Source organism: Halalkalicoccus subterraneus (assembly GCF_003697815.1).
Classification (GTDB): domain Archaea; phylum Halobacteriota; class Halobacteria; order Halobacteriales; family Halalkalicoccaceae; genus Halalkalicoccus; species Halalkalicoccus subterraneus.
In genome coordinates this window covers 1-40,607 of sequence record NZ_RDQG01000046.1, presented here as the reverse complement: position 1 = coordinate 40,607, position 40,607 = coordinate 1, and the positions used below count along the sequence as shown (strand labels likewise).

Below are 40,607 nucleotides of genomic sequence, written 5' to 3'. Positions count from 1 at the left end.
CCGCGCCCGACTGCGGGTTCGGAACGCAGGCCGGCATCGGAATGGTCGACCCCGAGATCGCGTGGGCGAAACTCGAGGCGCTCGTCGAGGGCGCCGACATCGCAAGCGGGCGACTCTCCCGATAACCCCGGCGGCCTTCTCCGACCTCCCCCGATTCGAGTCGTATTCCCCTGACTAGGTCACGAAAGCTAGTACGATAGCGTCCGTTCCGCGTTCGAACGCCAGCGGTCGTACCATTGATCGACGATCAAGGGGCGCCGATGCGATCTCTGCGGCGTTTCCAGCGCGCATAGCGACTCCATAGTCGAATGAACCGTCCGTTAGGCCGTTTATAGGGATATAGGTGCTGGCCGTAGGGACGGCTGCTGGCACGCGCCAGTACGGGATAGTGATACCCGATGCCTCCCCGCCGAACGGCGGGGTTTCCGTTTCGAGCCGCGCGTTTGCCATCCCTTGCGTTCGTCGCTGCCCATTCGAGTCCGAGACTTCGACCGCCACCGTGCCGGCCGAACGCGGGGCGTTCGATCGGCTCTCAGCCCTCCCCCTCGATCCGGACGCCCTCTGAGAGCGTTACGATCGCCTCTTCTTCGTCCGGGAGGAGACGCGGGTAGACGCCGAAGACGACGACGAACGCCTCCTCGCCCTCCGCGAGGGCAGTATGGACGAACACGTCGATCCCGGTACTCGAGAACGTCGCCTCGCCCTCGAATTTCGAGAGGGTGACCTCCTCGTCGAACATCCGGACGGTCCGGCGGTCGACCTCCTCGCCGATCGAGAGCTCCTCGTACTGCGATTGGGCGCGGTTCGCGAGCTCGCGGTTGTCCATCTCCGCGATCGGGTTGAACGTCCGGCCGAACATCGAGGCCGCCGGCGTACACAGTGTCGCGAAGACGGCCGCGCGAGCCTCGCCGAGCGGTGCTATGTCGATCGCCCTGTGGTACTCCGAGAGGCGGTTGACGGCCTCGACGTCGCGGCTCTGGCCTGCGGCCTCGACGGTGCGCGTCTCCTCGATCACCTCGGTCCCGTCGAGTTCGTAGCCCGTCTCCCCGAGTGCGGCGTTCGAAACGGCGGTCTCGGGGGCGACGAACCGATCGGGATCCTCACCGAACCCGCCGAGACAGCCGCTGCTGCCGACGAGCGCGAGCGCGGCGAGCGAACACAGCCTCCGACGGGTTTGCGCCATTGCTGTCGCCGATTGTTCGCGAGTTCGTATAAAGACGGTGGCGTGGCGTCCGACCTGCGCTGGCTCAGAGCCGGTAGCTCGGTTCGTTCCCGTCGTCATTAACTCCCGCCCCGAGGGCTTCGAGATCGTCGCGAAGCGCGTCGGCGCGCTCGCAGTTGCCCGCTTCGTGGACCCGAAGGACGAGTTCGACGAGATCCTCGGCGAGGTCGACCCGGCCACCCTCGTCCGTGCCGAAGGAGAGTCCGAAGAGCCGGCGGTCGCACGGTCGGTCCGGTTCGAACTGCAGATCCTGTTTGCGGCGATGAGACCGACGGTCGTGAGCACGACCGCCGGTCACAGACGAGGTCGTCGCCACCACCGAGACCGAACTCGATGCGGGTGCGAACCTGAACTACCACGAGGAGACTGCAGTCGGCAACCTCGTCACCGACGCGATGCGCGAGAAGGCCGATGCTGACGTCGCCATCACGAACGCCGGCGGCATCCGCTCGGACGCCGCCTACGGGCCGGGCGGACTCACCGGCGGCGACGTGTTCAACGTGCTCCCGTTCGACAACACGCTCACGACGGTCGAACTGACGGGCGCGGAACTGATCGAGACGCTCGTCAGCCAGGTCGTCACCCTGGAAAGCGAGACGGGCGAACAGTACGGTACGGAGGTCAGCCAGCAGGTCAGCGGCGTCACCTTCGAGTGGATCGGCCACGAAGGGACCGATCTCGTCCGCGACGTCTCGGTTGGCGGCGAACCGCTCGACGACGAGGAGACGTACGCGGTGGCCGTCAACTCCTACATGGCCGGCGGCGGCAGCGGGTACCCGCTTGCGGACAAGCCGGTAATCGAGGACACGGGCGAACTGCTGGCGACGACGACCATCGAGTATCTGGAAGAGCGCGGGACCGTCGCGCCGACCGTCGAGGGACGGATGCGCCGTGTCGACTCGGATTTCGGGACCGCGCCCGAGATCACCCTCGACGACTGCGGTCGGATCGACCTTCACCTCGCGTTCCCGACTGATTTCGGCGGGCTCGCGGGCGACGTCGAACTGTGGACGACCGCCGGCGACACGGTCGAACCCGAAACGGTCGCCGAAACCGGCGACGAACTGATCGTGCGCTTCGACGATGCGGCCGTTCTCGACGCGATCGACGGGGAGAATGCCACCCTCGATGTGTACGCCGAGTACGATTCCACCGAATACGAGCGCGTCTACTTCGAGAGTTCGCGGGCCAACGCCGACATCGCCGCGACGGTCGAGGACCGCGGGCGCGGACGGCCGAACGCGTCGACACCGTAGTCGATTCCGCTCGCCTCCGACTGAACGACGAGCGCGACGACTCCGTCACAGTCGGTGATAGAGCCCCGAATCGGGATCGAGCAGTCGATCGGCTTCCACGCGGATCGTTCGCGAATCGATCCGCGTCACGCCCATCGCGACCGGAAGGCGTCCCCGAAGGGGCGGGACGTACCGTCGTATCCACCCGGCAGCCCGGTCGATCTTCGAGGCGTTTTCGGGCTCGAGATACCGGATCTCCAGCGAATAAGGCGGTTTCAGGTCCGTGTACGGTGGAACGTCGTCCAGATTCCTGATGGCGGCTGCGGCGCGGTCGCGGATCTCCGCCTCGACCTCCTTGGGGTCGCGGTGGCGCGCGGACTCCCGTCCCGTGCCGTACTTCGTGACCGTCGTTTCGATGTCCGGGACGAACTGTCGGGCCTCGAGAACCGTCTTGTCGTCGCCGGCGACGAACACCGTGGGAACGCCCTGTCGGCCGGCGATCAGCGCTCGGCAGGCGAACTCGCCGACGAACACCCCATTGAGCTTGTAGTAGTCGATCGAGAGCGACGAGTAGGTGTGACACAGCGGCCCGTTTGGCGTGCCGGCCATCGCGTGCTGGCCGACGAACACCACCGCATCGTGATCCCCGAGGTGGAAGTACGGGCGCCCGCTCGCGAGGTAACGCCCGCCAACGAGGTCGCCCTCCCGCAGTCCGCCGCTGCCATGGCCGTCCCAGACGTCGATTGCGGCATCGGGTGCGACCGACCGGACGCCTTCGATACAGGCGTTGACCTCGCTGGCGAGTCGGTCCATCGCGCCCCGTTTTCGCTCGATCCGTCCCGTCCGTGTCTGCCGGAAGGAATCGACCCCTGCCGGCCCCTCCAGGTCCGTGACCACGAGTACGTGCACGCTATCTGGTGTCTATCCGATCCGCGATAATAAGCGACTAGCGCCGTCGTTCCTAGTGGGTGTGGCCGGTCATCTCCGCGAAGGGGGCGCCGAACCGTTCCTCGAACGCCGCCATGGTCCCTTTCTCGACCGCTGAACCTCCTCGCTGGGGTCGCCCTGTGAGTGGGTGGGTGATCGCGTGGATCTGCTGTGCACGGAGACAGCACCGCGAGATCGTCGATCGTCTCTGCGGGCGTCTGAGCGAGCAGAGCTCGCGGCGTGTGATGGTCATCGCTGTACCCGTTGTCCATCCCGCGATAAGGACCGTGGCGGTCCACTCGATCCGTTACCCAATCGTGAGCTACGAGCGCCGCTCCGACAGCCGGTAGGTGCTCTCCTCTCCCTCGTCCTCGACACCCACCCCAAGCGATTCGAGGTCCTCCCGGAGCGCGTCGGCGCGCTCGTAGTTGCCCGCCTCGCGTTCCTCCTCGCGGACCCGAAGGACGAGTTCGACGAGGTCCTCGGCGAGTTCGACCCGGCCACCCTCGTCCGTGCCGAAGGAGAGTCCGAAGACGTCCCCACCGAACTCCTCGATGGTCTCGATGGCCCGGCGCAGCCCCCGATAATCGTACTCCGCGTGCGAATCGAGGTGGCGGTTGAGCGCGCCGGCGAGTTCGAGGAGCGCGGCCATCGCCTCGCGAACCCCGAAGTCGTCGTTCATCGCCCGTGCGAACCCCGCGCGTGTCTCCTCGACGGTCGCCCGGAGGTCGCCGTCCTCGACTTTCGTCCGCGCCTCGGGACCGTCCATCGCCTCGGTCGCGCGCTCGTGGGCACGTTCGAGCCGTTCGAAGCGCTCTCGGGCCTCCTCCATCGCCGCCTCCGAGAACGTCTGGTTCGAGCCGTACTCCGTCGAGAGGTAAAACGAGCGGAGCACGTCGGGGCCGAACTCCTCGAGCGCGGCAGAGACGGTGAAGAAGTTGCCCAGACTCGAACTCATCTTCTCGCCCTCGGTTTCGAGCAGGCCCGTATGGAGCCAGTAGTTCGCGAACCGTTCGCCGGTGGCGGCCTCGCTCTGGGCGATCTCGTTCTCGTGGTGTGGGAAGACCAGGTCGTGGCCGCCGACGTGGATGTCGATGGTCTCGTCGAGGTGGGTCATCGCCATCGCCGAACACTCGATGTGCCACCCGGGACGGCCCTCGCCCCACGGCGAGTCCCACGTCTCGCCTTCAGGGGGATGGTCGTGGTCGATCTTCGCGTGCTCGGCGATGGCACTTTCGGAGACGCCGCCGGCCTTCCAGAGCGCGAAGTCGGCGGGGTGGCGCTTCTCGCTTCGCTCCTCGGGGTCGCCCTGGGATTCGAGGTCCTCGACGTCCTGGTTCGAGAGTGTGCCGTACTCCTCGAAGCTGGTGACGTCGAAGTAGACCGAACCGTTCGACTCGTAGGCGTGACCCGATTCGAGCAGGCGCTCGATCAGCGCGACGATCTCGGGGACGTGCTCGGAGACGCGCGGATAGACCGTCGCGCGCTTCAGGTTGAGCCCGCGCATGTCGGCGATCGTCCCCTCGATGAAGTGGCGTGCGACGTCGAGTTCGCTCCCGCCGAGGTCGTCCTCGCCGACCCGGGCGGCGATCTTCTCGTTGACGTCGGTGAAGTTCTCGACGTGACGAACGTCGTAGCCCTCGTGTTCGAGCCAGCGACACATCACGTCGGCGTGGACCCACACCCGGGCGTGACCGAGGTGGGCGTCGTCCGAGACCGTCAGTCCGCAGACGTACAGCAGGACCTCCTCGTCCGCCCCGGTCGATCGAAACTCCTCGCGCTCGTCCGAGAGCGTGTTCGTCACGGACAGCATCACCCGATACGTCGCCGGGCGCGCCTTTCAACCCGTCGGTCGGGTTTCCGGCGGCGCGTTCGGCGCTCGACTATATAAACACCTATCGTGCAGGAGAACACACTGTTATGAGATGAAGTCGGTGCGACCGGCGGAGGGGCCGATCAGAGTGTTACATGTCGACGACGACGAGGCCTTCCTGCGGCTCACGCAGACGTCCCTGACGGAGGTCGATTCCGAGATCCACCTTCGACAGACGATCGATCCGACGGCGGTACTCGACCGGATCGGGAGCGAGAGCGTCGAGTGCGTCGTCAGCGACTACCAGATGCCGGGACTCACGGGCGTCGATCTCCTCGGCCGGGTTCGCGAATCGTATCCTCGACTCCCGTTCGTCCTCTTTACCGGACAGGGGAGCGAGCAGGTCGCAAGCGAGGCGATCTCGGCGGGCGTCACGGACTACGTCTCGAAGGGCAGCGGGCTCGAAGGGTTCGAACTGCTCGCAACCCGCATTCGAGGGGCCGTCGAACAGCGCCGGGTCGAGCGGGCCCTCGAAGAGACCCGCGAGAGCTACGAGCGACTGCTCGAAACCGCCCCCGACGCGATCCTCGTCGTCGACGCCGAATCCGGGAGGCTTTTGGAGGTCAACACTGCCGCCGAGGAACTGTTCGGTCGCCCGCGCGAGGAGCTTCGGGGCCTCCACCAGACCGAACTCCACCCCGAGGACGACCGGGGGTACTACGTCGACGTCTTCGAGGAACACGCCGAATCGAGCGGCGTGATCCGCGACGACCGCGACCTCGTCGTCGTCCACGCCGAGGGCCACGAGATCCCCGTCGAGATCAACGCCGCGACCATCGAGTTCGGCGACCGGCGCGTCGTCCAGGCGATCTTTCGGGATCTGCGCGGGCGAACGTAGGTCGATCCCTCGAGCGAGCGTTCGACAGTAACTCCTATGCGTTCGCCGTCGCTAGCGACGACCATGCAGGCACTCGTCATCGTCGGCCACGGGTCGCACCTCAACCCCGGCTCGTCGAAACCGACGTTCTCGCACGCCGATACGATCCGCGAGACCGGAGTCTTCGACGAGGTCCGCGAGGCGTTCTGGAAGGAAGAGCCCTCCTTTCGGGAGGTGCTTCGCACCCTCGAAAGCGACGAGGTCTACGTCGTCCCGCTGTTCGTCAGCGAGGGCTACTTCACCGAGCAGGTCATCCCCCGCGAACTCCGCCTCGAAGGCTGGGACGTCTCGGCATGGGACTCAGAGGACGGCGTCAGTGCGGATCACGCCACCCTGAAAGCCAGCGACGTCGAAAAAACGGTCCACTACTGCGGGCCCGCGGGCACCCACGACTCGATGAGCGACGTGATCGTCCGGCGCGCGGAGTCGATCGCCGGCGACCCCGACGTTGGGGAGGGGTTCGGCCTCGCGATCGTCGGCCACGGTACGGAGCGAAACGAGAACAGCGCGAACGCGATCCATTACCACACCGAGCGGATCCGCGACTCGGGTCGGTTCGACGAGGTGAAGGCGCTGTTCATGGACGAGGAGCCGGAAGTCGACGACGTCACCGACTTCTTCGAGAGTCCCGACGTGGTCGTCGTTCCGCTCTTCATCGCCGACGGCTTTCACACCCAGGAGGACATCCCCGAGGACATGGGTTTGACCGAGGACTACCGGACGGGCTACGAGGTTCCCGCGGAGGTAGCGGGCCACCGGATCTGGTACTCGGGCGCGGTCGGTACCGAACCCCTGATGGCCGACGTGTTGCTCGAACGTGCCGCCGAGGCCGGCGCGGACGTGAGCGGCGCGCCGGACGGCGAACGGGAGCCCGGTGCGGGGGTCGCAGGCGACTGATGAACGCCCCACAGCTCGACGCGTTCGTCTCGAGCGCCTCGGCGGGCATCGAGTTCGACGACCTCACGGTCTCGCCGACCGACGACCGCTATCGCGCCGAGATCCCCGGCGATCGCCTCGAAACCGACGAGAAGGGGCTTCGAAAGTTCGCCGAGGAGAACCCCTGGTACGTCTCGAACTGGTACTACTGGACCCGCGCCGTCGGACCCGCGGGCGCGCGCTACGCGTTCCTGCGGTGGATCGAGCGCGCCGACGAGCGGCCGGTCGGCGAGCGCTACGAGGCGCTCTCGACGGGCGTCTCGCGGAGCTGGGGCCAGCTCCGGATCACCGCGAGCCTCGGCGAGGACGGCAAGCGCCGCTACGCGCTCCGGCACGTCGACGACGAGAACAGCACGGGCCTCGAGAGCTACAGCGATCCGCTGGCGGCTCGCGAGCTCGTCAAGCACGACGACCGGGGGCGATATCGGCCGCTCTCGACCGCTCCCACCCTTCCGACCGGCTGGGAGTACCCCGATCTCAGCGGGGACGACCTCGTTCGGACGGTCGATTTCGTCTACCCCGCGACCGTCGAGAACTGGCACCGCGAGCGCGAGGGCGAACTCGACGTAACGCACTTTCGTGAGGCCGCCGAGCGCCAGTCGGGGATCTATTCGATCGTCTCGCAGCTCTCGGTCGAAGAGCTCGAAGCCGCCGCCGAGACCTGCTGTGTCGATTCCCACTGTCTCAAACGCCGACAGTGGGACGAGGACGAGGAGACCGCCCTCGACGTCGAGCGTGGATCGGGCGAGTTCCCCTGTCGAGAGCCGTGCTCGCTGTTCATCACCGCCGCCCGGAAGTTCGTCACGCTGGGCCGCGAGGACACCCGAAGCTACGAGTTCGATCTCACACCCACGGAAAAAGAACAGATCGAGGAGATCATCGACGCGGTCGCGGAGGGACGAACCGACGAGATCCGCGAGGCCGACCTCAACGAGGGGGCGAACCGCTACCGGGCGCGCTACCTCCGGGCGCGACGACTGGAAGACGGGGAGCTGTCGGGGACGCCGACCTACCCCGACGATCAGGCATAAAGGAGCACAACCGCGCCCGCAACAGCTAGAAGAACGATCCCGGCGCCGAGTATCACCGCCGGGTTGCCCGCGATCAGCGAGCCGACGACGACGAGCAGCAAGGCGAGGACGACGAGCCCGCCTGCGGCGATTGCCCGCGTCGGAAGCGTCGTCTCGGTCGTCCGTTCGGGCTGGTCTCGCGTCCGCGGTTTGGGTTTCGAGAGCCGCTCGTCGACCTCGACGGGGACCTTCTCGGTGGGTTCGTCGGGCGGGATCAGGGAGATGTCGATGACCGCCGTCTCGGCTCCGTACCCGGTGACGACCTTCAGTCGCCCGCTGACGGGCCGGCTTCGCTGGTCGACGCTGGCTTCGATTCGGTGGGTGCGCCCGGCCTCGACGAAGTGGTTGCCGCCGTCGAGCGAGATCGCGTCGGCGAGACCGTCATCGATATTGAGGTGGACGTGGGTCGCCGAGCCGTGGTTGGTGAGTTCGACCGTGAAGCTCTCGCTGGTTTCGAACTGGCGGACCCCCGGCTCGATCGAGTGGACCGACCGGCGGTTGATCTCGACGGGCAGCGTCCGTGCCACGGTCGGTTAGGCCGCTGCGTCCTCGCGCATATCCGGCGGTAGGAGGTTCGGAATGCCGTCCTCGATCGAGTAGACCTCACCGCAGTCGGTACAGGTCAGTGTCCCCTCGAGGACCTCCTCGCCGTCGCGTTCTTCGACATCGAGTTCGAGATCGGCTTTGTCGATCGGACAGCAGATAATCTCCATCAGCGACTCCTTCATCGACCCTCACCTGCGCCATACATGGCTCAATCGACGGTAGCGGGTGGGAAAAGTATGACGGGTTCGTGCCGAGCGAACTATACCGATAGGGGAGAACCCACACGTATGCCAGACGGCGTCGTCCTCGCCGGCGGGCGCTCGACCCGTTTCGGAAGCGAGGACAAGGCAACCGCCGACCTCGCGGGCAGAGCGATGATCCGTCGGGTCGGCGACCGACTCGCGGGCGTAACCGACCGACTCGTCGTGAACTGTCGGGCCGACCAGACCGCGGCCATCGAGGCGGCGTTCGCGGGCTACCCGAACTCCGTAGCGATCGCCGAGGACCCTGCCCCCGACGAGGGCCCGATGGCGGGGATCAGGACGGGGCTTTGCGCCACCGAAAGTGAGTACGCCTTCGTCGCGGCCTGCGATATGCCCTTCGTCGATCCGGCGCTCGTCACTCATCTGTTCGCGCGCGCCGAGGGACACGACGCCGCGGTCCCTCGCGTAGGCGACGGCTGGTTTCAACCAACACATGCCGTCTATCATGCCGAATCGATGGCCGACGCCTGTGAGCGCGCGCTCGCGGCGGGCGAGCGAAAGGTGATCGCGCCGCTGGAATACGTGAACTACGTCGTGATCGAGGAAGAAGAGGCGCGAGAACACGCCGCCCTCGACACCTTCGAGAACCTGAACACCCGCGAGGAGTTCGAGCGGGCGGCGGAGCGATTCAGATGACGTCGATGACCTCGCTTTCGGCCATCCGCGCGAGCACCACGTGCTCGACGTCCGCACGTTCGTGAATCTCGTGGGCGATCTCGCGGGCGACGGGCTCGTCCTCGTCGGTATCGACCTTGTTCAACAGCGGGATCGCCGTCGCGTCTTCGGGAACGCCCTTTATCCCTCCTTCGGGGCTCGCGAGCACCGCGGCGACCGTCTCGGGCGTGATCTCCTCGCCGGTTTCGATCCCTGCGACGGCCGCGACGCGCTCGGGCCGGTGGACGACACCGTCGTCGAGCGGCTTGCCGACCGCGTGGACGCTCGCGATCGGGAGCACCGTACTCGCGTTTCGCGGAAGTTGGGGCTCCCGCTCGTCGGGTGCCTTGAACTCGCGCATGCGCGCGCCGTCGGCCTTGACGAACAGCGGAGCGTCCGTTTCCCGGGCGAGGTCCGCGACGACCTCCCGATCGTAGCCCCGGTAGCGATCCTCGAACTCGCGCTCCGGAACGACGCCGAGGGGCCACTCGTCGTTCCGCTCGATCGCGCTCGCCGGGTCGTCGGTGACGGCGACGCGCGCGACGTGCGGGTCGAAGATCGGGATTCGGACGGTAGCAGTGACGACCGCCCGATCGAGCGCGTTCGCCAGCGCGTACAGCGTCGTCTTCTTTCCCCCTGCGCCGACGGCACAGGTAAGCCCGTCGGACGGCAGTGCCTCCGTAAGCTCCATATCCGCACTACTGCGGCGGCTCCGATACCGGTTGTGGTCACCGGACAACGGTTGTTAGCCGTTAGTAAGTCATTAACAACCAGGACTATAACGGTGGCTCCCTTCTACTGACCGAGGGATCACAATGTCAATGGATGCCGTAGTCTATCAGGGACCGCACGACGTGGCGGTGGAGGAAGTGGACGAGCCCGAGATCGAACACCCCAACGACGTGGTGATCGACATCACGACGACCTGTATCTGTGGCTCCGATCTCCACATGTACGAGGGGCGAACCGACGCCGAGCCGGGGATCGTCTTCGGCCACGAGAACATGGGGATCATCGACGAGGTGGGAGACGGCGTAAGTACCCTCGAGAAGGGCGACCGGATCGTCCTACCCTTCAACGTCGCCTGCGGGTTCTGTGAGAACTGCGAGGAGGGCTACACGGGCTTCTGTACGAACGTCAACCCCGGATTCGCCGGCGGGGCCTACGGCTACGTCGCGATGGGGCCCTACAAGGGCGGGCAGGCGGAACGACTTCGAGTACCCTATGCGGACTTCAACGCGCTGAAACTGCCGGAGGGCGACGAACACGAGGACTCGTTCGCGCTGCTCGCCGACATCTTTCCGACGGGCTGGCACGGCACCGAACTGGCGAACCTCCAGCCCGGCGAGTCGATCGCGATCTTCGGGGCCGGCCCCGTCGGCGCGATGGCCGCCTACAGCGCCTACATCAAGGGCGCCGCGGAGATTTACATCGTCGATCGGGTACCGAGCAGGCTCGACGCCGTCGAGGAGAACTGCGATGCGATCCCGATCAACTTCGAGGAGGGAGATCCCGTCGAGCAGATCAAGAACGAACACGGCGGTATGGTCGATAAGGGCGTCGACGCCGTGGGCTATCAGGCGATCGACCCGGAGACCGATCCCTCGGACGACGCCTACGACCCAGCGAGGGAAAACCCTGCCGTGGTCCTCAACCAGTTGATTCAGGTGGTGCGCCCGACCAGCGAACTCGGTATTCCGGGACTGTACGTCCCGTCCGATCCCGGCGCGCCCGACGAGATGGCCGCACAGGGCAGGTTGGGCATCGACTTCGGGAAGTTCTTCGAGAAGGGCCTGAAGTGCGGTACCGGCCAGTGTAACGTCAAACAGTACAACCGCGCCCTCCGTGACCTGATCATCGAGGGCCGTGCAGACCCCAGCTGGATCGTCTCACATCGCGTCGGCCTCGCCGAGGCCCCCGAGATGTACGAGGCGTTCGACAACCGCGAGGAGGGCGTTACCAAAGTCCTGCTCGAGCCCTGAGCCGGTCACCGTAGCGACTGCGGCGGCGACAGCGACTCTGGTTTTTTCGACGCTACCCGCGCAGCCACGCCCGGGGATGGCGCTCGCGCAGGTGGTCCTGATACGCCTCGACGACCGCCGAGTGCGAGCCGGCGGTGACCGACCAATCACAGTGCTCGCATCGGCCGACGAGCGATCCCCCGCCCGCGCCGATCGTCGGTCGGTCCGGTTCGTTCATGCTACCTAGTAGCTCCCTACGGTACTCCGCCTGTCGCTCCGAGTCCGGGTCGCGCGACAACCGTTATACTTTCGGACTGCCAACGGGAGTTCATGTGCAAGTACTGCGCCTACAACGCCCACGACGGGTGGGACCAGCTCCTCCAGTACGACGCCACCTATCAGGGCAGTCGAAAGCAGGCGGAGAACTACGGCTTTCACGAGTCCTGGGACGACCTTCGCGAACAGTTCGGCGCCGACGATTAGGGCGGGAACGGATCGGAAACGCCGGTTAGCCCTGATTCGCGTTCCGTCCCGGTCACGAGTGCTGCGTCGAGCGTTTCGCGGATCCCCTCCTCGTCGAGCTCCGTCCCGATGAAGACGAGTTCGGTCCGCCGTTCGTCCTCGGGGTGCCACTCGCCGATCGGCCCGGCCTTGATCGACTCCCCGGCGAGGTTGAACCCCATCACGTCGTCGCGCTCGGCGAGCCGAAAGACCCCCTTCGCTCGAACGATTTCCGTGAGGGTTTCGAACGCCTCGTCGAGGCGCTCGGGGTGGAACGGGCGGCTCTCCCGGTAGACGAACGACTCGACGCCGAGCCCTTCAGCGGGGTGTGTGTGGCCGTGCACCCCGCCGGCGAGCTCGCGCTTCCAGCCGACGTGTCGCTGGGCCTCCCGGAGATCGAACCGTCCGGTTCCGAGCACCCGGCCGGGGTTGATCTCCGAGTACGTCGTCCGGACGATCTCCGCACGCGGCTGGAGGCGTTCGACGATCGCCTCGATCTCCGCCAATTTCTCCTCGTCGACGAGATCCGTCTTGTTCAGCAGGAGGAGGTCGCAGAACTCGATCTGGTCGATCAGGAGCTCGGTCAGCGGGCGCTCGGATTCCTCCCCTTCTGCCTCGGGGATCTCGCCCGCGTCGAACGCCCGCTCGAACTCCGCGGCGTCGATCACCGACACCGTGGTGTCGAGGCGAAATCCTGAAGAACTCCCGTCGTCCGCGTCGCCCCCCTCGTCCTCGGTGAAGGTCCGGGCGACCGGGATCGGCTCGCTGATCCCCGAGGACTCCACCAGCAGGTAGTCGAACTCCCGGGAATCGGCCAGTCGAGTCGCCTCGGTTAACAGGTCCTCGCGCAGCTCACAGCAGATACAGCCGTTCGAGAGGTCGACGATTCCTTCCTCGCTTCCCTCACGTGCAATCAAGTCCGCGTCGACGTTCACCTCGCCCATGTCGTTGACGATCACGGCCACCTCGTAGCCCTCGCGGTTCGTGAGGACGTGGTTCACCAGCGTCGTCTTTCCGGCGCCGAGTGAGCCGCTGACGACCGTCACCGGTATCGGTTCCGCCATACGTGACCAATCGGCGGGGCAGGCAAAAGCGTATCGCGGCTGACCTACCCGTCGGCACCCAGGGCCATTGGATCGTCCTTGAGGACCCCCATCGCGAGCCAGCAGTTCGTGATCGGGTGGTAGCCCGGCTCCACCTCGGGCCCGTGATCCGGCTCCGGCAGTTCGCCCTCGCGGGTAAGGCGTTCGTACCAGTTGCCGTACTGCGGGTTGATCAGGTGGGTGGTGGAGTATTCCCAGAGCCGGTCGTACCACTCGAGATACGAGGGGTCGTGCCGAGCCAACAACGCGCTCGCGCCGATCGCCTCGGCGTGGGCCCAGCCGTACTTCTCGTCGACGATCGGTTCCCCAGAGGTCTCGACCGTGTAGTAGAGCCCCTCATGATTTCCGTCCCAACCCAGCTCCATCGCGGCGTCGAACAGCTCCGTCGCGCGCGTGAGGATCCATTCTTCCTCGCGGTGCTCGGCGAGCAGGCAGAGCAGCTTCGCCCACTCGGCGTGATGACCCGGCTGGTAGCCCGGCGGGCGGAACTGGTGGTCCGGTTCGTCTTCGTTGTGCGAGAGGTCGTGCTGCCAGGAGTCTGTGTAGTGCTCCCACAGCAGGCCGTCGGTTTCGGCGGCGAGTTCACGGGTGAAGCGCTCGGCGATTCTATAGGCGCGATCGAGAAATCGATCCTCCCCGGTGGCCTCGCCCGCGGCCAGCAGCGCCTCGAGAGCGTGCATGTTCGCGTTCGCGCCCCGATAGGACGAGAGCTCCGACCAGTCGGCCGCTGCCCGGTCGGCGTAGAGCCCGTGTTCCGGCTCGAAGAAGCGCTTTTCGAGGACCGAAAACGCCCGGTCGAGTTCCTCGCGCCCGCCGGGAATTCCGGCCTGATGGGCCCGCGCGCCCGCAAGTAGCGCGAACGCGTGACCGTAGCAGTGGCGCGTCCGATCTACCAGTTCCCGTCCGTCGAGCAGCCAGTCGTAGCCCTCGTGCTCGGGGTCCCAATGGACGGTCGAGAGGAATCGAAGGCCGTGCTCGGCCGACTGGCGGCACCATTCGGGACCGTCGGCGAGGGCTCCCAGAGAGAAGTTGTTGATCGTGCGGGCGGTCGCGACGAGGTGTTTCGTGCGCGAATCGTAGACGTATCCCTCCTGCTCGTCGAGCTGGGCGACGTAGCCGCCGACCCGTGTGTCGATGCAGTCGGGATGGTAGAAGTTCAGGACGTCACGAAAGGCGTGGCGGAGCCCTTCGCGGGTGCGATAGACGTTCATGGCTGGCGTCGCGTTCGCCGGAGCATATAATGTCGGGGTCGACGTACCGACGAATGCTCGGGTCGCTCAGTCGTCCGCCGGCGCGTCTCCGGCGGGCTCGATGCCGACCTCGATCTCGGCGGCGGCGGCCTTGTACTCGGGGATCTTCGCCCGTTCGTCGAGCACGTCGTTCGTCAGCTTGTTCGCCGAGGCCGCGGCGAAGTGGGGCGTCGTCCAGATCGAGCCCTCCTTGATGTCCTCGGTGACCTGGGCCTCGACGGTGATCTCGCCGCGCCGCGAGCGGATCGTCACCTCCTGGCCGTCCTCGATGCCGTATCGTTCGGCGTCGTTCGGGTGGACGTCGACGAAGTTCTCGGGGTGCTGGCGGTTCAGCGTCGGCGAGCGGCGGCTCATCGTCCCCGTGTTGTAGTGCTCCTCCAGTCGAGCCGTCGTGAGGATCAGCGGGTACTCCTCGTCGGGCGTCTCGGCCGGCGGGGTGTGATTGACGCCCTCGATGTGGCCCAGTCCACTCTCGGTGTCGAAACTGTCCTCGTAGAGGTACTGGTCGCCCGCGTCGCCCTCCTCGTAGCAGGGCCACTGGATCCCCTCCTCGCCGAGCGCGTCGTAGGTCATCCCGTGGTAGCTCGGGCACACGAGTCGAAGCTCCTCGAAGACCTCTTCAGGGTCCGAGAAGTCGAAGCCGCCGTCCTCGCCGAACAGTCTGGTGCCGATCTCGGAGACGATCTCGAGGTCGTGTTTCGTGTTCTCGTGGACCTTCTGGACGGGACGCATCCGCTGGACTCTCCTGTCGGTATTCGTGACCGTCCCGCCGCGTTCGGCCCACGTCGTCGCCGGCAGGACCACGTCGGCGTACTTAGCCGTCTCGGTCATGAAGATGTCCTGGGCGACGATGAACTCCAGCTCCTGGATCCGTTCCGCGACGTCGTTGGCGTCGGGCTCGCTCATTACGGGGTTCTCGCCCATGACGTACAGTCCCTTGACCGACTCGCCGAACTCGTGGGATATCTCGACGTTCGTCAACCCCGGCTCCGGGGGCACGTCGAAGCCCCAGACGTCCTCGACGCTCTCCCTGGCTTCATCGTCGTCGACGAGCTGATAGCCCGGAAGGACGTTCGGCATCGCGCCGACGTCGCAGGTCCCCTGGACGTTGTTCTGGCCGCGAAGCGGGTTGACGCCGGTGCCGGGCTTGCCGAGGTTGCCCGTGATCAGCGCGAGGTTGATCTCGTTCTGGACGTTGTCGACGCCGCAGGCGTGCTGGCTCATCCCCATCCCGGTGAAGACGGCGGCGTTGTCCGCGGAGGCGTACTTCTCGGCGGCGAGTTCGATGTCCTCCAGCGGGACGCCACACTCCTCGGCGGCGGCCGCCGCATCGAAGCCTTCGAGGGTCTCCTTCAGGTGCTCGAAGCCCTCGGTGCGCTCCTCGATGAACTCCTCGTCGATCCACCCCTCGTCGGGGTTCTCCTCGTGCTTTTCGAGGATCGTCTTGAGGACGATATTGAGGAGCGGGATGTCCGTTCCCGGTTCGAGCTGAAGGTGCATGTGGCGGTCGGTCTCGCTTATCTTGAACGACCGCGTCGTCTTGTTCGCGTGCGGGTCGACCTGGATGACCGTCGCACCCTCCAACACCGCCTGTCGGAAGTAGACGCTGTTGGCGATCGGGTGCTGTTCGCCCGGATTGGCCCCTTGGATCCAGAAGACGTCGGCCTCCTCGCGGAGGTCCTTCATGCTGTTGGTCATCGCGCCCGCGCCGAGGCTGGTTCGGAGTGCCCACACCGTCGAGGCGTGGCACATCCGCGTGCAGTTGTCGACGTTGTTCGTCCCGTACCGGCGCGCGAGCTTCTGGAGGAGGTAGTTCTCCTCGTTCATCGTCTTCGACGAGCCGTAGAAACCCATCGCGTCGGGACCGTACTCCTCGTGGATGCGTTCGAACTCCTCGGTGATTCGCTCGTAGGCCTCCTCCCACGTCGCCTCGCGGAACTCGCCCTCTTCCTTGATCAGCGGGTCGGTCAGCCGGTCCTCGTGGTCGACGACCTGCGTCGCCGCCCCGCCCTTGATACAGATCTTTCCCTCGTTGACCGGCGCCTCGCCCCACGGCATGAAGCGCATGTCGCCGGGCTCTTCACCGGGTTTCACCTGAATCCCACAGCCGACGCCGCAGTACGGACAGATCGTTTTGACCGGGTCTTGCTCCTCAGACGCCATGATGCTTCCTCCCTCGATGGTCCATCATCTACCATGTAAATGAGTACCACCCACTTAACGCCTGCGCGTGTCCTATCGAGTGATATGTAACGGAGCCCGGTTACGAGGCGAACGTTGAGGACACCGGCCCGCAAATAACCGTGCATGGTACTCACTCGCTCGATGATCGAGGAGGCAGCCGCCGACTACATCGAAGAAGAACCGCTCTATCCGGTCGAGGAGGAGGGGATCGGGACGCTTCCGAGCGCGTTCGCCGAGGGGGAGTTCGGCTTTCGCGACGCCGAATGGGTCGTCCAGTGGTACTACCGGCGGAATCTCGGGGCCTATCCGCAGGACCGCCAGCGCGCGCGCGAGGATCGCTTTGCCGAGAACGAACGGAGCACGACGCGGGAAGCCGTGATCGATGCCGCGAACGCCGAGGCGCTCGACGAGCGAGTCGGACGGCTGACCGAGCTGGCGGGCGTCGATACGCGTGTCGCAAGCGCCTTCCTCCAGTTCATCGACCCCGATCGCTACGTGGCCGTCGACGCCCGAACGTGGACGGTGCTGTACGACGCCGGCGAACTCGACGAGCCGTACCCTGACTCGCCCTCGGTCGAGGAGTACCGGAGGTTTCTCGATGCATGTCGAGCGATCGCCGATGAGCACGGCGTGGACTGCTGGACGCTTTATCGGGCACTGTGGCGGCTCGGACACGAGAACTAGGGGAACGGCTCAGAACGGGGACTCGACCACGACGGTCTGCTCGCGACCGGGACCGACGCCGACGGCGTAGATCGGGGTGTCGAGTTCGGCGCTGACGTACTCTAGATAGGTGCGGGCGTTCTCGGGGATCGCGTCGTAGCCCTCGCGTGCGACGGCCTCCCAGTCGGTCTCGGGCCAGCCGTCGAACCGTCGATAGTTGACCTCACAGCGCGCCCACTGCTTGCTCGTCGAGGGCATCGTCAGGACCTCCTCACCGTCGAGGTCGTAGGAGTGGCCCACTTCGACCTCGTCCATCCCCGCCAGTACGTCGATGTGGTTGATCGCAAGGCCGGTAAAGCCGCTAACGCGGGCGGCATGGCGAATCATCGGTACGTCGAGCCAGCCGACGCGGCGTGGCCGGCCGGTGACGGTGCCGTACTCGCCGCCCTCGTCCCTGATCTGGGTGGCGAGTTCGGCCATCTCGGGGCGTCCGCCGTTCTGGGGCGTCTGGCCGTCGACCGAGCCGAGTTCCGTCGGAAGCTCGCCGGTTCCCACGCGCGTGAGATATGCCTTGACGATCCCGATGACCTCGCCGCGGCCGACCACTGTTGGGCCGACGCCGGTACCGGTTGCCGCATAGCCCGCGGTGGGGTTCGAAGAGGTCACATAGGGATAGTCGCCGTGGTCGATGTCGATCGAGGTGCCCTGTGCGCCCTCGAACATGACGTTTTCACCCGACTCGATACGCTTCGTGAGGTAATCGCCGGCGTTGACGGTCATGCCTTCCTCTGCGAGGCGCTCGCCGTAGCGCCGGTACTGCTCGTAGAGACTGGAGATGTCGAAGGCCTCGTCCGTCGTGGCTCCGAAGACGTCCTCGGCGAGGGCGCGCTTTTGAGGGACGGCGTACTCGAGTTTGGTTCTGAGGGAGTCGGAATCGAGCAGATCGCCGATCCGGATCCCCCGGCGACCGACCTTGTCCTCGTAGGTCGGGCCGATCCCTCGACCCGTCGTACCCGCGTCCAGATCCGAGTCCTCCTTGACGTCCTCCTCGATCCCGTCGAGCACCCTGTGATAGGGCATGATGACGTGGGCGCGCTCGGCGACCTTCACCTGTGGATCCAGCCCCCGCTCTCGCAGGGCATCGATCTCGTCGAACAGCGTCTCGGGGTTGACGACACAGCCGTTGCCGAGCACGCCGACGGTCCCGCGAACCGCACCGCTTGGGACCAGCGAGAGCTTGTACTCCTCGTCGCCGAAGACGACGGTGTGGCCGGCGTTGTCCCCGCCCTGGTACCGCGCGACGACGTCGACGTTCTCGCCGTAGAGGTCGACGACGCCGCCCTTGCCTTCGTCGCCCAACTGTGCGCCGACGATAGTTACGGTCATAGCCGGAGGTTTCGGACCGACCCGCATACCGATTACGATCCGCCGGGCTCCAACCACAACTGTTAATCACTCCCACGACAACTATCAAATCCTCCCGGCAACTCGCCGTATCGACAGCAACTTTTAAAAGTACGAACGACAAGTTAACAAATGCCATGATAGACCGGCTTGAGAAGGAAGTCGATATGTTGGAACGACATCTTCAGGTCCTGAAGATGGTCATCGAAAACGAGCCCATCGGGATCGTGAAGATGTCGAACGAAACGGGGTACCCGCACCACAAGGTCCGCTACTCGCTTCGCGTCCTCGAGGAGGAGAACCTCATCGAACCCTCCAGTCAGGGTGCGATCACCACCGAGCGCACCGAGGAGTTCGTCTCCGAACTCGACGGCAAGCTCGGCGAGACGATCGAGACCCTCGAAGGAATGAAGATCGACGGTGTCGCCGAAGTCGAGAGCTAACCGTTCTACTGCGGTACCGTGGCCATCGCGGGATGCCCCGAATCGGGCAGCCGTCGGTAGGGACGAGGGCGACTAGCCGTCGTGATTCGAGTCGGTACTACAATCTCCCGTAGAACACGCTTCGTTCGGACGCGAGTGTGGCTATATCTTCCGTTCGGCGTCGTCAGCGAGTTCCGCCATCCGCTTTCCGATACGACCCGCACTGGAGAACTCGTCGTTACTCATGGCGCTCGCGAGGGCGTTTCCGAGGACGAACACCGCGTGTTTGTGTTCGCTTTTGGACTTATGGACGTGTGAGGGGTCGACATCGAGTCGATCGTAGGGCGCGAACAGTTCCTCGTCGACGTCCTCTTGACGTTTGAAGTACTCCATGATGGTGACCATCTGGTCGTGGAGTTCCAGAAGCTCGTCTTTGTGCATCGTATCTACCGATATGCGGGTCCAGATGTTAAGAATTTCCCGCGTCATCCGGTCCCATGGCTGGTGTCAGTGGAGGGACGAACGGCCGACGATCAGAAGACGTACTCGTCGTCGTGGCCCATCATTCCGTCCTCCTCGAGTCCGGGCTCCTCGTCCATCTGCGATCCGCCGGTCTTGTAGGCTTTCAGCCCCGCGGAGAGCAGGTCTTCGATGGCCTCGTCACGGGTCGCGAACTCCCCCTGATCGACCATCTGTGCGATTTGCATTTCGAGGTGCTCCGGGACGGTGATTTCTACTTTCGGCATCGGAACAGACGGGGCTTCGACGGAGGCGTATTTAACTCTAACGGGACAATTCATACGAAAACTGGCAAGGAAACCTTTCGATGGGACAATCTCGGTTTCCGGTAGGCATACCCCTCTGGGCCGCCTCCCTTCGTCTATGGACGCGACGGACGTTACCGACCTCTACCGGGAGTTCGGCGGGAAGCGCCTGCCACCGGGCCAGCGAGAGACCTCGAAATTTCCCGTCCTCTCGAAGGGATCGGTCCCCGAATTCGACCCCGAACACTGGGAGTTTACAGTAAGCGGCGCGGTCGAGACCGACCTCTCGTTTTCCTACGAGGAGTTCACTGAGCTTCCAGGGGAGACACAGACCCAGGACTTTCACTGTGTGACCGGCTGGAGCAAGTTCGACTGTGCTTTTACTGGAGTGTCGTTCCCGACGCTGGCCGAACGGGCGGGCGTGCGCGACGACGCAGTCCACGTCATGTTCTCCGCGCTCGACGGCTACACCACGAATCTCCCGCTCGATGCGTGCATGCGCGACGAAGTCCTGTTCACGTGGGAGTTCGACGGGGAGGCGCTGCCGAGAGAGCACGGCGGACCCCTTCGGGTCGTGACACCTCACAAGTACGCCTACAAAGGGGCGAAGTGGGTCGACGGGATCGAGTTCCTCACCGAGCCTGAACGCGGATTCTGGGAGAAACGGGGCTACTCGAACACCGCCGATCCGTGGAACGAGGAACGCTACAGCTGATTCGGGCGGGCGATCGGACGGGGCTCGAACCGTGTCCGATTGAACGGCCGTCTCGACACCGGCTGATCGATCACCGATTCGTCGCACACACACCGGGTTTCCGGTGAAACGGGATCAGAAGGGGGCACCCCTTCTCGAGATTCGTCTCTCTCGAATGACCTCACTACTATCGAACATCCTCCTATTTTATATACTATAGCTGTTTCATAGCCCAGTGGGTTAATCGTCGTACTAGATACAAGGCGATCTATAATCGCCTTTCCTTCCAAAGCTCCAGTCGAACGAACTCTCAGCGCCGTTTCAAGCCGTCCCGGTTAGTCGCGCGTCGTCGAGTGGTTCCCCACCTCGAATCGTTTCACTCGATCCTTCGGCACCAACCTCCGTTTCGACTGGAAGGGGACCCACCCTCGAACCCCGTTTCACCGGAAACCCGGTGTGTGTGCGCTCCCATCGTTGGAGGCGAAACGCAAGCGCTATTTCACCGGAAACGTGGTGTGGACGTATGGTCGAGACGGACGAGTTGTTCATTCGCGATGACCCTATTTTCGTCAACAAGGAGCTTCTGGAGATCAACCACCTCCCCGAGGAGGGTCGGATCGTCGGGCGTGACGAGGAGATCAAGTTACTAGCTAACGCGGTCAATCCCGCGATCTTCGGACAGAGCCCGAGCAACATCCTCATCTACGGGAAGACCGGAACCGGCAAATCGCTGTGTGCGAAACACGTCTCGGGCCGGCTGGTCGACGCCGCCGGAAGCGAGGGGGTGAACGCCGCGTTCGCGTACGTCGACTGCGCGCAGGACACTACCGAAACACAGGCCGTTCAGACGATCGCGAGCGGGTTGAACCGCTCTGAGGAAACCGGGATCAACATCCCTGATAAGGGGATCAGTACCGCGACCTACTACAAACGTCTCTGGCGCATCCTCGACGATTCGTACGACGTCGTGCTCGTCCTTCTCGACGAGATCGACAAGCTCGCCGACGACGCGATCCTCATGCAACTCTCGCGCGCGGGTGAAGCCGGCAAGCTCACCGACTGCAAGATCGGCGTCGTCGGGATCAGCAACAAGATCCGGTACAAAGACCGGATGGACGAGCGGGTGAAATCGAGCCTCTGTGAGCGGGAGTTCGTCTTCCCACCCTATGACGCCTCCCAGTTGGGCGAGATCATGGAGGCGCGCCGGGACGCCTTCCGCGAGGGCGTCCTCGATAACGGCGTGATCCCACGGGCGGCCGCACTCGCCGCACGCGAACACGGTGACGCCCGCAAGGCGATCGACATTCTCAGGTATGCCGGAGAGATCGCCCAATCCACGGGTGCCGACCGCGTTCAGGAGGGGTTCGTCACCGACGCGCGCAAACGCGCCGAGACCGACCGGTTCCGCGAGCTCATCCGTGGCTCGACTCCCCACTCCCGATACGTCCTCCATGCGCTGACGATCCTCTCGTTGAACGACGCGAGCGCCGAGGGGTTTCGGACCACTGCCGTCTACGACGTTTACGAGGAGATCTGCAGACAGGAGGGCGCGGAAGCCCTATCCCTGCGGCGGGTCCGTGACCTGCTCAAGGAACACGCCTTCCTCGACATCATCGAACAGTCCCGCCACAGCGGCGGCAGCGCCGAGGGGAGCTACACCAACCACCGGCTGCTCGAGGACTCGACGGTGGTTCGGGACGTGCTGATCGACCAGAGTTGAGGGGCCGGACAGTCAGGCGATCGTCCACCCGTTCACCGGAAACCCGGTGTATTTCACCGGAAACGTGGTGTGTGGGTCCCGGATAGGTACGCTGAAGGGGACAGAACCCCGAGAACGGGTAATGACCGTTTCGCACCGTGATGGCTCGATCGTCGCCTCGCCCGCCGAGGGGAGCGCGCTCGTGAGTCGGGCCTGCGAACTGGCGGATCTCTCCTTTCGGGCGTTTCTCTTCGAGCGCGATCCCCCGCGGGTTCACTGGGCCGCTCCGGACGGCCTCGAAATCGCCGGTGGCGGCGCGGCTGCCCGGTTCCGCGCCGACGGCCCGGACCGCTTCGAAACCCTCCGTGAGGACGCAACACGGTTGTTCTCGACGCTCGATGCCGATCTTCCCCCCGCCGCCCGGCCGCGCGCGTTCGGCGGCGTCGCCTTCCACGCGGGTCACGAACCCGCCCCGCCGTGGAGAGGGTTTCACGCCGCGGAGTTCGTGATCCCGCGGGTACAGCTCACGCGAACCGACGAAACGACGTGGCTCACGGTGTCGCGCTACGGTCCGGAGGCCGACGTAAACGCTGTCGAGACCGAACTCGAAACCGTGCGCTCGGAGCTCACGGCCCACCCGGCAATGCAGCCCAGCGCCGCCCCACCCGGAATCGCTTCGCGCACCCTCACCACTCCGCACGAGGAGTGGGTCGAGCAGGTCGCGGCCGCGACCGACCGGATCGCGGCAGGCGATCTCAGGAAGGTCGTCCTCGCCCAGGCGCTCGAAGTCCGCCTCGCGACGGCGCTCGAGATACCGGACGTGCTCGAACGTCTCCGGCGGACCTACCCCGAGTGCTACCGGTTTCTCGTCGAGCCGACCGAGGAGGCGGGCTTTTTCGGCGCCCCGCCCGAGCGGCTGGTCTCGCTTTCGGGCCGGCGCGTCGAGACGGAAGCGCTCGCGGGCTCGGTCGCGCGGGGCGAAACCCCCGAGACGGACCACGAGCTGATGCGATCGCTGCTCGAAAGCGAGAAGATCCAGCACGAGCAGGGCATCGTCGTCGAGACGATCCGCGAGCAGCTCGACCCCCTCGGGGAGGTCCGGGTCGCGCCACAAACCGTCAGGAAGCTCGCGACCATCCAGCACCTCCGGACCCCGATTCAGGCCGAACTCGACGAGGACAGGCACGTCCTCTCGATCGTCGAGGCGCTCCATCCGACGCCCGCAGTCGGCGGTCTCCCGCCCGAAACGGCGTGGGAGACAATTCGCAAGACCGAGACCTTCGAGCGGGGCTGGTACGCCGCACCTGTAGGCTGGTTCGACGCCGCGGGCGACGGGGAGTTCGCGGTGGCCATCCGCTCTGGCGTCGCGAGCGACGACCTCGTCACCCTGTTTGCGGGCAACGGGATCGTCGCCGATTCGGACCCCGACGAGGAGTGGGAGGAAGTCCAGCTCAAGTACCGCCCGATCCTCGACGCGCTCGCCGAATGAGCGCGCCGAACCGCTCAACCCTCTGGGGACGAACGATCGCCGACGAACTCGCGAAATCGGGGATCGAGGACGTCTGTATCGCACCCGGAAGCCGCTCGACACCCCTCACGGTGGCCTTCGCCGCCCACGACTCCATTACCGTGCACTCGCATCTCGACGAGCGCTCGGCGGCCTTCTACGCGCTCGGACGCGCGAAACGAACGGGGGAACCGACGCCGCTGGTCTGTACGTCGGGGACGGCCGCCGCGAACTTCCATCCGGCCGTCGTCGAAGCCTCCCAGTCGCGGGTCCCGATGCTCGTACTCACCGCCGACCGCCCCGCCGAACTGCGTGACTCGGGTGCGAACCAGACGATCGACCAGACCACGCTCTACGGCGACGCCGTGCGGTGGTATCGCGAACTCCCCGAACCCGCCCCCGAGGGCCGCCGGCTCCGGTCGCTGCGAACCACCGTCTGTCGGGCCCTCTCAGAGACGACGGGGGTGCCCGCGGGACCGGTCCACCTGAACGCCCCGTTCGCCAAACCGCTCGAACCCATCGAGACCGAGGACTTTCCCGCCGACTTCGCCGACCGCTTCCCGATCGCCGCAGCAGGGCGCGACGGACCGTTCGTCTCGGTGACGCAGGGTCGACCGACCCTCTCCGAGACCGACCGCCGACGGCTCGCGGGGGCCGTCGAAAACGCGGAACGCGGCCTGATCGTCGCTGGCCCCTCCGACCGTCTCGCTGGCGAACCGATCCACGAACTCGGCCGGAAAACGGACTTTCCGATCCTCGCGGACCCCCTCTCGGGGGTTCGATTCGACTCCGACGAGGCGACCGTGGCCGGCGGGTACGACTCGTGGCTCGCAGCCGCCGACTGGCCGGATCCCGATCTGGTGCTTCGGTTCGGGGCCTCACCCACTTCGAAACCCCTTCGGAACTACCTGCGGGACGCCGACGCTCGGCAGTTCCTCGTCGACCCTGCCGGCGAGTGGCGCGAGGCGACGTTCACCGCAACCGACCTCGTCGCCGCCGACGGAAACGAACTCGCACGAGCGCTCGCCGCCGACCTCGACTCCTCGACGAGCGACGAGTGGCGGGCACGGTTCGAGGGTGCCGAGGACCAGTACTGGACCCTCATCGACGAGGAAACGAACCGTCTGTTCGAGGGTGCGGTCCTCGAACGCGTTTTCTCGGATGCGCCCGACCCCGCGACGGTGTTCGTCTCGAACTCGATGCCGATCCGGGACGCCGATCGCTTCGCACGGCCCCGCGGGACCGACCTCACCGTTTTGGGCAACCGGGGTGCCAGCGGGATCGACGGGATCACCAGTAGCGCTCTGGGGGCAGGCAGTGCCACCGACGATCCCCTCGTGCTCGTAACCGGGGACCTGGCGTACTACCACGACACCAACGGCCTGCTCGCGGTCGCCCGCTTGGGAATCGACGCCACGGTCGTCCTGATCAACAACGACGGCGGCGGCATCTTCCACATGCTTCCCATCGAGGGGTTCGACCCGCCGTTTACCGGCCAGTTCAAGACCCCGCACGGCCTCGATTTCGAGGCGACGGCCGACCTCTACGGCTTCGAGTTCGTCCGTACGGACTCCCTTTCAGGGTTTGAGGACGCGTATGCGGCCTCGCTCACCGCCTCGAGAACGCAGGTGATCGAGGTACGCACCGATAGCGAGGCGAGCCACCGGATCCGGGAGGAAATCCACGAGCGGGTTCGCGAGCGCCTCGGATGACGGGCGCTTTTGGCGGCCGGACGCGTACCGGTTCGCATGGTTTCCGAGATCTTCGATCCCGACCGCTGGGAACCCGTCGAGAACGACTTCGACGACGTCACCTACCACCGTGCGCGTGAGACGGGCGCGGTTCGGATCGCCTTCGACCGCCCCGAACTGCGAAACGCCTTCCGGCCCGGTACCGTCGACGAACTCTATCGCGCGCTGGATCACGCGCGCAAACAGACCGACGTGGGCTGTGTCCTGCTGACCGGGAACGGCCCCTCCGAAAAGGACGGCGGCTGGGCGTTCTGTTCGGGGGGTGACCAGTCAGTGCGGGGCGGTTCGGGCTACGAGTACCGCGGCGACGACGAGGCCGCGGACGACGATTCGGACGACGTCCGCGAGGCCAAGGCCGGCCGACTCCACATCCTCGAAGTCCAGCGGTTGATCCGGTTCATGCCAAAGCCCGTGATCGCCGTCGTACCGGGCTGGGCGGTCGGCGGTGGCCATTCCCTCCATGTCATCTGTGACATGACGCTCGCGAGCGAGGAGCACGCGAAGTTCCTCCAGACCGACCCCGACGTGGCGAGTTTCGACGCCGGGTTCGGTTCGGCCTACTTGGCTCGGCAGGTCGGCCAGAAGAAGGCGAGGGAGGTCTTCTTCCTCGGGAAGACCTACTCGGCCGAGGAGGCGGTGGAAATGGGGATGGCCAACGAAACAGTGCCCCACGAGGAGTTAGAGGCGACGGCCATCGAGTGGGCGAACCGGATCACCTCGAAGAGCCCGACCGCCATCCGCATGCTCAAGTTCGGGTTCAACGCCGTCGACGACGGGATGGTCGGCCAGCAGGTGTTCGCGGGCGAGGCCACCCGGCTGGGCTACATGACCGACGAGGCTCAAGAGGGTCGGAATGCCTTCCTCGAGAAGCGCGATCCCGACTTCGACGACTACCCGTGGCACTACTGAGTCACTCGACTGTCGGATCCCACCCGACGAACGCCTCCTCTAGCTCGACGCCAAGCGCGTCGATGATCCCGCCGAGGGCGGTATAGCCCTCCGCGAGCGCCGCGATGCCGACCACGGCCGACTCGTCGTAGTAGACGGTGACGGCGTCGTGATCCCGATCCTCGACCGCCCCGCGGACGACCGCGAGCGCGTAGCGAAGCAGGACAGCCTCCTCCTCGTCGAGGTCATCGAACTCCCCGCGTGACACCGCGGCGATGGCTCCGTCGTCGATTCCGACGTCACGGGCGATGGTCACGTGCTGGTGGAACTCGTACTCGTTTTCGATCTCCCTCGTTACTGCGAGAATCACGAGCTCCCGGCGACGGTCCGTAAGGCCGCTGTCGCTCCAGAGCGAGGAGAGAAAGCCACGCAGGCCGGCGAGCACTTCGGGGTTGTTGCCGAGCGCCCGGTAGACGTGCAGCGGGCGGTCCTGCAGCGACGAGACGAGCAGATCGCGGTGCTGTTCTGGGACGCCCTCGCTTTCGACGTAGGGAACGCGAGCCATACGGCCCGTTCGTAGGGGTAGCTGTTAGTCGTATGTGCCTCGATCACACTGGCTGATACGTCACTCCCCTCGCATCCACGAGCGAACGCCGAGCGCCACAGCGAGGGTAGCGCAAGCGGCCCCGAGCAGCCACTCCGGTGATCCCATCGGCGCGCCCCATGAATCGCCTCCCGGTGCGAACAGGATGGCTCCAACGAACACGACCAGCGCCAGGAGGAACACCGCTGTCACGAGTGGTGACGACCGGATCTCGCTGAGGTCGGACCGCATATCATTTAGAATTATTTTCAATTACAAAAATGTTTTCGCAGGGATAATGCTCCGTCATGCCGTCCGTTTGGACAATGAGTACGGTCGATGTCTCCCGGCGGAAAGCGTGGCTGATGGCCGCCCGCCCGCAGACGCTTCCGGTGGCTGCCGCACCGATCCTCGTCGGGATCGCGCTCGCGCTCGAGGACGGCGTGTTCTCCCTCCTACCGGCGCTGGCGGCGTTCGTGGGCGCGACGCTGATCCAGATCGGGACGAACTTCGCGAACGACTACTACGACGCGATCAAGGGTGCCGACACCGACGACCGCGAGGGCTTCACTCGCGTCACCCAGTCGGGTCTGATCGAAGCGAACGAGGTCAAGCGCGCGATGGCCCTCACCTTCGCGCTCGCGATCCTCGTCGGCACCTACCTCGTCTCCGTCGGCGGCGTCCCGATCCTCGTGGTCGGCCTCGCGAGCATCGCCTCGGGGATCGCCTACACCGGCGGGCCCTACCCCTACGGCTATCGCGGGTTGGGCGACCTCTTCGTGTTCGTCTTCTTCGGGCTGGTCGCGGTGACGGGCACCTACTACGTGCAGGCCGCCGCCGTCCTCGCCGAGCCGTTCCCGCTGTGGCTTCCCTCCGGGACGGTCACCACGGAGGCGGTCGTCGCCAGCCTCCCCGTCGCCGCGCTCGCGACCGCGGTGCTGGTCGTCAACAACGTCCGGGACCTCGAAACCGACCGCGAGACCGGCAAGCGAACGCTCGCGGTGCTGCTCGGGTATCGGTTCAGCAGGGCCGAGTACGCTGCGCTGTTCGCGCTCGCATACGCCACGCCGCCCTGGTTCCTCCTCTCGGGCTTCGGTCTCGCCGTCCTCCTGCCGTATCTCACCGTCCCCTACGCCGCCTCGGTCCTCCGGACCCTGCTCACGGAGACATCCGGCGAGGCGCTCAACCCGGCACTCGAACGCACCGGAAAACTGGTCGCGGCCTTCGCCGCGCTCTTCGCCATCGGGCTGGTGATCGGATGAGGGTCGAGAAGTTCTCCATTCCCCTGAAGACGCCGCTCTCGACCGCGGCGGGCGAGATCCGCGAACGGCGGGGGTTCACTATTCGGATCGATGAGGGGATGGGAGAGGCGACGCCGCTTCCCGGCTGGACCGAGTCCTACGAGGAGTGCCGGGAAACTCTCACTGAAATCGACGACCCCGAGACCGCCCTCGCTGACCTCGACGACCGCCCGGCCGCGCGCCACGGCCTCTCGCTCGCGCTCATGGATCGTGACGCCCGCGAGGAGGGGGTTTCGCTCTTTTGCCGACTGGACGACGACCCGGTCGAGGAGGTGGCGGTCAACGCGACGCTCGGCGACAGTTCGGTCGAGGAGAGCGCCGACGCCGCCCACGAGGCCGTCGAAAACGGCTTCGGGACGGTCAAGTGCAAGGTCGGCGCACGCCCCGTGGACGAGGACGTTCGGCGAGTCCGTGCGATCCGCGAGGCGGTCGGTCCCGACACCGCGATACGGCTCGACGCGAACGGGGGGTGGACCCGCGAGGAGGCCGGGCGGGCGCTCGCCGCGCTCGCCGAGTACGACCTCGAGTACGTCGAACAGCCCCTCTCGGCCGACGACGCTGCGGGCCACCGTGAACTCCCCCCCATCGTTCCGATCGCGCTCGACGAGGCGCTCGCGGGGCGCACGGTGGCGGAGATCGAGGCGCTCGCCGACGCCGCCGACGTCTTCGTTCTGAAGCCGATGGCGCTCGGCGGGGTCGACCGCGCCGTCGAACTCGGCCGACGACTCGAAAACGTGATCGTGACGACGACGATCGACGCCGTGATCGCCCGAACCGCGGCGGTCCACGCCGCCGCGGCGCTCGGAATCGAGCGTGCCTGCGGGCTCGCGACCGCGGGCATGCTGGCCGAGGACATCGCACCCGACCCCGCGCCCGTTCGCCACGGGACGGTCGCGGTCCCGCGGGGTCCGGGGCTCGGAACCGACGGCCCGTGGGACGGGGGTGGGTTCGATGCGTGATCCCGTTTCCCATCAGCGCCATGCAGTTCCCGACGCGACCGCGCTGATCGACGCCGAGTCGGGCGAGGAGCGGACTTACGCCGAACTCGACCGGGCGACGGAGCGAACCGCCGGACGGCTGTGGTCGCTCGGAATCCGGCCGGACGATCAACTCGGCGTCTTCCTCGATACGTCTCCCGACTTCGCCCGTCTCGTTCATGCGGCGTGGCGGATCGGGGCGGTGCTGGTCCCGCTCAACACCCGGCTCTCCGAATCGGAGCTTCGTGTGCAGGTTCGGAGGGTGGACCTCGCGGCGCTTGTGGCCGAAGAGCGGTACACGGAGCGGGCCCGAGCGGTCGCCGACGCCCCCGCGATCCCGTTTTCGGCGCTCACCGAGAAGCCGGTCACCGAGTTCGCTCCCGAGGACCCCTCGATTGACTCCCCCCGAGCCATGCTCTTTACCTCGGGGACGACCGGCGAGCCCAAGGCGGTCGTCCTCTCGGGTCGAAACCTGCTCGCGAGCGCCGTCGCCTCGGCGTTCCGGTTGGGTGTGCTCCCTGACGATCGCTGGTACGACCCGCTTTCGGGGTATCACATGGGCGGGCTCGCGCCGATCGTCCGCTCGGCGCTCTACGGGACCTGTGCCGTACTTCCGGACGAGTTCGACGCCGAGGACGCGCTCTCACATCTCCACGAGCACCGTGTTACTGGTATCTCCGTGGTTCCGACGATGCTGGATCGAATACTCGATGCGGGCGATCCCCCCGACTCGCTACGGTTCGTTCTCACCGGTGGTGCCCCTGCTCGACCGGAACTGATCGCGCGCTGTGAGCGCCGGGGAGTGCCGATCCACCCGACCTACGGCATGACCGAGACGGCCTCGCAGGTCTCGACCGCCCGGCCCGAGGAGGCGTTTGCGAACCCCGAGCGGGTCGGCCGCCCCCTCGCGTTTACTCGCGTTCGGGCGATCGACGGTGGCGACCCACTCCCGACCGGTGAACCCGGTGAACTCGTCGTTTCGGGGCCGACGGTGACGGCGGGCTACTACGGCGACGGCGAGGCGAACGACCGAATCTTCGGACCATACGGCTTCCGGACCGGGGATCTCGGAAGCGTCGGATCCGACGGCTCGGTCCGTGTGCTCGGCCGGATCGACGACGCGATCATCACCGGCGGCGAGAACGTCCACCCCGCCGAGGTCGCCCGCGTCCTGCGCGAGCATCCCCGGGTCGACGACTGTTCGGTCGTCGGACTTCCCGACCCCGAATGGGGCGAGCGCGTCTGTGCGCTGGTCGTCGGCGACGTCGTGGAGGCCGGTCTCCGGGAGTTCATCGAGGATCGACTCGCGGGCTACAAGTGCCCGAAGGAGATCGCCTTCATCGACGAGTTACCCCGTACCGCCTCGGGAACCGTCGACCGCGGGGCCGTCCGCGAACTGCTCGCCGAGCGCTCAGAGCGCCTCGAGTAGCGCGTCGATATCGGCCTCGGTGTTGATCGCGTGGACCGACGCGCGGACCGACTCGCCGTCGGGCAGCGTCCGTACGCGAACCCCCGCCTCGTCCAGTCGTTCGACGGTTTCTTCGGGACTCTCGTCGGAAAACGTCACCAGCCCGCTCTCGTACTCGCGGGGACTTCTCAGGCGATCTTCGCCCAATCCCGTCTTGAGTCGGTCGGTCAGATCGGCGATCCGGGACTCGATCCGGTCGGAGCCCAGTTCCTCCATCGTGCGGATCGCCTCCGCGAGCGCGGCGTAGGGCGCGGGGTTCGTCGTGCCGACCTCCAGCCGTCGGGCTCCCTCGTGGAAGGCATAGGTTTCGGCGTCCGGCTCGGCCACGCTGCGATAGCCCACGGAACGCGGTTCCAGTTCCTCGAGGAAGTCGGGCGAAACGGCGAGGAATCCAGCGCCCCACGTCCCGAGCAGCCACTTGTGGCCTGCCGCCGCGACCGCGTCCGCGCCCCAGGCCTCGACGTCCATTCCCGTCTGTCCGGGCATCTGGACGGCGTCGACGAGCACCCGCGCCCCGGCGTCGTGGGCGATCTCGACGAGCTTTCGGACTGGTAGTCGCGTCCCGTGCGTCCACGTGAGCGCGCTGAAGCAGACCAGCCGAGCATCCGAAACCGCCTCGGCGTACTCCTCGGGGTCGATCCTACCCTGGTGCGTTTCGAGGACTCGGACTTCGAGGTCGTGGAGGTCCGCGAGTCGCTGCCACGGCAGGATCCCGGCGGAGTGTTCGAGGTCCGTCCGAACCACGACGTCGCCCGGCTCGAAGTCGACCGCGCTTGCGATCCGGTTGATCCCGTCGGTCGTGCTCTGGGTCAGCGCGATCCGCCGCTCGTCGGTGTTCAACAGTCCGGCGACCGCCTCGCGGGCCTCCTCGTAGACCGCGTCCGCGGCGACGTACATCCCCTCCGCGTTCGGCGAGTCGTACTCGTGGTGCTCGATACAACCGGTCGCAGACTCGACGACGCGACGTGGGCTAGGCCCGCTCGCGCCGGTGTTGAGGTAGGTACAGCTCTCGAAGCCCGGCGTCTCGGCTCGAAGCTCCTCGGGGGTCATGGACCGGCCTACGCGGGGGCGCCCCATGATCCTCCCGGTCGTGGACGGTCAACGTTAAAGGCGTCGGGCGGCCTTGTAGGAATATGAGCGCCGCCGAACTCGAGGCCGAGCTGTCGGAGGACGAACGGGTCGGGCTCGAACTCGTCCGCCAGAGCGGGGGGATCCATCAGAGCGACTTCTGGAAGGAACTGGACGTCTCCTCGCGAAAGGGCAGTCGCATCGCCGAGAAGCTCGCCAGCACTGACCTGATCGAGCGCCAGGACACGGTCTACAACGGCCACAACACCTACCTGCTGACGCCCGCGGCCCGCGATCTAGATTTCTCGTTGCTGATGGCCGGCGACATGCTCTCGCCCTTTATCGGCGAGGAGGAGATCGACGCCAACAGCGACGCCTTCTCGCAGTGGATCATGAACCTCGCCTACGAGGGGTAACGAACGTTTATTATCGTTCGTGGTAAATCAGTTCCCATCCCCCTGTCGTGTGCCGTCACGTCACGGGGATGGAGATCGCTATGAGCACCACAGAATCCGTTTTCGAGCACCACTGGGAGGCTTTCATCGAGCAGGACGTAGCGGGAATCATGGAGGACTACACCGACGGGTCGGTCGTCGTCACCAACATGGGAACGGTCCGCGGTCTCGAGGAGATCGAGGGGCTGTTCGAGGACCTGTTCGCCGAGTTCTCGGATCCCGAGGCGACGATCACGATGGACGAACAGCTGACTGAGGGGGAATTCGGTTACATCATCTGGCACGCGGAGACGCCCGAGAACGTCTACGAGTTCGCGACCGATACGTTCTACATCCCCGACGGGACCATCGAGTTCCAGACCTTTGCCGGGAAGCTCTCCCCGAAGGACTGATACCGTCGGCTGTACGTCGTTCGAGATGCTCGCTGGCTCGGAGCTGGACGGAGTTTCACACAGTTACTTACAGCCGACAGAACGGGCTATTCGAGCGCGCTCGCGGCATGGATGATCCGTTCCTCGCCGAAGGCGGGGCCGACCAACTGCAGTCCGACAGGAAGCCCATCGGTCTCACCCGCCGGAACCGAGATCGCCGGGAGGTTCGCGAGGTTTACCGGAACCGTGTTGGCGTCCGAGAGGTACATCTGCATCGGGTCGTCGAGGCTCTCGCCGACCTCGAAGGGCGGGATCGGCATGGTCGGGCTGGCGATCACGTCCGCCTCCTCGAACGCCTCCTCGAAGTCGCGTTTCACCCACGCGCGGGCGTCCTGGGCCTTCGCGTAGTACTTCTCGTGGTAGCCCGCAGAGAGCGCGTAGGTCCCGAGGAGAACCCGCCGTTTGACCTCGTCGCCGAACCCCTCCTCGCGCACGGCGGCAAAGGCCTCGTTCCAGTTGCCCGCCGACTCGGTGGCCGGGCCGTAGCGCACGCCGTCGAAGCGCGCGAGGTTCGAGGAGGCCTCCGACATCGCGATCACGTAGTAGGCCGCGACGCCGTACTCGATCGAAGGGAGGCTCACCTCGTGGGAGCTCGCACCCTGCGATTCGAGCTCGGAGATCGCCTCCCAGAACCGCTCCCGGACGCCCTCGTCGGCCCCCTCGACGAGCTCCGTCGGGATCGCGATCGAGAGCCCGTCGACGTCGCCGTCGGCGGCGCTCGCGTAGTCACTGTCGGCACCCTCATCGCGCGTCGTTCCGTCGCGTTCGTCGGGGCCCGAAATCACGTCGAGCAGCTCGGCGGCCCCCTCCACTGTGGGCGCAAACGGCCCGATCTGCTCCAAACTGTTGGCGTAGGCGACCAGTCCGTAGCGCGAAACCAGCCCATAAGTCGGTTTGATCCCGACGACGCCACAGAACGCCGCCGGATTTCTCACCGAACCCCCCGTGTCGGTCCCGAGCGCGAGGTCGGCCTCGCCGGCGACGACCGCCGCCGCCGACCCGCCCGAGGAACCACCCGGAACGTGGCCCTCGGCGGCGGGGTTGGGGGCCGGACCGAAATGCGAGGTCTCGGTCGTACTGCCCATCCCGAACTCGTCCATGTTCGTCTTGCCCACGATCGTCGCGCCCGCCCCCTTCAGGCGCTCGACGACCGTCGCGTCGTACGGCGGGACGTAGCTTTCGAGCATCGCGGAGCCGCAGGTCGTGCGAACGCCGTCGGTGCTGATGTTGTCCTTGACGGCGACCGTCTTGCCCGCGAGCGGTCCCTCGTCCTCGCCCTCGATGCGCTCCTCGGTGATGAAGATCGACGACTCGCTCATGAGACGCTCGGTCCTTTGAAGTAGCCGTCCTCGGTCTCGGGGGCGTTTTCGAGCGCCGCCTCCTGGTTGAGGCTTTCCCGTACCTCGTCGGCGCGCATCACGTTCTCGAGGTCGTCCTCGCGCTCGACGTCGGGCACCTCATCGAGGGTCTCGAAGGCGTCGAGGATCTCGCCGAACTGCTCGACGAACTCCTCGACCTCCCGCTCGTCGAGGTCGATGCGCGCGAGTACCGCGACGTGGCGCACCTCCTCTTCGGTGACGGACTGTTCGCTCATACCTCCGAGAACCCCCGCGCCGGGAGTAAGGGTTTCGGATGGCGAGCGCCATCCGTACGTTGAAATCGCCCGGGGTCCAATTTCGGACGATGGGAAACGCAGCGCTCCGGGAGCTCGCCGCGATCGAGGAGGTCCCCTTCGAGGACCTCTCGGGGGCGGTCGTCGCGATCGACGCCCACAACTGGCTCTATCGCTACCTGACGACGACCGTCAAGTGGACCGCCGACGGCGTCTACACCACCGCCGACGGAACCGAGGTCGCCAACCTGATCGGGCTCGTCCAGGGGCTTCCGAAGTTCTTCGAGAACGACATCGCGCCCGTGTTCGTCTTCGATGGGGTCGTCACCGACCTCAAGGAGGGCGAGATCAGCGAACGGCGCGCTGCCAAGGAACGGGCAAAAGCGAAGGCACAGGCCGCTCGGGATCGCGGCGACGGGATCGAGGCCGCCCGCCTCGACGCCCGCACCCAGAGCTTGACCGACACCATTCAGAAGACCACCCGTGAGCTGCTCGATCTGCTTGACGTGCCGTACGTCGAGGCCCCCGCGGAAGGCGAGGCACAGGCGGCCCACATGGCGAAATCGGGGACCGTCGACTACGCCGGCACCGAGGATTACGACGCTCTGCTCTTCGGCTCGCCGCTGACGCTGCGCCAGCTCACAAGCAAGGGCGATCCCGAGCGCATGGATCTGGCGGCAACGCTCGAGAAGCACGACCTAACGTACGAACAGCTCGTCGACGTCGGCATCCTCTGTGGGACCGATTTCAACGAGGGCGTCAGCGGGATCGGCCCGAAGACCGCGGTCAAAGCGATCCACGAACACGGCGATCTCGCGAGCGTTCTCGACGCCCGGGACGCCGCGATCGGAAACCTCGAGTCGGTCCGTGAGCTGTTTCTCGATCCCGACGTGACCGAGGACTACGAGTTCGACGTCGACCCCTCGCCCGACATCGAGGCCGCCCGCGCGTTCGTCGCCGACTGGGAGATCCCCGCCGAGGAGGTCTCGACGGGATTCGAGCGCATCGAGGAGTCGATCACCCAGACCGGGCTGGATCGTTGGACGTGATCTGAACCGTTTTCCCGATTCGGCACGGAGCGGTTGGTATGGATACCGACGAGGTCGCGGCGCTGATCGAATCGGAGATCGAGGACAGCGAGGCGACTATCTCCCACCCCCGGGGCGTTCACGACGAGGACCACCTCGCGGCGGTCGTCGTCTCGCCGGCGTTCGAGGGCAAGTCGCTGGTCCAACAGCACCAGTTGGTGTACGACGCGCTCGGCGAGCACATGACGACGGACATTCACGCCCTCGAACTGAAGACGTACACGCCCGAGGAGTACGAGAACTAGCCGAGCGACGCCGACGGGACCGTCAGTTCGAGGCCTGCGGGATCGTTTCGTCGTCGAGCGCCTCGAGCGAGCGAGTGTGGACCGCCCGGCCGGAATCGGCCTCGAAGAGGTGGATCGTCGGTTCGGGGAACCGGACCCCGACGGTGTCACCCGGGTCGATCGTCTGAAGCCCGGGAACGGTCGCGACGATATCCAGATCGCCCACGTCGAGATAGACGTTGCTCTCGTTGCCCTTCGGCTCGACGACCGAGACGGTCGCCTCGAACCCGTGGTCCGAGTCCGCCTCGCCGACCGGGCCGACCTCGATGTCCTCAGGCCGGATGCCCAACACCAGATCGGTCGCGTCCCCGACGTCACGAAGCGTGGACTCCGAGAGGGGATACTTGAGGGATTCGTTGCGAGCGACGAGCGTTTCGTCCTCTCGGTGGACGTCGATGAAGTTCATCGCGGGCTCGCCCATGAACCCCGCGACGAACAGGTTGTTGGGCTGGTGATAACACTCCAGCGGCGTCGCCACCTGCTGGAGGACGCCCTCGTCGAGGATCGCGATCCGGTCGCCCATTGTCATCGCTTCGGTCTGGTCGTGGGTGACGTAGATCGTCGTCGTTCCCAGCTCCGACTGGAGCTGCTGGAGCTCCGTGCGCATCTCCGCGCGGAGCTTCGCGTCGAGGTTCGAGAGGGGTTCGTCCATCAGGAAGACCGCAGGGTCGCGGACGATCGACCGCCCGAGTGCGACGCGCTGTTGTTGGCCGCCCGAGAGCTCGCCGGGCTTGCGGTCGAGCAATCGCTCGATCCCCATCATCTCGGCGGTCTCCGCCACGTGCGTCTCGATCTCGTCGTCCGGCATGTCCGTCGACTCCTCGAGCCCGAAGGACATGTTCTCGCGCACGGTCATGTGGGGGTACAGCGCGTACGACTGGAACACCATCGCGATGTCCCTGTCCTTGGCGGGCACGTCGTTTATGGTCCTGTCGTCGAGGGAAATCGTGCCCGACGTGATCGATTCGAGGCCGGCGACCATCCGTAGCGTCGTCGACTTCCCACAGCCCGAGGGGCCGACGAGGACGAGGAACTCGCCGTCGTCGATGTCGATCGATACCTCGTCGACGGCGACGATCTCGCCGCCGTCGTCCTCCGTGAACACTTTCGTTACCTTGTCGAGTTTGGTGTGAGCCATAATCAGAACCTCCGTACCGATAGTCGCAGTCGTCGAGCGATCATACCTCTACCCCCTCCGCGAACTCGTCGGCAAAGAGGAGGTAGACCACCAGCGTCGGCAGCGCCGTGATGAACGCGCCGGCCATCCGAAGCGGGTAGTCGGTCCCTTCCAGCGCCTCGCCGAGTCCCGAAAGGATCAGCGTCGCCGAGGCCGCGGGGTCGCTGACGCTCCCGATGATCGTCAGCGAGAACAGGAACTCGTTCCAGATCTGCGTGAACTGGAAGATGAACACGACCGCGAACATCGGTACCGACAGCGGCAGGACGATCCGCTTGTAGATGCGCCAGACGGTCGCTCCGTCGAGCCGGGCGGCCTCGATCATCTCCCAGGACATCGTCTTGTACTGGGAGCGAAACAGCAGCGTACAGATCGGGATCCCGTAGGCGGTATGGGTGATGATGAGTTCGAGGAGCGTCGCGGTCCGATCCGTGAGGATCAGTCCGAGTCGAACGTCGAGCATCGCGTACTGCGACCAGAACTGCGTCAGCGGGACGATGACCGCCTGATAGGGGATGAAGATCCCCGCGATGAACAGCGTGAACACCGCGACCTGTCCACGCCAGTCGACCAGCGTCAGCCCGTAGGCGGCCATGCTTCCGAAGACCGCACAGAGGATTGTCGCGGGGATGGTGAACAGCATGCTGTTTATCATCCCACTCCAGAGGGTATCGAACGCGAACTGCCACTTCTCGAGGGTCACGCCGTCGAGACCCGGTGGGGCGAACGGCTGGGTGTTGATGAGCGCCTCCGAAGTCTTGATCGAGGTCACCAGCCCCGACTCGATCGGGAGCAGGTAGAAGACGACCAGCGCAAGCATCGTCGCGTACAGGCCGATCCGCCGGAGATCGAAGCCCGTCGTCGTTTCGTCGCCCGTTTCCTCTCCGACCGAGACCGATCGTTCGCTCATAGGTTACCTCGTGTGTACTGGCTGTAGAGATACGGCGCGATCACCGCGAGCGATAGCGCGAACAGTGCGATCGCGATCGCCGAACCGTAGGCCCACTCGGACTGGCCGAACGCCTCGCGGACCATCTTCGTCGCGAGGATGTCCGCCCCCTGTCGGGGACGATACCCCCCGAAGACCGCGTACAGGAAGTCGAAGGCCTTGAGCGCGAACAGCACCAGCGTCACCGATGCGCTCACCATTGCGGGCCGCAACTGCGGGATGATCACGCGGCGATACATTCGAAGGGTGCCGGCCCCATCGATCTTCGACGCTTCGTACTGATCGGTCGGGATCGAGCGCAGCGCGGCCAAGTAGATGACCATCGTATAGCCGCTGAACTGCCAAACGAGCGCGAATATCACCGCTCCCAGTACGATCTGTGGGTTCCCCAGCCAGCTGTACGGGCCGATACCGAAGATTCCGACGAACTGGTTGACGATCCCGTCGTTAACGTTGTACATCCACCGCCAGAACTGTGCGGTGACGATGAACGAGAGGGCAAAGGGGAGCAGGTAGATCGTCCGAAAGCCCCGCCCGAAGCGGACCTGCCGGTCGAGCAGGATCGCGAGCCCGAGTCCGATGACCAGACACGTGATGGTGAAGACGACCAGCAGAACGAAGGTGTTACGCGTCGCCTCCCAGATTGCCGGGTCCTCGATCAGCATCCGGTAGTTCTCGAGGCTCAGGTTGCTGTAATCGGCCCCGCCGAACCCCGTATAATCGGTTAACGACAGCAGGAAGTTCCAGCCGATCGACGCGTAGACGAAAAAGCCCATGAGCAGAAACGGCGGGCCCCAAAACGGCGCTGACTGAACGATGTCACTGTCGAGCCAACGTCTGGCCGTCGACCGCTTTTCCGCCGTCCCCCCATCAGTTCGGGCACGCCGTTTCGTTCGACTACGCCGCAGAAACCGTAGAACACCTTTCATACAGTAGCGTGATTAGACGGTATCCATGAACCCTTGGGTCGCCGCGTCGACGTCGAAGGGGTCCGCGAAGTTCTCGTTGAGGACGCCCTCGAGTTCCGACTGGGTGCTCTGAGGGACGGCGAGCCCGTGGGCCAGCGTCGGGGGCTTCTGGTCGGCGTTCTGGAAGTCCTCGATCGTCTCCGTGAGGTACTGGTTAAACTCATCGGTGGGCACCTCCTGGCGGGTCGGGATCGAACCCTTGTATTGGTTGAACGCGACCTGTGCGGCCTCGCCGCCGGCAAAGCGCATGAACGTCGCGGTCGCTTCGGGGCTCGGGTTCTCGCCCGGATAGATGAACGAGTCGATGTGCAGACCGTACATCCCCTCGGTGCCTGGGAAGCGAACCGCACCCCACTCCTCGCCGTACTCGAGCCCCTCGTTGATGTAGGCGCCGGCGACCCAGTTGCCCTGATGGATGAACGCCGCGTCGCCGCTCATGATGCTCTGGTTGACTTCGGTGAAGTCGACCGAGGCGGCGTCGGAATTGATGTAGTTGCCGAGGAGTTCCCCGAGCGTCTCGAACGTCGAACGGACCGCCTGCTCGTCGCCGTCGCCCTCGATGAAACTCGTGTAGGCGTCGAAGCCGTGCTCGCTGAGCATGATGACGGCCCAGGTCTGGAGGATGCCCCACGTCTCGAGCGCGAACGCCATCGGCGTGGCTTCGGTCTCCGTGCTGACCGTATCGAGGGCCTCGATCAGAGAGCTGACGTCGGAGAGCGAACTCGGGTCGACACCGGCCTGCTCGACGACCTCGACGTTGTAGAAGAGGTCGTTCATCCGGTGGGAGCCGATCGGGACCGCCGAAAAGCCGCCGTCGAACTGACAGGCCTCGACGGCCTCCTGGGCGTGGGCGTCCTGGAGGTTCGCCTCGTTCCAGACGTCCTCCTCGATGTCGCCCAGTACACCCTCGTACTGTTGGAGGTTCGCGCCGGGCCAACCGGCGAAGGTACTCGGCGGATTGTTGCTCTGGAGACGGTTTGCGACCGTCTGGTCGAGGCTCTGGTTGCCGCCGCCTCCGATCGGGTTCTCGTCGAGTTCGATGTCGGAGTGTTCCTCCTCGAACGCCCCGAAGAGGGCCTCGGCCGCCTCCGCGCCGTCCCCGCCCGTCCACCCGTGGAAGACCTCGAGCGTGTTACTGCCGCCGCCGTTCCCGCCGCTGCCGTTGCTGCCATTACCGCCATTGCCTTCGTCGCCGCTGAGACAGCCGGAAAGTCCGAACAGAGCCGCCCCTCCTGCTGTGGCGCTTCCCTTCAGATACGCCCGGCGCGGAATCGATGTGGATCGTTTATTATTCATGGTTAGTACTGTAGTACACTCATACGGCCGGGGTCATACCACTTAATCGTTTCGAGAGTTTTTCATTATCGAATAAGAACGTCATTTTATGTCTACTACCGCTCCGCCGTCACCGTCTTTCGTCGATATTTTCTAGATCAGGCTCATTACGTACGGACGGAATACCCGGTTCGTACGTCGACGGCCCGCTAGTTTCAGTAGCTTTTACCCGCCGGACTGCGAGGCCCCGGGTATGAACGAGGACGTTCGCATCGAGGAGGACAGTCTGGGCGAGATGGAGGTCCCCGCGGACGCGTACTGGGGCGCACAGACCCAACGCGCCGTCGAGAACTTCCCCATCTCAGGAATCACCTTTTCGCGCCGGTTCGTCCGCGCGCTCGGCGTCGTCAAGAAGGCCGCCGCGCAGGCGAACCGCGACCTCGAACTGATCGAGGAGGATACTGCAGAAGCGATCATCGAGGCCGCAGACGAGGTCATCGCGGGCGAGCACGACGAGCAGTTCCCCGTCGACGTCTTCCAGACTGGCTCGGGAACCTCCTCGAACATGAACGCAAAC

45 protein-coding genes and 2 pseudogenes are annotated in these 40,607 nt (G+C 65.6%); 23 read left to right on the top strand and 24 right to left on the bottom strand.

Annotation, left to right across the window (positions count from 1 at the left end; genetic code table 11):
• Positions 1-125: pseudogene (locus tag EAO80_RS20820) on the top strand (methionine synthase); the annotation flags it as partial.
• A 407-nt stretch (positions 126-532) separates the two neighbouring features.
• Here the strand turns inward: EAO80_RS20820 and EAO80_RS11885 are convergent.
• Both EAO80_RS11885 and EAO80_RS11880 read right to left on the bottom strand, forming a co-directional pair.
• Positions 533-1,183, bottom strand: coding sequence for a DUF6517 family protein (locus EAO80_RS11885; protein ID WP_122090102.1), 651 nt, complete (start codon positions 1,181-1,183; stop codon positions 533-535).
• Between the two features lie 64 nt (positions 1,184-1,247).
• Positions 1,248-1,520: a hypothetical protein gene (locus tag EAO80_RS11880; protein WP_211330700.1), complete on the bottom strand. Its 273-nt coding sequence runs from the start codon at positions 1,518-1,520 to the stop codon at positions 1,248-1,250.
• Positions 1,521-1,539: 19 nt separating this feature from the next.
• Here EAO80_RS11880 and EAO80_RS11875 point away from each other — a divergent pair.
• A pseudogene (locus EAO80_RS11875) lies at positions 1,540-2,478 on the top strand (5'-nucleotidase C-terminal domain-containing protein); the annotation flags it as partial.
• Positions 2,479-2,523: 45 nt separating this feature from the next.
• Here the strand turns inward: EAO80_RS11875 and EAO80_RS11870 are convergent.
• From EAO80_RS11870 to cysS, 3 genes are all read right to left on the bottom strand, one after another.
• Positions 2,524-3,366, bottom strand: a complete 843-nt coding sequence (locus EAO80_RS11870) for a M55 family metallopeptidase (RefSeq protein ID WP_122090100.1) — start codon at positions 3,364-3,366, stop codon at positions 2,524-2,526.
• A gap of 52 nt (positions 3,367-3,418) precedes the next feature.
• Positions 3,419-3,637, bottom strand: coding sequence for a DUF7545 family protein (locus tag EAO80_RS11865; protein WP_245998603.1), 219 nt, complete (start codon positions 3,635-3,637; stop codon positions 3,419-3,421).
• A gap of 69 nt (positions 3,638-3,706) precedes the next feature.
• Positions 3,707-5,200: a cysteine--tRNA ligase gene (gene cysS / locus EAO80_RS11860; RefSeq protein ID WP_122090099.1), complete on the bottom strand. Its 1,494-nt coding sequence runs from the start codon at positions 5,198-5,200 to the stop codon at positions 3,707-3,709.
• A 109-nt stretch (positions 5,201-5,309) separates the two neighbouring features.
• Between cysS and EAO80_RS11855 the strand changes: the two genes are divergently transcribed.
• From EAO80_RS11855 to EAO80_RS11845, 3 genes are all read left to right on the top strand, one after another.
• Entirely contained in the window at positions 5,310-6,095 is a 786-nt protein-coding gene (locus EAO80_RS11855) for a PAS domain S-box protein (RefSeq protein ID WP_122090098.1), read from the top strand.
• A 63-nt stretch (positions 6,096-6,158) separates the two neighbouring features.
• Positions 6,159-7,031, top strand: coding sequence for a CbiX/SirB N-terminal domain-containing protein (locus EAO80_RS11850; protein ID WP_122090097.1), 873 nt, complete (start codon positions 6,159-6,161; stop codon positions 7,029-7,031).
• Positions 7,031-8,101: a DR2241 family protein gene (locus EAO80_RS11845; RefSeq protein WP_122090096.1), complete on the top strand. Its 1,071-nt coding sequence runs from the start codon at positions 7,031-7,033 to the stop codon at positions 8,099-8,101. Before EAO80_RS11850 ends, EAO80_RS11845 begins: the two co-directional genes overlap by 1 nt.
• On the opposite strand, the gene EAO80_RS11840 is transcribed toward EAO80_RS11845, so the two are convergent.
• Both EAO80_RS11840 and EAO80_RS11835 read right to left on the bottom strand, forming a co-directional pair.
• Positions 8,092-8,667, bottom strand: a complete 576-nt coding sequence (locus EAO80_RS11840; protein WP_122090095.1) for a DUF7524 family protein — start codon at positions 8,665-8,667, stop codon at positions 8,092-8,094. The two genes, EAO80_RS11845 and EAO80_RS11840, sit on opposite strands and share 10 nt — an antisense overlap.
• 6 nt (positions 8,668-8,673) lie before the next feature.
• Positions 8,674-8,868, bottom strand: coding sequence for a methytransferase partner Trm112 (locus tag EAO80_RS11835; RefSeq protein ID WP_122090094.1), 195 nt, complete (start codon positions 8,866-8,868; stop codon positions 8,674-8,676).
• Between the two features lie 105 nt (positions 8,869-8,973).
• On the opposite strand from EAO80_RS11835, the gene EAO80_RS11830 reads away from it, so the two are divergent.
• Entirely contained in the window at positions 8,974-9,585 is a 612-nt protein-coding gene (locus EAO80_RS11830) for a molybdenum cofactor guanylyltransferase (protein WP_122090093.1), read from the top strand.
• On the opposite strand, the gene yqeC is transcribed toward EAO80_RS11830, so the two are convergent.
• Positions 9,578-10,294 carry a selenium cofactor biosynthesis protein YqeC gene (gene yqeC, locus EAO80_RS11825; protein WP_122090092.1) on the bottom strand — a complete coding sequence of 239 codons (717 nt, stop codon included), beginning with the start codon at positions 10,292-10,294 and terminating at the stop codon, positions 9,578-9,580. The two genes, EAO80_RS11830 and yqeC, sit on opposite strands and share 8 nt — an antisense overlap.
• Before the next feature lie 130 nt (positions 10,295-10,424).
• On the opposite strand from yqeC, the gene EAO80_RS11820 reads away from it, so the two are divergent.
• Positions 10,425-11,585: a glutathione-independent formaldehyde dehydrogenase gene (locus tag EAO80_RS11820; protein ID WP_122090091.1), complete on the top strand. Its 1,161-nt coding sequence runs from the start codon at positions 10,425-10,427 to the stop codon at positions 11,583-11,585.
• Between the two features lie 52 nt (positions 11,586-11,637).
• Here the strand turns inward: EAO80_RS11820 and EAO80_RS19760 are convergent, their stop codons facing one another.
• Positions 11,638-11,802 carry a hypothetical protein gene (locus tag EAO80_RS19760; RefSeq protein ID WP_162993986.1) on the bottom strand — a complete coding sequence of 55 codons (165 nt, stop codon included), beginning with the start codon at positions 11,800-11,802 and terminating at the stop codon, positions 11,638-11,640.
• Positions 11,803-11,894: 92 nt separating this feature from the next.
• On the opposite strand from EAO80_RS19760, the gene EAO80_RS11815 reads away from it, so the two are divergent.
• Positions 11,895-12,047, top strand: a complete 153-nt coding sequence (locus EAO80_RS11815; protein WP_162993985.1) for a hypothetical protein — start codon at positions 11,895-11,897, stop codon at positions 12,045-12,047.
• On the opposite strand, the gene EAO80_RS11810 is transcribed toward EAO80_RS11815, so the two are convergent.
• From EAO80_RS11810 to fdhF, 3 genes are all read right to left on the bottom strand, one after another.
• Positions 12,044-13,129, bottom strand: a complete 1,086-nt coding sequence (locus EAO80_RS11810; RefSeq protein WP_122090089.1) for a CobW family GTP-binding protein — start codon at positions 13,127-13,129, stop codon at positions 12,044-12,046. The genes EAO80_RS11815 and EAO80_RS11810 overlap by 4 nt on opposite strands.
• Positions 13,130-13,173: 44 nt before the next feature.
• On the bottom strand, positions 13,174-14,379 hold the full coding sequence (locus tag EAO80_RS11805) for an AGE family epimerase/isomerase (protein WP_122090088.1): 1,206 nt from the start codon (positions 14,377-14,379) through the stop codon (positions 13,174-13,176).
• Between the two features lie 66 nt (positions 14,380-14,445).
• Entirely contained in the window at positions 14,446-16,581 is a 2,136-nt protein-coding gene (gene fdhF / locus EAO80_RS11800) for a formate dehydrogenase subunit alpha (RefSeq protein ID WP_122090087.1), read from the bottom strand.
• A 144-nt stretch (positions 16,582-16,725) separates the two neighbouring features.
• On the opposite strand from fdhF, the gene EAO80_RS11795 reads away from it, so the two are divergent.
• Positions 16,726-17,286, top strand: coding sequence for a hypothetical protein (locus EAO80_RS11795; RefSeq protein ID WP_122090086.1), 561 nt, complete (start codon positions 16,726-16,728; stop codon positions 17,284-17,286).
• A gap of 9 nt (positions 17,287-17,295) precedes the next feature.
• Here EAO80_RS11795 and EAO80_RS11790 read toward each other — a convergent pair whose 3' ends face one another.
• Positions 17,296-18,651: an adenylosuccinate synthase gene (locus tag EAO80_RS11790; RefSeq protein WP_122090085.1), complete on the bottom strand. Its 1,356-nt coding sequence runs from the start codon at positions 18,649-18,651 to the stop codon at positions 17,296-17,298.
• Between the two features lie 155 nt (positions 18,652-18,806).
• Between EAO80_RS11790 and EAO80_RS11785 the strand changes: the two genes are divergently transcribed.
• Positions 18,807-19,112, top strand: coding sequence for a hypothetical protein (locus EAO80_RS11785; protein ID WP_122090084.1), 306 nt, complete (start codon positions 18,807-18,809; stop codon positions 19,110-19,112).
• A 141-nt stretch (positions 19,113-19,253) separates the two neighbouring features.
• Here the strand turns inward: EAO80_RS11785 and EAO80_RS11780 are convergent, their stop codons facing one another.
• Together EAO80_RS11780 and EAO80_RS11775 are read right to left on the bottom strand one after the other, a co-directional pair.
• Positions 19,254-19,532 (bottom strand): UPF0058 family protein, encoded by a 279-nt coding sequence (locus EAO80_RS11780; RefSeq protein ID WP_122090083.1) that lies wholly within the window; start codon positions 19,530-19,532, stop codon positions 19,254-19,256.
• A gap of 92 nt (positions 19,533-19,624) precedes the next feature.
• Positions 19,625-19,837: a ribbon-helix-helix domain-containing protein gene (locus EAO80_RS11775; RefSeq protein WP_122090082.1), complete on the bottom strand. Its 213-nt coding sequence runs from the start codon at positions 19,835-19,837 to the stop codon at positions 19,625-19,627.
• A gap of 136 nt (positions 19,838-19,973) precedes the next feature.
• Between EAO80_RS11775 and EAO80_RS11770 the strand changes: the two genes are divergently transcribed.
• The 5 genes from EAO80_RS11770 to EAO80_RS11750 all read left to right on the top strand — a co-directional run bounded on the left by EAO80_RS11770 (position 19,974) and on the right by EAO80_RS11750 (position 26,415).
• Positions 19,974-20,570 (top strand): sulfite oxidase-like oxidoreductase, encoded by a 597-nt coding sequence (locus EAO80_RS11770; RefSeq protein ID WP_122090081.1) that lies wholly within the window; start codon positions 19,974-19,976, stop codon positions 20,568-20,570.
• Positions 20,571-21,072: 502 nt separating this feature from the next.
• Positions 21,073-22,269: a Cdc6/Cdc18 family protein gene (locus tag EAO80_RS11765; RefSeq protein WP_122090080.1), complete on the top strand. Its 1,197-nt coding sequence runs from the start codon at positions 21,073-21,075 to the stop codon at positions 22,267-22,269.
• A gap of 121 nt (positions 22,270-22,390) precedes the next feature.
• Positions 22,391-23,737 carry an isochorismate synthase gene (locus EAO80_RS11760; protein WP_122090079.1) on the top strand — a complete coding sequence of 449 codons (1,347 nt, stop codon included), beginning with the start codon at positions 22,391-22,393 and terminating at the stop codon, positions 23,735-23,737.
• A complete protein-coding gene (menD, locus tag EAO80_RS11755; protein WP_122090078.1) occupies positions 23,734-25,467 on the top strand; it encodes a 2-succinyl-5-enolpyruvyl-6-hydroxy-3-cyclohexene-1-carboxylic-acid synthase in 1,734 nt (577 codons plus the stop codon). Before EAO80_RS11760 ends, menD begins: the two co-directional genes overlap by 4 nt.
• 36 nt (positions 25,468-25,503) lie before the next feature.
• Complete coding sequence (locus EAO80_RS11750) at positions 25,504-26,415, top strand: 1,4-dihydroxy-2-naphthoyl-CoA synthase (RefSeq protein ID WP_122090077.1); 912 nt, start codon at positions 25,504-25,506, stop codon at positions 26,413-26,415.
• Position 26,416: 1 nt separating this feature from the next.
• Here the strand turns inward: EAO80_RS11750 and EAO80_RS11745 are convergent, their stop codons facing one another.
• Both EAO80_RS11745 and EAO80_RS11740 read right to left on the bottom strand, forming a co-directional pair.
• Positions 26,417-26,959, bottom strand: a complete 543-nt coding sequence (locus EAO80_RS11745; protein ID WP_122090076.1) for a carboxymuconolactone decarboxylase family protein — start codon at positions 26,957-26,959, stop codon at positions 26,417-26,419.
• A gap of 60 nt (positions 26,960-27,019) precedes the next feature.
• Positions 27,020-27,229, bottom strand: coding sequence for a hypothetical protein (locus EAO80_RS11740; RefSeq protein ID WP_122090075.1), 210 nt, complete (start codon positions 27,227-27,229; stop codon positions 27,020-27,022).
• A gap of 74 nt (positions 27,230-27,303) precedes the next feature.
• On the opposite strand from EAO80_RS11740, the gene EAO80_RS11735 reads away from it, so the two are divergent.
• From EAO80_RS11735 to menE, 3 genes are read left to right on the top strand one after another with little or no spacing between them, the layout of a single operon-like run.
• Positions 27,304-28,239 carry a 1,4-dihydroxy-2-naphthoate polyprenyltransferase gene (locus EAO80_RS11735; protein ID WP_122090074.1) on the top strand — a complete coding sequence of 312 codons (936 nt, stop codon included), beginning with the start codon at positions 27,304-27,306 and terminating at the stop codon, positions 28,237-28,239.
• Positions 28,236-29,237, top strand: coding sequence for a mandelate racemase/muconate lactonizing enzyme family protein (locus tag EAO80_RS11730; RefSeq protein WP_122090073.1), 1,002 nt, complete (start codon positions 28,236-28,238; stop codon positions 29,235-29,237). Before EAO80_RS11735 ends, EAO80_RS11730 begins: the two co-directional genes overlap by 4 nt.
• The gene (gene menE / locus EAO80_RS11725; protein ID WP_122090072.1) at positions 29,230-30,684 is read left to right on the top strand and encodes an o-succinylbenzoate--CoA ligase; all 1,455 of its coding nucleotides are present in this window, start codon (positions 29,230-29,232) and stop codon (positions 30,682-30,684) included. Before EAO80_RS11730 ends, menE begins: the two co-directional genes overlap by 8 nt.
• Here the strand turns inward: menE and EAO80_RS11720 are convergent.
• Positions 30,667-31,773 (bottom strand): aminotransferase class V-fold PLP-dependent enzyme, encoded by a 1,107-nt coding sequence (locus tag EAO80_RS11720; protein WP_122090071.1) that lies wholly within the window; start codon positions 31,771-31,773, stop codon positions 30,667-30,669. The two genes, menE and EAO80_RS11720, sit on opposite strands and share 18 nt — an antisense overlap.
• A gap of 83 nt (positions 31,774-31,856) precedes the next feature.
• On the opposite strand from EAO80_RS11720, the gene EAO80_RS11715 reads away from it, so the two are divergent.
• Both EAO80_RS11715 and EAO80_RS11710 read left to right on the top strand, forming a co-directional pair.
• Entirely contained in the window at positions 31,857-32,207 is a 351-nt protein-coding gene (locus EAO80_RS11715) for a helix-turn-helix transcriptional regulator (protein ID WP_122090070.1), read from the top strand.
• An 80-nt stretch (positions 32,208-32,287) separates the two neighbouring features.
• Positions 32,288-32,638 carry a nuclear transport factor 2 family protein gene (locus EAO80_RS11710; protein ID WP_122090104.1) on the top strand — a complete coding sequence of 117 codons (351 nt, stop codon included), beginning with the start codon at positions 32,288-32,290 and terminating at the stop codon, positions 32,636-32,638.
• A gap of 86 nt (positions 32,639-32,724) precedes the next feature.
• Here EAO80_RS11710 and gatA read toward each other — a convergent pair whose 3' ends face one another.
• Both gatA and gatC read right to left on the bottom strand, forming a co-directional pair.
• Positions 32,725-33,996, bottom strand: a complete 1,272-nt coding sequence (gatA, locus tag EAO80_RS11705; RefSeq protein WP_122090069.1) for an Asp-tRNA(Asn)/Glu-tRNA(Gln) amidotransferase subunit GatA — start codon at positions 33,994-33,996, stop codon at positions 32,725-32,727.
• A complete protein-coding gene (gene gatC, locus EAO80_RS11700) occupies positions 33,993-34,271 on the bottom strand; it encodes an Asp-tRNA(Asn)/Glu-tRNA(Gln) amidotransferase subunit GatC (protein WP_122090068.1) in 279 nt (92 codons plus the stop codon). Before gatC ends, gatA begins: the two co-directional genes overlap by 4 nt.
• 89 nt (positions 34,272-34,360) lie before the next feature.
• On the opposite strand from gatC, the gene fen reads away from it, so the two are divergent.
• Together fen and EAO80_RS11690 are read left to right on the top strand one after the other, a co-directional pair.
• On the top strand, positions 34,361-35,338 hold the full coding sequence (gene fen, locus EAO80_RS11695) for a flap endonuclease-1 (protein ID WP_122090103.1): 978 nt from the start codon (positions 34,361-34,363) through the stop codon (positions 35,336-35,338).
• Positions 35,339-35,376: 38 nt separating this feature from the next.
• Positions 35,377-35,622 carry a BolA family protein gene (locus tag EAO80_RS11690; protein WP_122090067.1) on the top strand — a complete coding sequence of 82 codons (246 nt, stop codon included), beginning with the start codon at positions 35,377-35,379 and terminating at the stop codon, positions 35,620-35,622.
• 22 nt (positions 35,623-35,644) lie between these two features.
• On the opposite strand, the gene EAO80_RS11685 is transcribed toward EAO80_RS11690, so the two are convergent.
• From EAO80_RS11685 to EAO80_RS11670, 4 genes are read right to left on the bottom strand one after another with little or no spacing between them, the layout of a single operon-like run.
• Entirely contained in the window at positions 35,645-36,799 is a 1,155-nt protein-coding gene (locus EAO80_RS11685; RefSeq protein WP_122090066.1) for an ABC transporter ATP-binding protein, read from the bottom strand.
• Between the two features lie 40 nt (positions 36,800-36,839).
• Positions 36,840-37,748, bottom strand: a complete 909-nt coding sequence (locus EAO80_RS11680) for a carbohydrate ABC transporter permease (RefSeq protein WP_122090065.1) — start codon at positions 37,746-37,748, stop codon at positions 36,840-36,842.
• Positions 37,745-38,716: a carbohydrate ABC transporter permease gene (locus EAO80_RS11675; RefSeq protein WP_122090064.1), complete on the bottom strand. Its 972-nt coding sequence runs from the start codon at positions 38,714-38,716 to the stop codon at positions 37,745-37,747. The genes EAO80_RS11680 and EAO80_RS11675 overlap by 4 nt, the downstream gene beginning before the upstream one ends.
• 12 nt (positions 38,717-38,728) lie before the next feature.
• The gene (locus tag EAO80_RS11670; RefSeq protein ID WP_122090063.1) at positions 38,729-40,051 is read right to left on the bottom strand and encodes an ABC transporter substrate-binding protein; all 1,323 of its coding nucleotides are present in this window, start codon (positions 40,049-40,051) and stop codon (positions 38,729-38,731) included.
• Between the two features lie 232 nt (positions 40,052-40,283).
• Here EAO80_RS11670 and EAO80_RS11665 point away from each other — a divergent pair.
• A partial coding sequence (locus EAO80_RS11665; protein WP_245998602.1) for a lyase family protein occupies positions 40,284-40,607 on the top strand: 324 nt, incomplete at its 3' end.

Excerpts from the sequence above, each read along its gene's own strand:
- EAO80_RS11835 (WP_122090094.1), bottom strand. The coding sequence starts at position 8,868 with ATGAAGGAGTCGCTGATGGAGATTATCTGCTGTCCGATCGACAAAGCC.
- yqeC (WP_122090092.1), bottom strand. The coding sequence starts at position 10,294 with ATGGAGCTTACGGAGGCACTGCCGTCCGACGGGCTTACCTGTGCCGTC.
- EAO80_RS11730 (WP_122090073.1), top strand. The coding sequence starts at position 28,236 with ATGAGGGTCGAGAAGTTCTCCATTCCCCTGAAGACGCCGCTCTCGACC.
- fdhF (WP_122090087.1), bottom strand. The coding sequence starts at position 16,581 with ATGGCGTCTGAGGAGCAAGACCCGGTCAAAACGATCTGTCCGTACTGC.
- EAO80_RS11740 (WP_122090075.1), bottom strand. The coding sequence starts at position 27,229 with ATGCGGTCCGACCTCAGCGAGATCCGGTCGTCACCACTCGTGACAGCG.
- gatC (WP_122090068.1), bottom strand. The coding sequence starts at position 34,271 with ATGAGCGAACAGTCCGTCACCGAAGAGGAGGTGCGCCACGTCGCGGTA.
- EAO80_RS11785 (WP_122090084.1), top strand. The coding sequence starts at position 18,807 with ATGATAGACCGGCTTGAGAAGGAAGTCGATATGTTGGAACGACATCTT.
- menD (WP_122090078.1), top strand. The coding sequence starts at position 23,734 with ATGAGCGCGCCGAACCGCTCAACCCTCTGGGGACGAACGATCGCCGAC.
- EAO80_RS11830 (WP_122090093.1), top strand. The coding sequence starts at position 8,974 with ATGCCAGACGGCGTCGTCCTCGCCGGCGGGCGCTCGACCCGTTTCGGA.
- EAO80_RS11795 (WP_122090086.1), top strand. The coding sequence starts at position 16,726 with ATGGTACTCACTCGCTCGATGATCGAGGAGGCAGCCGCCGACTACATC.
- EAO80_RS11710 (WP_122090104.1), top strand. The coding sequence starts at position 32,288 with ATGAGCACCACAGAATCCGTTTTCGAGCACCACTGGGAGGCTTTCATC.
- EAO80_RS11680 (WP_122090065.1), bottom strand. The coding sequence starts at position 37,748 with ATGAGCGAACGATCGGTCTCGGTCGGAGAGGAAACGGGCGACGAAACG.
- EAO80_RS11690 (WP_122090067.1), top strand. The coding sequence starts at position 35,377 with ATGGATACCGACGAGGTCGCGGCGCTGATCGAATCGGAGATCGAGGAC.
- EAO80_RS11675 (WP_122090064.1), bottom strand. The coding sequence starts at position 38,716 with ATGAAAGGTGTTCTACGGTTTCTGCGGCGTAGTCGAACGAAACGGCGT.
- EAO80_RS11720 (WP_122090071.1), bottom strand. The coding sequence starts at position 31,773 with ATGACCCCCGAGGAGCTTCGAGCCGAGACGCCGGGCTTCGAGAGCTGT.
- EAO80_RS11775 (WP_122090082.1), bottom strand. The coding sequence starts at position 19,837 with ATGCCGAAAGTAGAAATCACCGTCCCGGAGCACCTCGAAATGCAAATC.
- EAO80_RS11765 (WP_122090080.1), top strand. The coding sequence starts at position 21,073 with ATGGTCGAGACGGACGAGTTGTTCATTCGCGATGACCCTATTTTCGTC.
- gatA (WP_122090069.1), bottom strand. The coding sequence starts at position 33,996 with ATGAGCGAGTCGTCGATCTTCATCACCGAGGAGCGCATCGAGGGCGAG.
- EAO80_RS11685 (WP_122090066.1), bottom strand. The coding sequence starts at position 36,799 with ATGGCTCACACCAAACTCGACAAGGTAACGAAAGTGTTCACGGAGGAC.
- EAO80_RS11715 (WP_122090070.1), top strand. The coding sequence starts at position 31,857 with ATGAGCGCCGCCGAACTCGAGGCCGAGCTGTCGGAGGACGAACGGGTC.
- EAO80_RS11855 (WP_122090098.1), top strand. The coding sequence starts at position 5,310 with ATGAAGTCGGTGCGACCGGCGGAGGGGCCGATCAGAGTGTTACATGTC.
- EAO80_RS11845 (WP_122090096.1), top strand. The coding sequence starts at position 7,031 with ATGAACGCCCCACAGCTCGACGCGTTCGTCTCGAGCGCCTCGGCGGGC.
- EAO80_RS11820 (WP_122090091.1), top strand. The coding sequence starts at position 10,425 with ATGGATGCCGTAGTCTATCAGGGACCGCACGACGTGGCGGTGGAGGAA.
- EAO80_RS11750 (WP_122090077.1), top strand. The coding sequence starts at position 25,504 with ATGGTTTCCGAGATCTTCGATCCCGACCGCTGGGAACCCGTCGAGAAC.
- EAO80_RS11850 (WP_122090097.1), top strand. The coding sequence starts at position 6,159 with ATGCAGGCACTCGTCATCGTCGGCCACGGGTCGCACCTCAACCCCGGC.
- EAO80_RS11815 (WP_162993985.1), top strand. The coding sequence starts at position 11,895 with ATGTGCAAGTACTGCGCCTACAACGCCCACGACGGGTGGGACCAGCTC.
- EAO80_RS11670 (WP_122090063.1), bottom strand. The coding sequence starts at position 40,051 with ATGAATAATAAACGATCCACATCGATTCCGCGCCGGGCGTATCTGAAG.
- EAO80_RS11760 (WP_122090079.1), top strand. The coding sequence starts at position 22,391 with ATGACCGTTTCGCACCGTGATGGCTCGATCGTCGCCTCGCCCGCCGAG.
- EAO80_RS11790 (WP_122090085.1), bottom strand. The coding sequence starts at position 18,651 with ATGACCGTAACTATCGTCGGCGCACAGTTGGGCGACGAAGGCAAGGGC.
- EAO80_RS11865 (WP_245998603.1), bottom strand. The coding sequence starts at position 3,637 with ATGACCATCACACGCCGCGAGCTCTGCTCGCTCAGACGCCCGCAGAGA.
- EAO80_RS11770 (WP_122090081.1), top strand. The coding sequence starts at position 19,974 with ATGGACGCGACGGACGTTACCGACCTCTACCGGGAGTTCGGCGGGAAG.
- fen (WP_122090103.1), top strand. The coding sequence starts at position 34,361 with ATGGGAAACGCAGCGCTCCGGGAGCTCGCCGCGATCGAGGAGGTCCCC.
- EAO80_RS11735 (WP_122090074.1), top strand. The coding sequence starts at position 27,304 with ATGAGTACGGTCGATGTCTCCCGGCGGAAAGCGTGGCTGATGGCCGCC.
- EAO80_RS11810 (WP_122090089.1), bottom strand. The coding sequence starts at position 13,129 with ATGGCGGAACCGATACCGGTGACGGTCGTCAGCGGCTCACTCGGCGCC.
- EAO80_RS11805 (WP_122090088.1), bottom strand. The coding sequence starts at position 14,379 with ATGAACGTCTATCGCACCCGCGAAGGGCTCCGCCACGCCTTTCGTGAC.
- menE (WP_122090072.1), top strand. The coding sequence starts at position 29,230 with ATGCGTGATCCCGTTTCCCATCAGCGCCATGCAGTTCCCGACGCGACC.
- EAO80_RS11780 (WP_122090083.1), bottom strand. The coding sequence starts at position 19,532 with ATGCACAAAGACGAGCTTCTGGAACTCCACGACCAGATGGTCACCATC.
- EAO80_RS11885 (WP_122090102.1), bottom strand. The coding sequence starts at position 1,183 with ATGGCGCAAACCCGTCGGAGGCTGTGTTCGCTCGCCGCGCTCGCGCTC.
- EAO80_RS19760 (WP_162993986.1), bottom strand. The coding sequence starts at position 11,802 with ATGAACGAACCGGACCGACCGACGATCGGCGCGGGCGGGGGATCGCTC.
- EAO80_RS11745 (WP_122090076.1), bottom strand. The coding sequence starts at position 26,959 with ATGGCTCGCGTTCCCTACGTCGAAAGCGAGGGCGTCCCAGAACAGCAC.